The following is a 57,671-nucleotide window of genomic DNA, read 5'->3' on the forward strand; positions in this document are numbered from 1 at the left end:
TACGAAGACTCCTGCGGGAATAGCGCGAGGTGAAGACCCCGCAGTGGTGCCCTTTCCACGAGGAGGCTGAGGCCGTGCCCGCAAGAGGAATCTGAACTTAGAAAAAGCCGGGTTTTGGGATTTTTCGTGATTCCTCCTCGGAAAGCGAAGTATTCTGCCGGAACGGCGTTATAACACTTCAATGTTTCTATGATATGAAAGTTTTGCTGCGTAGTATATGCATACTGTGCAACAAAGATAATTCTTCAGAAGTTACATAACTTTAAAAGTTGGTTCCACCGGTATGAAATGCACAGGAGTACTTGGAAATGTAGTTGCTAGTTCCGTTGCAATTAATTGCATTCCAGCCGCTTCACTCTCCATATGTCCTAACACGATTAATGCTTTATGCTTCCCTTGTTGAATCGCATCGCGTACATACTCAGGAGTTTCCCACTCCGGACCTTCTCCATAGATAACCAAATCGAGATTTTGTTGTTCAAATAAAGGAATAGCAACGGATCCTCCTCCTCGAAACCCCGCTAATAAACCGATTTTCTCACAAGGCATAGATGGATCGCCAACTACACGTAAATATTCCATCCCTAATTTATTTTTCACGTAATCACACACATCTTTCACCGTCATACCTGGCACAGTTAAAATGGAAGCTGTCGGTTGATGCTCATCTACAAATTCTTCCCATTGTAACGATTGGATTAAACCTTGCATAATCCCATCTGGTGTATATTTGTGTATATAATCATGAAACCTAAAGATCGCCATACCAGACTCTTTGATTAAAGCTAATTTATCTTCACTAACTTTTGTAGGTCCGATATCACTGTCATCCCAATGACTATGAAAAATCCCTTCGTGGGTGATTAATAGGTTTGCTCCTAGCCTATTAGCTTGCTTAAGCACATCATAAGTAGGCATAAATGTTACTGCAATTCCTGAAACATCCATATTTGTTGTACCGAATTTTAATGTATCCACCGTCTTAGGAAGCTCTCCAACTGGTTTGATTAATTGTTTTAATACATCATTCACTAATATTCCCATTTACCTTATCGCCTCCCGAATAATCCAATTTATTCAGATAAACCTAACAACTTGCTAATTGTAACGAGCTCATATCCTTGTTCCTTTAATTCAGAAACTAAGATACGAACAGCTTCTACTGTTTGAGAACGTTCTTCAAATCCATCGTGAAAAATAAAGATGCTTCCAGGTTTTATATGTTTACGAGATTCAGACACAATCTGATTTACTCCAGGTTGCTCCCAATCTTGTGCACCCACGTTCATGGCAGCTATTGTTTTATAACCAAAAGTATCGATAATGGATGCAGTTTCCTCATTAAAATCAAAAAATGGCGGACGAAATGTTTTGGGTTTTTTTCCAGTCATTTCTTCAATTAGCTTATCTGTCATGTCCACCTCTTGAAATGCATCATCTTTATGTAACTTAGTTAAAAAAGGATGAGAGTACGTATGATTTCCAATTTCATGCCCTTTTTCTAATACGTCCTTAACTACTTCAGGGTGTTTCTTCATCTGCTCACCAATCATATAAAAAGTCGCTTGTCCTGAAACCGCTTCAAATATATCTAATATTTGTGGTGTGTACGTCGTATTTGGCCCATCATCAAATGTTATTGCAACTTCCTTTTTATCTGTCTCCACCTCATTAATGATTCCGAACTTTTCCATTTATCACACTACCTCTTCTTGAATATTTTTATTCTTAATTGTATCACGATGAAAGATTTTGGGTAATGAAAAATGCTTGGATTTTTAAATTCCAAGCATTTTTTATACACCCTATATACAAACCACCTTAACCGTTATCTTCCTCTGAAGCTAAAGTAATACCTAACATTCGTTGGATTTTTTCTGGATGATCAGTGATAATACCATCTATATCATACTTCAGTACTTCTCTTATATTCCTTTCGATATTTACCGTCCATACCCACACTTCTCTCCCCTGCTTTTGAGCATTACGAACAAGCCTTTCTGAAAGCATACTTTGGCGCACTGTATAGAAATCTACGTCTAAATGTGATAAATCACCTGCAAACAGGTACATAATCTGCCCTAGTTTTATCTCGCTGTTTAATTTTCTTATATCTTTTAGTTGATCGTAATCAAATGACTGAACATACGTCTCTTCTCCTATTTCATGCTCCTCGATCACGGTTACTAAATTTTCAGCGAGTGTATGTGTGGAGTCCACGGCTTTAATATCAATGATTAACTTCACATCCATTTCTACGATCTCTTCCACCACTTCTTCAAGCGTTGGGATTTTCTCGCCTATAAATGCCTCTCCATGAAGACGTCCTATATCTACTTGAGCTACTTCACTGTAAGTCATTTCGTTAATCTTTGAATCTATTCCAGCCATTCTTTGTAAATTCTTATCATGATTTAAGACAATGACTCCATCTTGGGTCATTTGTACATCTATTTCAATTGCGTCCACCCCTTGGTTTAGTGCAGACCTTATACTACTCAGTGAGTTTTCCGGTGCATTTTCTGCATCCCCTCTATGACTAGCAATATCAACATCCCATCGTAAGTACACCATATTATCATGAAACGCATAATTTACAAAAAACATTCCTAATAGATATACAATTACTCCAGTCACTAATATAGGTTTTCTTCTATTAAAAAATGTTGTGATGTTAGACTCCATCTTATGTAACCTTTTATGAGGTTTTATGGTTAGGGTATCCTCAATCACATCCTCTTGATCCCGCTTAAACTTATAAAAGAGTCTCGTAATAATAATGATATTAATCGGAATTAATAAAATCGAAAAAATCACGGCCATGTAACCAGAAAAAGTAATATAAAGATTTTCAATTAGGTGGCCTGGGATATAATTATCCACGTACTCTGCTAAAAAAGAACCCAGACGCATAAGAGAAAAACCTGCTAGAAAAACAAAAACATTTACGACACACAAATGATAAAGGATCCTCATGTGATTATGTTTCGTTAGCTTAAAACTATGTCTTGTCGCATGGCGGATTCGTTTATTCTCAATATAAAAATAATGCAGCGTAAAGATCAACCTTAAGAAAATATATGCTACGATTAATACGACAATAGCATATATAATTAAGGAATAATAAGATTCATACCATTCGTTTATGAGAATTATTGGAATATTAATATCCAATAGTGCTGGCACAAAAGATAAGTCAACAAAAGGTATAAGCAGTAAAAATATTGGCACTAACTGAAATATACCAAATCCGACTAACCTTGGAAGTCTCCTTAAAGTTGCAAGAAATGCATCTGTTATTAGGATGTCTTTTTGAAAATATCTCTTTTGCGTAATTATGATTAGTACGCCAAACTCTAAGAACAAAATAACAATGACTACAAGGGTGATGATAAGCATACCAAAAATACCAGAAACACTTGACCCAAGTTTATATACATCCGCATTTAGCAATGAATTAGATCCCAATACCCTTAAAATCCTATTAAACAAAAATGAAATAAGAGGAACAAATAAGAAACTTGAAAACAACATAAATAAAAGCTCAATTGTAAGGTATTTCTTATAGGAAGCTTTAAAGTCCTTATAACTATTCATAAACAATGTAAACATGTAATCACCTAATTATATAAAATAAGACTCGAACATTAATTCCCTCAATTTCTGAACGTTAAACCACAATTCAGACTTATTTTTTTACTATATCCAAAAAACAAACGATGCCCATCTGTGCATCGTTTGTTTGAACATAATTTATTTTTTAAGCTCTTGTTTAATAAATCGATTAATAATAATTACACAAAGCCCTGATATAGCTGTTGTTACATATGGCACATTAGCAATAGCATTCATCTCGAAATTTCGTAATAACCACATGGATATCAGTGAAGCTAGCATAAAATACCATGCAACCCGCTTAAATGTCTTTAATCTGTCTATTTTTTCTCTATTCACGGTATACAGTCCCCTTTATTAATTAACACGGTTTTTAGAGATTAGATAAAACGCTTACACATTTCTCTTTCATAAATTTTATACTAGTCTTATCTTCTTATCAAGTAAAGATTTATTCTAGTGCTAAATCAACCATTTCGAAATGCTCTACAATAGGGAATGGATCGTAGAAGTGATGTAGCCTTCTTTTCCATTCCTGATACGCTTCTGATTTTCTAAATCCGACTGTATGATCTTCTAACGTATCCCAATTAACTAGCAGCAAGTACTTTCCTTGAACTTCCAGACAACGCTGTAATTCATGCGATTTATACCCTTTCATGGATGAGATAATGTTTGACGCTTTTTTAAATTCTATTTCAAATTCCTCTTCGAAACCTGGTTTGACTTGTAGCATTACGGCCTCCAAAATCATGAGAATTCCCCCTTTATATTTTTCTAACTATATAACAAACTATAGTCAAAAAGAGAGAAAGGTACTTACCTCCTCTCTCTACTTCAACTGTCCTATTTCACAAATCCCTGCAGTTGTTCTGCAAAGAAAAATAGCTTCACTTCGTTCACTTTTTCACCAGTCATTTGTCCCCATGCATGCTTATAAAAAATAACCTGTCCTTTATAATAGTCTCGTAACTTGCTAAAATCTTCTTCCTTTTTCACTCGATCAGTCTTATAATCTACTATAGTCCATGCGCCGTCCTTTAAATAAACAAGATCAATCACACCTTTGACATAGATAGTAGAGCTTTCTATACCTTGTTGAACGACGGTGTACAATGGATCTTGCGGTTCCAATTTTAAGTTAAACGGCACTTCCGTTAATACCTGGTCCGCCTCATCTAATTCATTCCAAATATCAGAATGCTTCCACAAACGAATATAGTCATACACTTCTTGCTCTCGTTCTGTTGGAATACTATGTTTTACCATTGCATTTTGGATAAAGTGGTGAACGTCAACTCCTTGCACTACTTTTTCCAGAACGTTATGAATTAATGTTCCCCAAGCTCGTCCTCCAGCAGATTCACGTTCTAGTGAAGCAACTTCGGCAAAGTCTTTGTCATCTGTTGGACTCCACATTTTATATGTCGGTTGTTTTTTTAGCTCTAGCCAATCTAAACGTGCTTTTGTTTCGGATTCGTAATGATCTAAGCTAATGGTTAACTCTTTTTGATTCTTTTCTTTCAAGTCATGCTCAGGTAATACTACCTCTTCTATACTTTCCATTTGAAGTAAGTCTTTCCAAGGATTTTTATTATCACTTTTCGCACTCGAACTTATCACTAAGGCTTTTTCCGCACGAGTAGCAGCTACATATACAATCCGGATTTCTTCTTCAAGTAAGTATCGGAGTTCTTCCATTTTCAATCGTGACCAATTTACTGGTAACGCGATCATCTTAGACTGGAATCCCTTTTTAACAGAAAAAGAATAGTAGCCTTTGGAATGATCGTCCTCTCGTTTAATATACTTTGACAGAAAAGTTTCTGCATTTACCATCTTTATTGGATGAGATAGAAAAACAATTGGAGCTTCAAGCCCCTTTGCTTTATGAACATTCATGACTCGAACTGCGTCAGCATCTTCTTCAAGATTAGCCACAACGGTCTTTTCCATTACCAATTCCGCAAATACATCACAAACTGACTTATACGTAGTTATTCCATTCACTTCTGATGCCCTTAATGCCTCTAAGATTTGTAGTAGACTTTTGTGTGACCTCTTGCCATGTTTATTTTTTATTAATAAAGCATAAAACCCAACATCCTCCATTATTTGTTCCATCGCTGCAGTTGGTGGTAACGCTCGAATCCATTTTTGGTAGAGTGCTAATTTGGATAGTGCCAATTCAAATTTTGCTTTAATTGGTTCTATTAATCCTCTAGGCACTAAGCTATAGATCGAAAAACGACCACCAGCTTGTTTCCATTGATAGAGATCATTATCACTTACTCCAAAAAAAGCACCTCGTAACGCAGCCACTAACGCAACTTGGTCAGTAGGATCCACAAACGTTTGAAACAATGTTAGTAACTCCTGGAATTCTCTTGTTTCCCCAATAACAATCTCTCCACTAACACTTACTGGTATCCCACGATCCTCGATCGTTTGGGCATAGGTTGCAATCCCATCATTATAACGAGTCAGAACCAAAAAATCTTTTGCATGATAGCCTTCCTTTAATAATGATTGGATATAGGTAGCGATGTTTTCGGCATCTTGTTGCACTACGTCGTCTTTTCTAGAATAATCGTCCGGTATGGTTATTCTTTTAATACCAGAAAGACGGCTTTGATCATCTGTTTTGAAGGCGTGTAATGGACGGTAGGCTGCTTGATAAACAGTTTCAGTATTTGGTAGCATGTGTTGAAAAATTGTATTTAGCTTTTCTGTTATCGTATTTACTGTACGAAAATTCATGGTAAGCTGTAAAACTTCGCCACCATGAGCCTCGATTAACTGCTTCACACGATTATACGTGTCGATATCCGCACGTCGGAATCGATAAATCGCTTGCTTTGGACCTCCAACTACAAATAAAGAACCCGGTCTTGGCTTGCACTTTGTCCATACTTGCTCATCAAGATTTTCTCCAGTTAGAAAGAACATGATCTCCGCTTGAATTGGATCGGTATCCTGAAATTCGTCCACAAGAAGACATTTGTATTTTTGTTGAAAATAGTATCTAACCTCTTCGTTTCCCTTCAGTAACTGATTTGTTTTTATTAGTAAATCTTGGTAGTTTAGTAAGGATCGCTCCCTTTTTAACTGTTCATAATCGTCCATCGCATCAATCAAAAAGTTGATTACCTTAGGGTGACAATATTCCCACCATGTCTGAAGCAATCGTTTAATCGATTGGTCAACCACACTCGTTATTTTCTCATAATAGAATTTAGCGTCTTCCTTAGAGTCCCACCTGTTGTAGGTTGGTTTTAAATTCTTATTAAAAAGTTCAAAGATATCAATAATGTGTCTTGGATTAGAAGCATTACCATGTCGTTGCTTGATTAAGGAAGTATGCATTGCTTTTTGTAAAGCGTCATAGCCCTTATCCGGTTCCTTTTCTGGTAAAGACCGTTTTGCTTCTTTTATTAAAGTCATAAAATAATTATACGTTTCCTCTAATGCGGGTTTATTGACATGCGAGGTAACCCATTCTACGTCAGGATAATTTTTCATATCTTTTAAACAAGTAAACAAGTCATCTACTTCAAGTCCTAATTCGTCCATCTCTTTTAGTCGAGTTGGCGAGAATTCCTGTAAACGAAGTAAATACGTATGCCACGCTTCTTCTAATAATTCATAATCATCCTGTTCTTCTAATTCTTGAAAAGTTAAGTCTAACTTTGCTTCTATTGGACGTTCTCTTAGCAATCTAGAACAAAAGGCATGTACTGTCCCAATAAAACATCTCTCCATATTTTGTAATGCATCTGAAAGGCGAGTTGCTTGGAGTTCCTCTATTTCAATTTCCCATTTATTTTCTAATTCCGATTGAAATCGCAGTTTGAGTTCGTCCGCAGCTTTTCTAGTAAACGTAATCGCAACCATTTGCTCGATTTTACATGTATCTGTGTAAATTAAGTTAACCATACGTTCTACTAAGCTAGTTGTCTTACCTGATCCAGCTCCAGCTTCAATTAAATAATTTGTAGTTAATTCACTTTTAATTTTATTCCGTGCCGCTTGATCCACAATTACTTTACTCATAAGCACGCACTCCCTTAAATTTTCCTATTCCATCCCATTCTTGATCCATTTGTTTTGCTTCTAATGTTTCTTTATCATAGTACGCTCGTTTGCATACCGCTTTAAAATCACAAAACTTGCAGTCATTTTCATCATCTGTCATGGAGAAATGTCCATATTTTAGAACATCAATTAACTTTTCCAGAATATTTAACCCATTTGTACGTAATGTTTCATTTTGACTTCGTACATATCGCTCACCCAGACCTTTTGAACTTGGGAAATAATAGGAACTTTCCTTGACAGCTCCTGCCGCTAATTGAAGATGCTCTTCAATCGCTATCGAATAGATAAAGTGTTGTAACTGTCTACCGCCTTTGAAAGGCTTGGATTCATGGTAGCTATAAGTGCCACCTGTCTTATAGTCAATAATATGATAATCACCGGCATCAGCTTGATCAACACGGTCAATTTTCCCTGCTATATAAAGCGTCTTATTCGATGGCAATGTTACAACCGCAGGACGTACATCACCAATACCGAATTCGTATTCCAAGTGCTCTACTTTGTATTTTTCTCCATAGACTTCTTCTTCCTTTAAAAAGATACGACAACAATGGAGTAGGTCATCTACTTCTTTTTGATAAATCCTTTGACTAGGAGGTGGTTGGATTGTTTCTTGTTGATATATTTTTTCTTTTGCAATCCTTAAAAATTAATTCTTCATGCTCTGAAACCATAGGCTTTTGTTTTTGTTTCTTTAATTGTTTATAAAAGGTTTCAAAAATACTGTGTAACAGACTTCCTCTTGTTGCTGCATCTAACCAACTATAAGGATCATAAGTAACCTCTTCGATTGGTCTAAGTTGAAGAACCTCTCCAAGAAAATAGGCATATGGACAAGTTGCTAATTTTTCTAATTTTCCAGCAGTCATCGTTCTATCTTTATTCAAGCGGGGGTCAAGCTCATTTGCATCTACATCAACTAGGCCATCATAGGCCGTAAAACGATCTTGTTTTCTAGACATAGCTGCTTGAAAACCAAATACAAGATTTTCATAGGTTGTGAACATAGAATCATCTAATTGTTTGTCTACTTCTTCTCGAAGCAACCTGTTCCAATAATCTTTTCCCTCCAACACATCTACGTGCGGTAATGTTCTTGGTAGTTGTTTTATATGTTTAAAATCCGCTCTTTCGTTGTTGGTTGCAAGACGATACACTTGTAAAAATAAATGAGACGGACTTACGGGACGATTGTCATTGATACTAAAGTGACAATAACTTAGCGATATGGGACCTGATGTATGTGCAAGTACCTGGAGCATTTTGTACACATTTTGTTGTCCTTTTTCTTTCAAAATTGGTAAGAACCCGCTTAGACTCTGTCGCTCTTGATCTAGTAATAGTGGGTCTTCACTTGGCGTTCCAGGAAAAGCGCGGTTGTCTAAACCTACAACAAATACTGTAGATCTCGTGCTATACACCCCTCTCTTATAGGAGCAAATATGTAGATGTCCTGGCTTGGGATTTGATTGATTGATGTTTGAGGTTAAGAGTAAATCATGTAATTTCTCAAAAGCATCAAAGAACGGCAATTGTTCATCTGCATATGGTAATACTGTTTCAAGTGTTGTTAACATGTCAGACTTGGCTACTTCATCTAGTGCAGAAGTTATCCTACCATAATCGGTAAGCATATACTTGCATGCGTTTAATAAACCACGATAATCGACTTTACCCTCTATACTCGGAAGTTTTTGAAAAAGAATGGAAAACCATTCGCGCAACCACATTGCATCAAGGACTTGCTCCTGTAAGAAGTTAATTCTTTTTTCATCAACTGATTCCATTGCTTTTCTATTTTGTTCATCAATAAAGATATCTAGCTGGGATAGGTAACGAGTTTGATCCCACCCAATACTTGCATCCCGTAGCAGTTTGGTTATTTTTACTTTTGTCGGAGCACCATTCGAAAATTCTATTAGTCCTTCGTGTATGATCGAAATAAAATCTTTTACACTGTATTTATTTTTCATCCATTTTGAAATTGCTGCGATTAGTTTACCTGGGCGACTAAATGAAATGGGTATTCCTTCTCCATATGTTACAGGAATCTGATACTTTTCAGACAGATGATAGACCGTTGTTACATATGGTTCTGGTTTTGTGTAATACATCATACATTTGTCGAATGCTTGATCAGATTTTTTTATCTGAGAAAACATGTGCTTTATTTCCATTTCTTCTGTATTTGCAGTGAATAAAGATATTTCAGGCACTTCAGTAGCCTCTTTTGGTTGATATATGTAACTTAATGATGTTGGATCACTCCAATTAACAGAACGAAGATCATGGAATTGTGGTGTCTGTACACCATACACTTTTGATAAAGGGAGCTTTTCTATTTGATTTGGTAACAAAATTTCTAAAAATTGATGTTCTAATTGTGTGAGGGATAGGTTAGATTGCAAGATATAAATCGTGTTATTGTTATATGGAGGGATAAGATCCAGAGCTTTTTGTAGAATGGAAGCATAATCCCACATTTGATAGGCAACAAGAAGATGTTCATATTGATGCATGATATGTTTGATATCCAGAGCCTTGTTCGTTGAGACAAAAGCTGTTTCAACGAGGTTTTCACTCGTATATCCTGCCATTCGCAGTTGTGTAATTGTATCTAGCAGGCTTCTACTAAATGATGATGTAATCTCCAAACCTGTAAAGTAGCGCAGTTTACCAGAATCAATCAATTCATGAAGAATCCAATACATAAAGTGAATGGCGACGGGTTTTTCCATTTGTTGAAACCTTTCTTCTGCATATACTTCTACTATATCATTAGCTAAACTTCGAACAGTCTTTATTTTTACATTTATTGCTTCAAATTCCACATGTGTGTATGCTTGCAAGATTTCTTCTCCAATTGAATAAGAATCAACAATTAATATTTTTTCATTCCACCTGTGCTTTGTACAAATGTCGTTGACATGTCCTACTAATGCTTTCAATTTGTTCCCTCCTCTTATAAGTCTATTATCCTATTTATTTCCAACAATAGCAACTAGCATTATTGCTTTTGAAAAGGTACATGGTTCATACCCAAACTGAAAATGCTTTTTTTATGTTTAAAATAAATTGTAAAGGTAATTGAATTACAAGTAGTCACTTTATTAATTATCAATTCTTTAGAATAAAAAGGAGGCTAATTATTTTATATTTAGCATCAACAATTAAAGACTTGAACATTCAAGCATCTGACGGAGAATTAGGTGGCGTGAAAGATCTCTATTTCGACGATAAGTTTTGGACAATTCGTTATTTAGTTACAGATACTAGAAAGTGGCTACCAGGTAAAAAGGTACTGTTATCTCCACTATCTTTTGACGAAGTAGATATAAAAAATGGTAAAGTAAATGTTTTATCGACAAAAGATACCGTTAAAAACGCACCACACCAACACGAAGATAAACCTGTATCGAAACAAGTAGAATTGGATTTAGCCATTTATTATGGATGGCCAACTTACTGGTCTGGTGCAGGACCATGGTCAGGTTACAATGATCCCTATACATTGGCTGATTCTCACTCAAGAGGCTTAGTTAAAGATAGAATGGAAATGAGTGATAATGGTGATCAACATTTACGAAGTGTAAATGAAATCAAAGGTGACTTTTTCGGGTATAGGATCAGTGCAATTGACGGTGAGATTGGACATGTCTCCAATTTTATTATCGACGACAACAGTTGGGAAATAACCTATCTCGTAGTAGAAACCAAGAATATATTAACAGGTAAATTCAGATTGATTGCACCGAAGTGGATCAACCAAATCGATTGGGTCGAACACAGAGTATTTGTCGATCTAACGAAAGAACAAGTGAAGCAAGGGGCAGATTATGATCCCAGTCAATCTGTTCCACAAGATTTGGAGGATCGAATTTTACAAGGCTATAGGAAATAAAAGGTTAGGTGTTTCAGATTATTAACTGAAATATTTAAGATAAAACCACTAAAGAAGAACTTGGATTTTTCCAAGTTCTTTTTTATGATACTTTTAAATACGCTGATAGAATGGAGGAAATGAATTAATTTATCCGTTCATTTTCTTTTTAAGACCAGTAGAGGAATTACCCAGATCAACTGGCTAATTAACAAGAAAACTCCTCCAATTCTTTGTTCTCTTAAAGGCGGAAAAGGAAGTAAGGTTTCTACAAAATCATTTGGTAAAGTCTCAATTGTTTCACCTGCTGGAAGACATAGTAATATCGCGGCCATTAACAATTCGAAGTCCATGTAAATGGAATATAAACTGTTGTTTTGTAGAATAAAAAACAGAGACAAAGCTAGAAAAAGTGATAGATTACAAATGATATAAAGTAATTTTTTTGTGTTTGATAATCGATCTACTTCACTAGTAAATGGAAATAGCGGACTCCACCATAATAAAGCTACAATAAACATGACAAATAAGTAGACATAATTGAGTGTATAGTTCATTCGAATGAAATCAAACAGAACCGGGATATGGTAGAAAATAAACAACCCATAAAAAAATAAGATCACAAAAATTGGGCGTGTAATAGCAAGGTAACCTTTTTTTACATAAGAATAAGTTATTAACTTTGCGAATAGTTCACTTTTTGTGCTAATAACAAATAATGGCGCCACCACTAGGTATAAGATAATCATCTGAATGATATGCGCTCGAAACAAAATTCTCCCTAAAATATTTAATGGACTTCCGAGAGCAATGTAAAATAGAACTATTCCTACGACAAACATGATCGTTTTTTTCACTGTATGATTGGTTCCACTAGGTAATAGAAATAAATAGAAGACTGTTCCTAGTAGGACCATTAACAATATGCCTGCGTTCCATTGTGAAAGAAAACTAAAATTAGCTAAAATGTCAGTAATCACAACATCGCTCCCTTTTTAACAACTTTAAATTATGTATAGTTTGTTTAATTCATATCATTTATAACACTATTCCTTGCGAATTGGACTTCTCAAAAAGGACAAATTTAAGAACAATTTAATAAGTAAGCATCTCATTTGTTATCACTACTTGTATTAATAGAAAAATATAAAAATTTCTATTATTATGTTTAGAAAATACTATAGGAAGGAACGTGATTAATGTAAGACGATACTACTAAAGGAGGAGTTAGAAAATGAAGACAAAAATAATGAAAACTCTAGCACCAACAGCGGTAGTAGGTTTGGTTATTGGAACCGCGGGTTTTTCCGTTAGTGCTGAGACAGAAACAATGGAAGAAGGCGAGACATTCTGGGATGTGGCGCAAGAGCATAATGTTACCGTTGACGAGTTAATGGATATGAATAGTGACATTGAACCACGAGCGATCCCAGTAGGAACGGAGATCGAATTAGATGCTGAACAAAGTACTGGGTCAAATGATGCAGTTACCCACACTGTACAACCTGGTAATACGTTAATTGGAATTGCAAATGTTTATGATGGCGTTACTTTAGAAGATTTACATGACCTAAACCAAGGCATTGACCCTTATGAATTAATGATTGGTTCTGAAGTAACAGTTGTTCATGACAACAATGATTCAACTGACAACTCTAGTGAAAATGGGAATGAAAATTCAGATGTAGTCTATCACATGGTTCAACCGGGTAATACCATCAATGGAATAGCTAGTGTTTACGACTATGTTTCTGCAGAAGAAATTATGGAAGCAAACCCTGATGTAGACCCTAATGATCTAACTATTGGATCTGAAATTGCGATTCCACTAGATTAATAATCTAATAAACTTTAATGAGCATCCTTAAAAGGATGCTCATTTTTTGTGTGCTTTTAGGACAGATGGACAGTCCCTTGTCCACTTTTTTCAGTTGCATTATTGTTAACCACATATGTAATAATTTATAATAGCATCCTACCTTATCCTTCTCGCAATGACCGATAAATCAGTAGTTGACCTTCATACTCAACTACTAATGCAAATGGTGCATTACCCTTTTCATACCCTTCTTCACTTGGCATGTGTACTTTTGTTCCTTTTGGAAGCTTTGTCGCATAGAGATTTCGAAACCACCATGCATTGGTCGTCTGGTTATTAATTTCCCCAATTAATTCTCCTCGCGTGTACTCCTTTCCATTCCCCCATTCTTGATGATCTGAATGAGAAAAGATGAGTCCATCTAGCTTAAGAATATCCGCATCTGGATTACCATCTAAAATCTCTTTTGCTGTAGGATTTCCTATACTGCCTAAATTAGGTGGGAAGCTTTCCGATAAAGTCGTTATCGTTAAAATGATTAAAAATAATGAAGCAATTACAAATGTAGTGATTCTTGTCTTCGTCAAACATTCCCCCCCTTTTTAAGTACCTACTTAAGCATCGGTCATTATGATTTTTCATAGTAGTATAGGGTTAATACGTCCCTTCGCCCATTTTAGCATATTTTTCCTTATATTAAAGGGACACATGGATTTGATGCCATATGTCCCCTCCTATTCCCGCACAAGATTTATTTATGTTAATTCTTGTATTGCTTTGTTTAATTTTTCATAAATTTTATCAACTACTAAAAAGTCTGTTGCATCAATGTAGATTTTTTCTAACTGATCGTATAGCGATTTTGCTTCTTGAAGATAGGTTATACCTTGCTTCATCTTTTGTTTATACCCTCTGGTTGTATCCATAATGGCACTTTCATATTTCTCATCTGTACCAGGTGTAACTGCTTTTTCATACACATCAACAATTTCATCACCATGTCGACTTGGAAAATATTCATGTGGATCTGTACTATCAAATACACAAACACCTAATTCGCGAATGACCACCATATCTATACTTTCAGGATCAAACCCACAATGATACATTTCAACACCAAACCCACGATCACCCGCAGCTGCGGCAACCTTTTTCAATATCGTTGATTTACCTGTACCCGCGCGCCCTTTAATGAAATATCGCTTCGATAAATCTTCTGTGATATTCGGTATATAATCAATAACACCTTGTGGCGTAGAAGCACCAAAGAAACGATGAAGTGTTTCACGAGAAGCTCTTTCACTTTGTTTTCCAACAAAAATACGGCTAATCAACTCTTCGGTAACTTCATTCGCTTTAACAAAGTCCATTTCATTAATATAAACTTCTTCTAAGTCGTCATGAATACGAAGTCCTTCCTGGAAACAATCATATGCAGTTTCATATGCCCCTTCTATTTTATCTTGTAGCTCTACAATTTCTTCCCGCTTATCTTTTAACGGTAATGTATCCCATGCTTCCCCAACATTCACATACGCTTCAATCGCACCTGGAGCTTTTGGCTCAATTGCATGAGGAGAAGTGCTATCAAACACACCAAATTTAAGCGTTGGTATAATAAGTCCTGCTAATTTTTCATTATCTGAGTGGCTATGAATCCACTCAGTATCATACCCTTGTTGATTCCATTCAATAGCAAGCTTTTTAATTATGCTCGAGATTCCTGAACCTGGACCACCTTTTAATAAGTAAACATGTTCTAACCCTTGTATATTTGATTCAAATAAATCATAAAAACCCTTTGCTGTATTGCCTCCTGCAAAGTATCTTGTCATTCTACCTGTCATAAGGACACTCTCCTTTGCGAGATTATCTAACAATAGCCTATGCAAGCATTAAATAATAGGTGAATGTCTAATAATAAAAAGGGACAGGTCCTTTGACCCAATAGATTAATTGGTACAAAGGACCTGTAAACGATCAGGAAAAACAGCTTCAGTTTCAGAGAGCGATTCCCAAAAACCACTGAATCTTGCATAGGCTAACGGTTTTCCTAATCGGAGTAAATTATCCGCGAAATCAATAATTGTGCAGTACTCTGTTCCTCCAAACTTTGGTCCTCTTAGACCTCTACCGACAATTTGTTCATATAGTATCACACTCGTTGTCGGACGACATATTACGATGTAGGAAGTTTGAGGTGCATCAAAACCGGTTGTAAGAACACCATAGTTAAATAAGAACTCTATCTCTCCTCTTTGGAATGCATCAATATACATCCGCCTTGTTACCTTAGGTGTACTGGCGGATATTGTTGCAGCCTTCCTCCCCATTGCATTCATCGTAGTCGACAGAAACATAGCGTGTTCAACGGTACATGCATATACCAATGTAGGTGCACCAGATGGTATATCTAGTAATCGTTTTATGATTTGGTAGTTTCTAGCCTCGTCCGTAGCAAGTTCATTTAATAAGGCTGCGTTAATTCGGTCTTCATCTGCCTCCACCTGTTGTTCATCAACTTCGAACGATCGGCCAGAATCATATACAATATGCCTTGGTTTTGCCAAATAGCCTTCCTTTCGAAAATAAGCTAACGGATTGTCCGCATAACTAGATTCACCAGTGATATTTGGTTGAAGCAAATACGCTTGAAATTTATCCACTAACTTAATTGTTTCACCATCACTTCTTCCAGGCGTAGCGGTTAAACCACAAATAGGAAAAAGACTTGGTCCACAGATATCCTCCGCTTTCTCTAGTAATACGTTATACATTGGAGCAACTGCGTGATGTGCTTCATCAATAATCATTGCTCCACAATGCCTTAGAATTTCTTCTAATATTGGATCATCACTGTTTGCTCTTGCATAAAGCTGTTGAATACTCGCAATCACGGCTCCACCTATTAATTGTTGATCTGTAAGCTTGTTCCCTCCAAAGTAGCGGTATATTCGAAGTGACTCTGGGTATTCTTTTTCCTGCCACATATCAGAAATACACGAGATCGCTTGTTCACAAAGCTCTTCGTTCTGAGCAATCCAAATCAGATATTTCCCCTGCGAAAACCCAGCATGCATCCATTCAATATAACTTTCAACGGCAACCCTTGTTTTCCCACCACCAGTTGGTAAGGTAACTACACACCTAGTATGCTCACCTTCCAAGCTAAGAACACGTAACATCTCTTCTTTTAAATCCTTTTGGAAATCTGCAAGAGGTGGAACAGTTTTTCTAGCTTCAACGTCTATTACTGTCTCTGTTGTTGTCTCTTTTGGAACTGAGATTCCAGAAAAGATCATTGGAAACCCTAATGTTCGAACAAAATCACGTGGCCATACACCACCCATCATCCATTTTTTCGTACTAAGGGGAGTCAGCATATAAGTTGGTGACGTGATGGTCTTATTTGCAGTAGGATTTCGTTCATAGAGTGCCACTAGTTCATCTGTGTCTAACTGCCTTAATAAATACTTACGCAGCTCTCTTATTCCATCATCCGACCCTGAAAAAAAATAGACTCCTTTTTCGTGAAGGATCATTTTGGTTAGCTCTGTTAAATCAAGAGCATTCTTACCTAATGAAAGAAGGAATTTATTTAACCTATTATAATTTTTCTGTCCAATCACCTTTTTCATTATTTTATCAGGTACTTTATATTTATTGATCAACAAATCCAAACAGATTTGTACATCTATCTCTGACAGAAAAGCCTTCATTTTAATCTTCCTCCTGATGTCTACTGCCTCATAAATAAAACACCTAAACATTATAAAGGATTAACACGATAAAATGAACGAATTACTTTTGAAGGTACAAATATGAAAAAAGTTTATTTATACTTGATGATGTAAAGAAAGACTATATTAATTAACGATAAGACTTTGATATTTTTCTTTCATGATCGATTGTAACGATTCCATTGGTATTGAGAAAGTCGGTTGTCCCATATAGCCTGGTGCGATCTCATATTGTGCAAAAGCAACGACTAAATTACCGTTTTCTATATAAAAAGGTTGATCTTCTGAAATAGATTGAAAAGCATTATCCCCAACATAAGCTTCATTTGGATGGAAATAACTACCTTCACCTGCTGCTTCTTGTTTTTTGATTTGCTTCAGAATACTCGTATTAATCACTTCTTTATAATTGCTACCTTCTTTGAATAAGTCGGATAGCTTGATTGTTTTATTTTCGTCTATAAGAATGTTGTAATAATCCGTATTCGTCATGCCATGAGCACCACCAGTATATTCATAGGTGGATACTAGAAATGATAAAATCTCATGTGTGTTTTTCACTTGATAATCAACCTTTAGCTCATATGGTATGAACTCTCTGCCTTGTTCATCCGCTAATTTTTCCCCCTCATTTGCCATGTGCATTACCTTAACTTTTGTAAGTAAAGCTTGCTTTACTATTCCTTTGTTAATCTCATCTTGAAAGGCTTCATCAGACAAACCACTTATAGTTGGTAGACGCAGTTCTAATTTAAGTACATCCGTCTGTTCATTTATAGTGTTTGATTGAATGGTAACCTCACTTTTCTCTTCTGAATTATTTAGAAACTGATTTGACTTACTCATAACAGAGACCTGTGGATTATACAATTGTAGACTAATAATGCCAATTAGAAATAGAATACGCACATTCTTTCCTCCTTACATTGTTTGCGCAATAGTATGCCCATTTTTCACTAAACGACTCTTTACTTTATAAAGGAACAAAACGACATTATTAATAACGAAAAAAATCCATTTAACAGTTCACACCGTTAAATGGGATTTTTTATACTACTTCCGCTTCCATTCACTTTTTAAAATGCCCATTATAATGGTGTCATGGAACTCACCATTATAATAAAGGTTTTGCCTAATGGTACCTTCCTGTTTAAACCCTACCTTTTCATACGCGCGTTTTGCACGTTCATTATAGGAATAGACCTCTAATCCAATTCGATTCAAATTTAATACGTTAAAGCCATGGGCAATCAATAATGAAAGTGCTTCTGTTCCGAACCCACTTCCCAGATAATCATTTTCAAATATAGCGATTCTTACTACCGCATGTTGATTATGGTGATCAATATCAAGCATGGCAATATCACCAATCGGTTGATTATTCTCTTGCAAACAAATTAGCAGATCAATCCGACTACTATCAGTAGTAATTCGATCGAACCAATTCTGCACGCCTCGTCTCGTGAATACGACCTGTGATCCAGTCAATCTTCTTCCTTCCTGATCCCATAATGCTTTCGCATAAAATAAATCAAGATCTTCATTTTCGATGGGTCTTAAGTAGATACGTTCACTTTCTAAGAATTTTATATGATTTTGTCCTGTACTTTCCATCATATACCTCTTTTCAACTTTATTTTCTTTCATTTTAATACGTAATTCTTGGTAAGAGCTACTTTAAATGAATTTTCAAGTAACACACTTATAAATGAACAGATCGTGACAGACTTTTGACTATTATATGAACAAAATTATTCCGTGATTTGAATCACAGTAACTTTCCCAATAGATTTATATACTTAACATTATCAAAGAGGAAACTGGACCCCCTGATTTACTTGCATTTCTTAGCATTATTGAAACTTTCATTTAGAAATAAATCCCATGTTTTTGTCGATTCCGTGAAAACCATTCAGGTGTGATAAACATCACACATCCAACACACTTTCAAAACTTATAATTTACTTAAGTAAAGAAAGTGACTTAGTTGATTAAAACACTCAGTTAACCAATCCCTCGTATTCCAATAACCCAACCTATACAGGGATCTTTCAATCTCAAAGAAAAAAATGGAAAGCACAGGAGGTCAATATGATGGCTCGGATTAAAGAATGGAATCCAGAAAACGATCAATTCTGGAATGAAGAAGGAAAAAAACACGCAAAACGAAATCTCTGGATTTCAGTGTTCGCACTCATGCTTGCGTTTATTGTATGGCAAATTTGGTCAGTAACTGCTGTCCGCTTGAATGATGTGGGCTTTAATTTTACTAAAGATGAACTATTTACTTTAGCTGCCTTGCCAGGGTTAGTAGGTGCTACTGCTAGAATCTTTTTCACCTTCATGCCTGGCATAGTTGGTGGTCGGAATTGGACAGTATTTAGTACAGCATTTTTACTTGTACCCGCAATTGGGATTGGGGTTGCTGTACAAAACCCTGAAACATCCTTTACAACAATGGCAATCTTAGCAGCACTATGTGGATTTGGTGGAGGTAACTTCTCTTCATCAATGGCAAATATCAGTCCTTTCTTCCCTAAAAAGGAAAAAGGAACGGCAAATGGTATTAACGCTGGTTTAGGTAACTTAGGTGTTAGTGTCGTTCAATTCGTTACACCTCTAATTATCGGTGTATCATGGATCGGTGCAATGACTGGAGGAGCGCAAGTTTTACCAGACGGTTCTGAAGTGTTTATTCAAAACGCTGCTTTTGTATGGGTTGTACCTATTATTATCATGACAATCGTTGCTTTCTTTGGAATGGATAACCTACCAGGTGCAAAACAATCATTTAAAGAACAATCAGCTATTTTCAAAGAAAAACATATGTGGATTATGGCTTGGTTATATACGATGTGTTTCGGATCTTTCATCGGATTTGCAGCTGCATTTCCACTAGTAATTAATAACTCTTTCCCAGATTCAGGTGGTGCTGCATTAGCATTCCTTGGACCACTAATTGGTGCTGGTGTTCGTCCTCTAGGGGGATGGCTCTCGGATAAAGTTGGTAGCGGAGCAACAGTAACTTTTTGGGATACAATCTTAATGATTGTTGCTACATTAGGTGTTATTTATTTCTTGAATATTAATAGCTTCGTCGGATTTTTAATTATGTTTATTATCCTATTCTTTGCTACTGGGATTGCAAACGGGTCTACATTCAGAATGGTACCATTTATCTTTGTCGATAAAAAAGCTAAACTTGCAGCTCCAGTACTAGGATTTATTGCAGCAATCGCTGCCTACGGTGCTTTCTTAATTCCAAAGGTGTTTGGTTGGTCGATTAGCACAACAGGAACTGCACATACTGCACTTTATCTATTCTTAGCTTATTACATTATAAGTTTAGCAGTTTGCTGGTTCTATTACTCTAGAAAAAATGCAGAAATTAAATGTTAAGACCTCTTATAAACAAGGTGCCCTAATTCAGGGAACCTTGTTTTTTATATCGATTCACTTAGCGATCCTTAAGACCTGTTTAATCTTTCTAACATGTTCGCTAAATTGTTTCCTCATCATCAATAATGATGCAACAAGTAAAATTTCACTGAGAAGAAGTAAACATATACCAAAGAATAGACCATCGAAGAACAATCGTGTACTTATTCCATTTGAATAAAGGAACCATGCGAATATTGCTGAAACACCAAAAAATAATTGGATCATCATTGCAGCAAACACATTAGATTCAAATAAACCAGTTCGTTTAATCATATATCGAGCTGTAATAAAGCTAATAAAAAATGCTAAAATCATAAATAAGATGGACATAAAAATAAGCATATTTGTTCCCATATATATTTACCTCCTCCTTGTTATCCAATTTTAATTCTATTAAAAATATATGATTAAATAATGAGGCCTAGTACCCAAAAAGGATAAATTTTACATTTTTATTCTAAAATGGTGTTTTGAAGGAGACCATGAATGAGCACAGTTACTATGATAGACCCCAGGAAGATCACAACTGCAGTTCCCCATTTCTTCTTTTGATCGCTAGGAATGATTACTATATTTAAGATAAAAAACATTACGAGTGCAACACTAATCGACCCCATACCATACAAAAAGAAACTTCCCTGTTGTCCCCATGCTTGAAACATTCCCCATACATAGCCAAAGAAACCTCCAATACCTAGGAGAACATTCCCCAGAATCCAGAAAATTTTCTTTATACTAGTCATGATCAGTCACTCCTTTTGTACTAACTTGTACATAATTACGATTCCCTAAATCTACGTAAAGAAAACGAGATAACATACCTTACTTTATTACATGTTTTTTTGGTTATTTCCAGGGAATTAGTCATTATAATAGACGAGTTACATATCTAGAAAAGGTGCTTTCCTTTCTAAACATGTATCTTATTAAAAATCACTCATAGATTAGTTTATATTTTTCAAACAAACCGAAACTTATATACCATAATATACGTATATAGTTATACCAGAAGAATGAAAGGAGTTTTGAAGAATGATAGACAAATTCTTAAAAAAAGTAATGAATCACAGTGGAAGTAGTAGTAAGAAAAAATACCGCAGGCAGCATTTTAGTAGCTCAAGTGATCGTTATTATCGCCGTCATAAACACAGTAGTAGTGATCAGAAGCACCGATCACCATTTCATGGCAGTCATCGCTATAAACGAAAAGGATACCATAGCAGTAGCTAGCATTATTAATCCAATAGTTCTATTGCTTGTTCAATATCTACTGTAATATCTCTACAAAATGAATAAGGTTGTTCGATGCCGAGTAAACGTTTTAATAGGTGAATCGTTTTCGGATGAAGCGATAATTCTTCTGTCCAAGGACGTCTCTTTTTAATATCCTTTTTATAATTGGAGTACAGTAAAAATAGCAAAAAGTCACCTATGTCATAAAAATCCTCTCTAAACAGATCAACCTTATTTTCATTGCTTACTCGTATAGCTAGACCAAAGTCAATAAGATTTACTTTTCCCTCCGTCAAAATCACATTTGGGATTCGAATGTCTCCATGACATATTCCTTTCCTATGAATATAGTCTAAAATATTCACTAATTCTTTTACTAAAGTTAAGGAATATTTCTCGCTAAACTGCTCTCTCTCTTCAAATAGCTTATCTTCTAAGTTTTTTCCATTAATATATTCCATGCTAAAAAACAGGAAGTCTTGTTGCACAAAACATTCCATCAAAGTTGGGATATTTGGATGATTCAACTGTCCAAGAATCTCAGTTTCCTTTCGATACACCTCAGCAATCCTTTTTTTCCTTTTACTCCTCGTCATTTGTTTAACCACACATACTTTTCCTTCTTCAACTTGTTCACAAAGGTAGGAGATTCCATAGCTACCTACTCCAAGCAAATCGTTAACCTGATAGCGTTCATTAATAAATGTGCCTTTTTTAAAGAACCGGTCAATCATAAGTCGGTAACTTCTTTTTATTGCTCTACATAAGTTCATATATACAACTCCGTTAATATAATTATTGATAGGTTATTTGTTCATTGTTAAATTGGGGTGAATATACTTTTCTGTTCTTCTACTAATCATTTGCAAAATCCTGCATTCAATTAAAAAGGTACGAAAGAAGGCGTAAACCTTTAAGTAGATTTACGCCTCCATAAATAGAATATAGCATTACACTACGCCATTCTCTAGAATTGAGAAAATTTTGTTCTCACAATTTATTTGCGCTTTTGCGCCATAAGGTAAAATACTCTTAGGTTCCGTATGGCCAAAATTCATATTATACAATATCGGAAGTTCTTCTAAACTATACTCCTTCATAACCTTTAAGATTGCTTGCTTATATTCATCATAATACGTTTCATCTTGTGGTTTTCCAAAAACAATTCCCTTTGATTCTTGTAAAATACCTTGGGCCGCATAATTACGTAACCAATACGTAATCATACTCGGATCTGGCTTTTCCTCCGAAGTTTCAAAAAATAGAATAGCATTCTTCCAGTATTTTCGCTCTGGCCAAAGTACTGTTTGCTTTGCAAATTCAAGCACTTCTATGTTACCACCAATTAATCGCCCTTCGACAATCCCTGTCCCCTGTAACAATTCATATCCACGATTCGGTTGTAGTTTCCTTTTCTTGTATTTATTTGATTCGATCCATTCTAAACGCTCACTAGTCCATGCATTTGCTGGTTGTATTTCTCCAATTACATTATTGGAGAAGAGTGTTCTTTTCACCATTTCAATCGTGTAGTTGTCCATTTCGATATTTTCTGCAAAGTCTGTTAAGATCGCAGGACCATAAAAAGATGAAATACCGGCCTTTAAACAAAACAAATGACTCATGGTTACATCAGAGTAACCCATGAAAATTTTTGGGTTATCTTTGATTGTATTAAAATCAATGTATGGTAAAAGACGAATACTATCATCTCCACCGATATTAGCTATAATTGCCTTAATACTTGTGTCTTGGAAAGCTAACATTAAATCTTCAGCACGCGCCTTTGGGTTTTCATAAACATATGCTGAGCCTTTTAAACTGTTTGGCATAGTCACTACTTCGAGTCCAAACACTTCCTCTAGTCTTTTTACACCTTGCTCGTATCGCCACCTTATTTCCGGCTCACCTGCACCACCCCAGGAAGGGCTAACTGTAGCAATACGGTCTCCTTTTTTAAGCATATTTGGCTTTTTCAACATTCTGACAGGGACAAAATTTGTCCCGACACCTCCCCATATCTACTCTAAATGAAAGCATTTCTTTATTTGGGACGCTACTTCATAAGCACTTAGATTTGTATTATTTATACGTAAATATTGATCCTTAACGATCTCACCCTCAATGGAATTTAATCGGTGCTTCTTCATCGTGTCTACCAAATTTCGCTCTGATACCTCTACGTTTCTTTTGGTTGGTTTTTGGTCTAACCTGTTTGGCGTTTTGTTTCGCCATAACCTTTCGTCTATATCCGCCTCCAATTCAACCAATATAACTTCTGCACCGTTAGCTTCAAATATGTTGCAGACATTTTCAACAAAATCCCAATCTGCTTGTTGATCAAATGCCCAAACATAAGTAAAGATCAAGCCATACTGGTCACTCTTAGCAACCGTTTTAAATATCTCTTCCCTAAACATATCAGATAACCGCCAAAGATCTGGACCAAATCCGAAGATAGGTTCAAGCATCTCAATTGTCATATGATTATGAAAAAGCTTTAGGTCTGTTATTTTTTCTAATTCACGTCCTACAGTCATTTTCCCGACAGCTTGCGGACCAAATAATAAAATGAATTTCATAGCAATACCTCATCATTACATAATATTTCTATATTTTAACACAAAAGTTATTTGTATAATTCGTGAATAGATTTGTAACCTCCATGGCAAAAGGGAAATAATAATTTTTCCAGGAAAAAGCAAGTTCTTTTGATTACACCGACGAGCTTCTTGAACATGTACACACCAATTTATCAAGTGAAATCTATTTTTCCAAACTGGAAAAGTAGCTTTTTTACGACTACTTTATGAACATTATTTAACTATAGCAATGGATATTCTGCTCAACTCATACTAATTACATGAAAACCTCTCACACTGTATGGTATTTTATACAAGAACAAGAACAACTATATTATTGGAGTGAATTTAATGAGAAATACAGAAGAAATAAAAAAAGAAATAATTGAAGCGTTTTATTACAGACATTCTACCAAGGAATTCGATCCTGATAAAAAAATAGCAGATGACGATTTCCGTTTTATCTTGGAAACTGCGCGTTTATCACCTAGTTCGTTTGGGTTTGAACCGTGGCGTTTTGTTGTTGTTCAAAACAGTGACCTACGAAACAAGATAAAAAATTCATCTTGGGGTGCATATGGTAAATTACCGGATGCTAGTCATTTCGTTATCATCTTAGCACGAACAAAGATGGACACGAAATATGATTCAACGTACTTAGACGAACACATTACTAATGTATCTCAGATTCCAGAAGAGTTTAAATCAAAATTTTTACAAAGAGTCGAAGAATTCCAACGGACTGACTTTACTTTACTTGAAGGCGACCGTCCTCTATTCGATTGGGCATCTAAGCAAACGTATATCCCTTTAGCGAACATGATGACTGCAGCTGCACAAATCGGCATAGATTCATGTCCTATTGAAGGATTTAATTTGGAAGAAATGAACAAGCTTCTAGATGAAGAGGGATTATTAGAAGATGGACATTTTGGTATTTCTGTCATGTGTGCTTTTGGATATCGGATAAAAGAACCTTTTCCAAAAACGAGAAGAGCATTTGAAGATGTCGTGAAATGGGTAGAATAAAAAGACTTGAGAGGGCCATGTTCCCTCTCAAGTCTTTTTACAAAGCAAGTCGAAATGCTTTTACTACGATCCCATCATTTGCTGGTTCAAAATCATATTTGGGCAATCGTTCAAAGCCAAATCGTTCATATAATGCCATAGCGTTTTTCATGAATTCACCAGTATGTAAACCAATGAATAAGTAGCCTTGTTCTTTTGCACGACGTATGCATTCCTCAATCAAAGCAGATGCTACACCTTTCCCTCTAGCTTCTGGCGCAACAGCTAATACACGAATTTCAGGATAGTCTAGTTCTTCTACAAAGCCCTCGTAAGCGTCTGTTTTTGCAGGAAATAAGGCAACACTGCCAGCAATTTCTCCATTAATTTCCGCTACAATAAGCTCAACACCTGGAGTCTGATCTGCATCTGACGCTATTGCCTTCTTTAATTCTATCCAATGTTCATTCGGAATTGATGATGCATGTTCGGCATAAGCTTCTACGCGTTGTTCACGAACAAATGGTATTTCATCTAATGTTGCATTCCGTATAATCACTTTCCCACCCCTAAAAGCTTATTCTGCACGCAAAAGATATTTTTCATTTGTCTTACTCAAACGTTCTCTATCATGCGACGATTCCCAAACAGAGAGTTCCGGTCCTTTTGGCAAGATAGGCGTGTCACTTTTATCTGGATTAATCGTAATCGATAAGTGATAGTGCCGTTTAATTGCATCAAAATCAGTCGTCTCACCAAAACCAGGCGTTTGATACAGATCCCTTGCATAGCCCCAAAGATTTGGATACTCTCGAATTAACTTTTTATTTGTGTTAAATGCATTGTAGTAAGCAATATCAAAACGAACTAATGTGGTATAAAAACGAACATCCGTATCCGTAATGTAATCACCAAATAAAAATCGTTTCGTAGAAAGACGCTCTTCTAACTCATCTAATCTGGCAAATAACTGATCATACGCCTCTTCATATGCTTCTTGAGATGCCGCAAAACCACACTTATACACTCCGTTGTTTACATCATGAAATATTGTTTCACTTAATGCATCAATCTCTTTTCGTAAATGTTCTGGGTATAAATCTGGTGCATTTTTTTTATGAAACGGTGCCCAGACAGTTTCAAATGAGTTTGTTAATGTAAAGTAGTCATTATTCACTGCTTGTTGTTTTTCTACATCGACCATGACTGGTACTGTCGGCCGACCATCATAGTTCGGATCAGTCTTTTTGTATATGTCGCTTACGTATTGGATTCCTAATACGGGGTCTTTTTCTTCTGCATCTAACGAAAATGCCCAATCCACACGTCCAATTTGCGGGCGCATTGGGCTAACTGCACCTAAACTTATGACTTGATCTAACCCTAGCACTTTGCGCACAATCACAGAACGATGAGCCCAAGGGCAAGCTGCTGACCAGATTAGGCGATAACGATTCGCTTCCACCGGCCATTCATCGGCTTTTTCTCCAAAGGGAGTTGTAAATCGATTAACTTGACGTTTAAAGGAACCATCCTTCGATATTTCAGCTGGCTTCTTGGCACTTTCGTTCGGTTGGATATTTATTTGACAACTCACTTGTTGATCTTTGTCTGACATAACTATACCTCACTTCCCAACACATTTTTAAACGTATAAAACCAATTACACTTGTCGGTTTTAGTGCATTCTATTATTGCTTTGTTAGGAAGTCAAGGAAAATACACTTTCCTGTTTACTATATTAATCTACCACCTATTAAAAGAAGGATTTCACGCAAGTGTGTAGTAGTCTTATATAATAAGAAATGGAAACAAGAGAACCGTCCCCATGTTTCCATATAAAAGGAGTGTGTCTGCATGTATGAATTAAAGACGAAAGAAAATGATCGTAGTGTTATCGAGTTTATTGAAGCTGTTGATAGCCCTAGAAAAAGAGAAAGTGCATACCAATTACTCGATATTTTTACAGAGACTACGGCTTACCCGGCTAAAATGTGGGGATCTAGCATTATCGGATTTGGAAGATATCATTATAAGTATGATTCCGGGCACGAAGGTGATGCACCACTAGTTGGATTTTCTCCGAGGAAAGCAAAGATTAGCCTCTATTTTGCAACTGGAGATAAAAGACGTGATGAACTGTTGAAGGATTTTGGCAAGCATACCTCCGGCAAAGCTTGCGTGTATATAAACAAAGTAGAGGATATAAATATAAATATCTTAAAAAGGCTAATTCACCAATCTATTCAGTTTTTGAGAGAAACCTATCCTGAATGATAAATTGATATTTACAATTGGAGGACAACAATGATTACAAACCTATATCTAGTTCGTCATGCACATTCTACTTATACACCTGAAGAATTAACGAGACCTTTGTCTGATCAAGGTTTTCGTGATGTAGATAAAGTAACCGCTCTGTTGGAAGACAAGTCGATTGAACATGTGTTATCAAGCCCATATCTAAGAGCATTCCAGACTGTAGAGGGCATCGCTACACTTCTCGATACGGAAATTAAACTGGTGGAAGACTTAAAAGAAAGAACATTATCTAGAACAGCTGTTGATGATTTTCCATATGCCATTGAAAAAGTATGGACAAATCCCAACTTCTCATGGGAAGGCGGAGAGTCAAATCTATCCGCACAGCAAAGAGGCATAAAAGCAATTCAAAAGATTATAAAAGACTATCACGGTAAAAACGTAGCAATTGGAACGCATGGAAATATCATGGTACTAATCATGAATTACTTTGATAAACAGTATGGTTTTGCATTTTGGAAGCAGCTAGAAATGCCTGCCATCTATCAACTCTCATTCGATGGTGAACACTATATGCATACTACCCGGATACTCGATTAAACGATTAAACAGGAGGTGTGTTTGTGGACTGGAACTGGAAAATATCACAATCATATAAACCCATAGATCGAAGTACTTTTAGAATATACCTTGGCACTAAGTATTACCGGACAAAAAGAACCCTAGAATGGTACACGGATCACAAACGTTATGCGAAAGAGAAACGTGAAAAACCTCTACCCTACCCGATTAAGCAACACCAAACGATCTTACGTAGACAACTAAAAGATGTAGATATGTGGTATCAAGAAAATAAGATTAAAAATCTATCTATTGCAATTAAACAATTACATGGGATCGCAATAAAACCAGAAGAAACCTTCTCCTATTGGAAACTAATTGGGCACCCTACCAAACGTAAAGGGTACAGGGAAGGAATGGTCCTTCACTACGGAAGCTTTAAAGCAGGTGTAGGTGGCGGACTATGCCAGCTCTCAAATCTAATCTACTGGATCACATTACATACATCTTTAACGATCACGGAACGTCATCGGCACAGTTTTGATGTTTTTCCTGATTCCAAACGTACACAACCATTTGGTAGTGGCGCAACATGCAGTTATAATTACTTAGATTTACAAATACGAAATACTACATCTAATACTTATCAACTTTGCCTTCATTTGACGGAGGATTATCTAATCGGAGAGTGGCGTTCGAATACACCTGAAGTTATGACATACCAAATATATGAAAAGGAACACCGTATTACCTATGAAGATTGGGGGCGTTATGTTCGACATAATACGATCTATCGCAAAGTATTTAATGGTCAAAAGGAATGCATTGATGACCAGTATATTACGGAGAATCACGCACTAATGATGTATGACCCTTTATTAGAATACAAAGAGAAGTCATGAGCACTTAAACTTCCTCTACCCCCTTTATCCTTTTAAGCAAACCAATCGGTTTGCTTTTTTATTTATAACTCTTCCTTGACTTGTTACCGTTAACACTTGATCATCATTTCACAAAATATACACACTTTGTATCTTTATAAGTATAATTTTTATGTTAATATTTAATTGTGAAACAAATCACAAAAAGTAGTATAACATCACTTTAGGGGGAAACAAAATGAAATTCAAATTGTTTTTAATGTCAATTTTAGTAGTAGGGTTGTTGGCAGCATGTGGTTCCGATGATACAACATCAAGTGAAGAAAACAATGATGAGGCAAAAACAGAAGAAACAGATGCAGTAACAGCAGCATCACATGCACAAGATTCTGCAGGATTTGTTAGTGCTGTTGGTGAAAATGGTACTTGGATCATCTATACAACTGAAGATTTAACTGTCGATGAAGACGTGGTTGTTGCTGGTACATTCCATGATAAAGGTGATGAAGCAAACGATGTGTATCGTAAAATTGCTCCATACGCACAAGACGCAGATCACAACATCACAGATTCTTTCACAATCACAGTTCCTAAATTAACAGTGCAAAGTGAAAACCTTAAAATTCAAGGTGGTATTATCGCTGGGGACGTTATTGTAGAAGCAAACGGATTTAGCTTAGATGCGTCTGCAACAATCGAAGGTAACCTTTACTTCGCTAGTGAAGATGTTCAAGCAACTGCAGCTATAGACGGTAAAGTGACTGGCAACACGGAAGTTGCTAGTGCTGAAGGTGAAGCTGATGCAGTAACAGCAGCTTCACATGCACAAGATTCTGCAGGATTTGTTAACGCTGTTGGTGAAAATGGTACTTGGATCATCTATACAACTGAAGATTTAACTGTCGATGAAGACGTGGTTGTTGCTGGTACATTCCATGATAAAGGTGACGAAGCAAACGATGTATATCGTAAAATTGCTCCATACGCACAAGACGCAGATCACAACATCACAGATTCTTTCACAATCACAGTTCCTAAACTAACTGTTCAAAGTGACAACCTTAAAATTCAAGGCGGTATTATCGCTGGGGACGTTATTGTAGAAGCAAACGGATTTAGCTTAGATGCATCTGCAACAATCGAAGGTAACCTTTACTTCGCAAATGAAGATGTAAAAGCCGCTGCAACTATCGACGGTGAAGTTACTGGGGCTACTGAAGTACAATAATAATAAAATACCCTTACTTAAAGCAGTTAGTCGATTCATTCGATTAACTGTTTTTTTGTTAGAATTATAGACCTAATGACATATGAACAGCACAAACTAAAAAACACTGCTCTCCCCATTCTAAGGTAAAAAGCAGTGTTAGTTCCTTTGGTTTATATTGTACATGTAAGTTCGCCCCATCTCTAGAATAATGCTTAGATTCATATTATATCTTGTATTATTACCTGGGGCGACGTTCTTGAGCTAACTTAGTTTCTGTGTATTCATTAAACATATAATCACCTCCTTTTATTGTCATTATTTTTGACGAATAGTTTGTTGTACTTCATATTCATTAAACATTCAAATCAACTCCTCTTCCCTTATATTTAAAACCACATTATTTTCTAGGAATGGTTTGCACTTCATATTCATTAAACATAATATTTTTCACCTCAGTTCCTGTTTGATTTGTTAACCTTAGTATAGTAGGAAATACCATTTTCCATAACGGCAATGCGATTGAACTTTGATCAGACTTCAGACTGAATTAATCCTAAGACCTGAAGGTTTATGAACGTATAAAAAAAGGGTGTAACCAACTAAAATGGCTACAACCCTCTTTAACTTACTTGTCTTAATTCTGTTTCTGCTTTCCGTTTGTCTAAGTCTGGCGTAATCACAAAATAAATCCAAGTACCAATTAATCCAATGCTTGTTATTATTATCGTCATCAGCAATGTTGATAAGTATGAACTCAATGTTACAGTGATAGATGCAATTAGCATCCCAAGGTTAAACTTCAAACCGTTAAACGCCATATAGGCACTCCTCGCATCATCAGGAGGAATAGCTGCCATATAAGCTTGCTCCACTGGCACCCTAAATACTTCTCCAATGGTTAAAATAACCATCACTAATAACAATAGCCAAATATTGTTCGAGTAGGAAATAATGGCATAACCCATGGTGAACAAAAAACAACTTGTAACTAACATCGAACGATCTTTAAATCTTCCTGATACTTTCGTAACGAATAAAGCAATTAGTGCAACAAGAATGGTATTTTCACTTCGCAGTATTCCCATCATTTTTACACCATCGATTTCCCAAGCCAAAAAGGTTTGCATTGGCATTTCGTCACTTAGTCTTATTCCGATGTAATTCGTTAGTTGAAACTCCATCGACATGACAAATACTCCTGCAATCACAAATAGGACAAATAACCGGTCTTGTAATACCTTTTGATAGCTCGTAAAGATCCGGACCACATGCTGGGATGCTTTATATTTTTCGTTTTTCTCCAGCACATAGCTTTCCTGGATGAAAAATGCTACAAGAAATACAATAACTCCAGCTACCAAACTAAGTACAATGAACAACTCGAATAGATAGTCTTGATACAAAAATGCCCCAATAATCCCACCAATGGCGATAGACAAATTATTCGCCCAATACATGATCGAATACATTAACTTCCTTTGGTCTGGTGTACTCACATCGATTAACATTGCTTGGTTAGCAGGGCCAGCCAACGCCCAACAGATGCTATTAACTGTCATCATCAAAAAAGTAACGGTCGGTGATAGAAACCAAGGAGAATTACAAATCATCATCGTAACAAACGCTAACAACCGCAGGATTTCCGCAAAAAGCATTACTTTTCTTCGGCCAAATTGATCAGCAAAATATCCACCAATGAAATTAACACCGATGCCTACCAAAACGTTAAACATCAGTAATAGTCCTGCAACCTTTGCACCAAAGTGATAAGCTAAATAAATGGCCATAAACGGGAAAATCATACTGCCGACAAAACGACTAATAAACGACTCAATAATTCTTATTTTAATATTCTTATGAAAGTCTCGAAATCTCAAATGTCTTCCTTCTTTCTAATTAATCCACACTAAGAAAATATTATATATGGATATTTAGAAGAAGGAAAGAAAAATAGGTCACGTTTTTCATAGCTTCCATAAAAGTAATCATTCTCTTATTTTAATACGATAGCGTCGCATCGACTTCGGAATTCCTTTCATTGCTAGTACTCCTTGATAGATTAACTCTCTTATTCGATATTCCAAATAAAACCCATCAATAGAAAAATTCTCACTTTCTAGCAATTGCCCTAGGACAACACCCGCTCTTATATATTCATCTCTATTACTTTGTAGACTTTCTAAAGTATGTATGATTTTCTTATCATAAAAGTCTACTGGTAAATCAACTATCTTATGGTCTTTCCACGTTCGAAGCACACTTCTTGACTTGGACAAGGTTAGCCATTCATTTTGCAACTGGTGATTCTCTTTTGTTGTTAAGGGTTGAACTGTATGGCATTTGTCAAAAATAATTTGAATTTGTTCATGTCGTAAATCGCCTGTACCAGTAATAACCTCTGCCCTACTTTTTTCACATAACTGATCATATAACGTAGGAGCATGCAAAAGAGTCACAACGTTTGTCCTACTCCGCAACAAATAGATTAAATATCGAGTAGCAACTTGTTCCTCCACATTATTTCCGGTCCATATATAGATGGGCGCTTGGTCTGGTATGTCCTCGATATCACGAAGAAAATTTTTAAACTTAGTTAAAGGCGGATCATCATCAAACTCATAATTTATGTGGTCATATATCCATTCGTTACGGTACATTTGCCCCTCTTTCTCGTGCAACCTCCAAATGGGACCGATTGCAAAAAAGGCTGGGATTCCAATTACAACCTTAGGGGACCTAAGGCCAACTCTTACAGTTCCTGCGATAAATTCTTGAGATACAATATGTACTGGTGTAGTAGAGAACTTGTTAGCTAATGATCTTTGCTTTTGGATAGATTCATTGATTGCTTCTGTTATAAACTTTAAATCATTATGGATATACCCTCGACCAATCAGTTGTTGCTCGTCCTCATGATTAAACGTTTCAAATTCACTCTCATCATCTATCTCATACGTCTCTACATCGAATCTATCTATAACCTCAAATTCTGTAACATATTGAAAGCTATCTATTTTGTACACAAAAACAACATTCGGTTCCATTAGAAAATAGATATATGGAAACTTGTCTCTAAATTTGATACATACCACCTCCATAATCATTATTCTCTTGCCATCATCCTCGAAGCTTCCTCTTTGAGACCAATAGATTGTAGTACATCAACAAGTAAATCCAAAATTAATTCATCATAACCAGGTGCTACTACATAACGCATATTAGCATCCCGAATAAAGGCTAGTTTTTCTTCTTTGGTGGCCTGTTCAAGGAATTCGTGCATCTTTGGTAACTCTTCCTCAACCTTTGATGTACGATCAAAGTCAAACTTAAACCTCAGATAACTGTCTGATTTCGCACCGGTGACTCCTAACGTGTCAAAGGTAGGTATAGCAATTTCTGTTTCCCTTTCCCTTATTATTGCACTTAAATAAGCATGAACCTCTATTTGTTTTGTATTAAATGTCTCTTTGAAACGCTGAAGTACTTTTTCTCTTCCTTTTGCCCAGTGAAATGGTGAATCTTTCATAAATAAATCACACTCATGTTGAATTTGCTCTTCACTAGTACAGGCCCAACAAGGTTCTAGTAATTCAACATAAGGCACCGAGGAAGCAAGGTTGAAAAACTCCTTTATATTTCGCGCCATTAACCTAATGGGAGGATCATTTGTTGGGGTAACACATACGATAGGGGCATGTCTAAGATCCTTCACCTGTCCAAAATCTGTTAAGAAACTAAAGTGGATACCATCTCCACCAGTTTCAGCAAAAGGAATTAAATCTGGTGGGGATATGGAATAAGGTGCAAAAGTCGCGCTTGGTTTAAACCCTATATTTGCTAGAGATAAACCCTCTTTTTGCAAGTCCGCATCTAATTGATGCAATTGTAGAATTTCATCTGGAATTTCATATGAACCATATGCCCTTTTTAGTCTTTCCTCCACTTTACTCACTCCTTAAATTATGATTTTTTGGTAAATAAGTAAGGTTATTTATAATTAAAATTATATCATGTTGCAAACTATAATTTATTGAAAATTGTTACAATTCAACATTACTTTCACTAAAAAATCCTCACTCGTATATCAACCATATTTTTGAACATATTAATGTTTATATACGATCAAGAAGGGGATTAAAATGAACAATAAAAATCAACGATTAACGGCATCTGAAATCTCTGTGATTTGGAGTAGTTACATAAATAATACTTTTTCCACTTGCATCTTAAAATATTTCCTTAGAAATGTTGAAGATACTAAAATAAAACACGTTCTTCAGTTAGCATTTAAAATATCTGAAAACAATGTGAAGAAATGTAAAGAAATACTAGAATTAGATGATCAATCCATTCCAGTAGGTTTTACAGATCACGATGTAAGTCCATCTGCTCCACGATTATACTCAGATGCCTTTTATTTGTATTATCTTAAAAACATGTCTAAAGTAGGTTTATCTGTTTATGGTGTTGCGCTTTGTACATCTGCAAATAAGGATGTCAGGGACTTACTTAGCAAAGCGATCCAAGAATCAACAGATCTGTATAATAAAACTGCTGAAGTACTTTTATCAGAAGGAATATACATACGTCCACCTTATGTAACCACTTCTAATCAAAAAAGTTTCATTAATAGTAAAGGTTATTTAAGTGGGTTAATGCACACACATCATCGCCCTATTAATGTTTTAGAAATAACACACATAGAAGCTAATATCGAAGCGAATTCAGTTGGAAGAGCCTTATTAGCTGGATTTTCTCAAGTTGCAAAGTCTAAAAAAGTAAGGGATTACTGTACAAGAGGGAAAGAGATATCAAAAAAACATATCAAAGTTTTTGCAGGCATGCTAACCGAAGATGACCTTCCTGCACCTATGCCATGGGATGTGGAAGTAACTGATTCGACAATTGCTCCTTTTTCCGATAAATTAATTATGTTTCATATATCGCTACTCATTGCATCAAGTATATCTAATTATGCTACTGCCGCAGCAGCAAGTTTAAGAACGGACATTTCAGCAGACTACATTCGTTTGTCAGGAGAGAACGCTAAATACGCAAAAGACGGTTTAGATATTATGATTAAAAATAACTGGCTAGAAGAACCACCACAAATTCCTGATCATGAAGGGCTAGCAAAGGATTAATATTCTATTAATCCTTCTTTTGATTTAATTGTTCTAACAAGGCCTTTACAGCTTTCTGTTGTTCAAGTTGTTGAGCAAATTTATCGTCGAATTTTCTCACCTTAAAGAAAAGATAAAACAATATGCCAAATTGAATGACCGTTAACAAAATGGTTAAAAATGCCACTTTACACTCTCCTCTTTTTATAATCTTCCTCTCCCCTTTCTACACAAATCAAAAAATACCTGCTAAATATTGAAGGAACTAGATTAAAGTATTAGAAAAGCCATAGGCAGATTCCTACAGCTTCATGAGACTAATCAATTTTTATGGAGCTAAAGCGTTGGCAACATTATAATCATCTAAATTAAGTTCCGTCTCTTTCCCAAGTACTATTTTAGCTAATTCTCCCCCTAAGTAAGGACCACTTGTTAATCCCGATGCACCAAGACCATTTGCTACAAATAATCCATCAACCCCAGGCACTTTTCCTATAACTGGTAGATGATTGGGTGTAAATGGTCGAAAGCCTACTTTTGTTTCTATATAAACGGAAGATGCTAACCCCGGGGCCACACGAAGAGCCTTATCCATAATGCTATGTACCGCCCCTACCTTTACTTCATGATCTGAAAAATCATCTTCATGCGTGGTACCGATCACTACTTTACCATGATTAAATGCCAACATATATTGGTTATAAGGAGGTAAAAGAACTGGCCAATGGCTTGTATCTACATTTGGCATTTCCAAGTGAACAATTTGAGCTTTTTGTGCACGGACTAAAAAGGAAATTCCTAATGGCTCAAATAAATCCTTTGCCCATGCTCCACTGGTGACGATGACTTGATCCGCATGTATATCATTCCCTCCTATCGTAATACCGGTAACTTTTTCACCGGAATAAAGAAGGGAAGCATCACCACTTACGACCTTTGCTCCATTCTTCCATGCGGCCCTCATTAATGCGTCACGAAGCTCTGCCCCATTGACACGCGAAGCACCACTTATATGTATTGCACCGTATTCATCTGATAAAACGGGAAATAACTTTCTTGTTTCGGATGAAGATAATTTCGTCAATTGCCCCATCTCTGGACTTTCTTTTTTTCGTTCTTGTGCAAATGCCATTTTACGATCTAACTTTTCTTCTGTATCAAAAATATTAATCGCGCCAACATTTTGGTAGCCGGTTTGCGTTTCGCCATCGCGATTTAATGCTTTTATTAGAGTTGGATAGTATTTAGCACCAGCTTTCACCAAGCGATACCACGCCTTATTACGACGGTTGGTAAGCCATGGACAAATAATTCCTGCAGCTGCATTAGTCGCTTGTCCTGGGTCATTCCGATCTACTATTGTAACAGCTACGCCTTTTTTTGCTAGATGATATGCGGTAGAGGCACCTAATATTCCAGCTCCAACAATTATGTACTTTTGCATGCATTACTCCTTTTTATAGCTTAAGACTTGATGTCATTCTACTAGATGCTTGCTTATCACTCAATTTTAAAAGTACTAAAAAAGCTCAACCTTCGTTCGTTGAGCTTTGACACTTAGAAAAATGTTTTCACTACCTCTTCTTCTTGATTACATCTTGTACAGTGATACGTAATTTCCATTGCATCTTCACTAACAAACTGTGTTGTTTCCTGATCGCAATTCTCACAATATCGTGTTTCCTTTATTTCCATTCGATCACCACATTTTCATTTATATTTCTTCTTACGTTTGTTTTATCCATTTAAAGAAAAAATTAAACAATATGGTTGTAATTTAGAATAACAAAACCACGAGGACCGTAACAATACGTCCACGTGGTTACACCTGTACACCTCATCATGGTGTCATCTATATGCTTATTCTACCTTTTCCGGTTCCGGATAATCATAGCCTTTCGTATCTACAACCACGGTTTTCATTCTTTGATCTTCTATAGGCTTATCAAGAGGATTTCTCTCCACTGATACAATCTCATCAACGACTTCTATTCCCTCAATTACTTCTCCAAATGAAGCATATTGTCCATCAAGGCTTGGCACGTCTGCAGCCATTATAAAGAATTGTGACCCAGCAGAGTCTAAAGCTTGCGAGCGAGCCATGGAGATAACACCTCGTGTGTGCTTAAGGTTATTTTCGAAGCCGTTATTCGAAAATTCACCTGCAATAGCATAATCGGGGCCTCCCCTACCATCTCCTTGTGGATCGCCACCTTGAATCATAAAACCAGGTATAACTCTGTGGAAGATTAAGCCGTCATAAAAGCCATCTTCAGCTAAAGAGATAAAGTTTGCAACCGTATTTGGTGCAACATCTGGGTACAGTTCTAATTTGATTTCTTTTTCATTTTCCATCGTGATTGTTACGATAGGGTTTTCTTCAGGTCCTTCTTCTGTTTCCTCTGTACTGCAACCAACTAATACCAAAATTGCAAAAAATGATATAAATAGATATACAAGATACTTTTTCATATTTTCCTCCTGTTGTTGTGTCAATTTTATTTATTTTTTCTAACATGTTTAAATATAGAGACAAACATTATTTTATCATATTGTTGGCAAATCACACATATACTTTTTGTTTACGGTTGGAAAAGGAGAGTCAAGATGAAGATTGTTGTAATTGCAGATACGCATATTCCAAAACGAGCAAAAAAACTCCCCAAAAGACTGTTAGAGGAGTTAAAAGATGCTGATCTAATTTTTCATGTGGGCGATTGGCAGACAACAACTGTCCTAGAAGAACTTAGTCAATATGCACCCGTAGAAGGTGTCGCTGGTAATGTAGATCCCGTGGAAATACACGAATTATTTGGCGAAAAGAAAGTTTTTGATTTTGAACATATATCCATTGGCCTGACCCATGGTGATGGAAAATCCAAAACAACCGAGAAAAGAGCCTTGGATCATTTTGCATTCGATGATGTTGATATCATTATATTTGGCCATTCTCACATACCTGTTTTAAAAGTAGACGAGGGAATCCTACTATTTAATCCTGGATCCCCTACTGATAAAAGAAGGCAAGCTATGTATTCCTTTGGTGTTATTGAAATAAGAGAAGTAGTTACACTAAAACATATTTTTTTCGAGGATAAAACCTAGTTATTGATCTGTTCGCATACATTCACTAATTTTGAAGCCAAAATCCTCATAGAAACGATGCGCATCTTTCGTAGCAAGCCCTATCCTAGTTTGTTTTATATCTGGATGCTCTAAGATACAAGTTATAAGCCACTTCCCAAGCCCTTTTCCACGATAACTTGTGTCGATTACTACGTCTAAAAGCCATGAAAATACAGTCTTGTCCGTAATTACTCTGGCAAAACCTATTTGTTTGGAATCCTCATATAGCCCAAACACAATCGAATGCTTCATACTTTTAGCAACATCTTCTTTTGACCGCTTCGATGCCCAATAAGTATTCGACAACAGTTGATGAACTGCATCTACATCTATTTTCATACGCTCATCACTGATAACAAATTCACCTTTTCCCCATTCCACAAATCTCACTCCTACTTAGAAAAATTCCATATGGGATTTTTCAGTTTTGTAGTAATCCAATCGATCTTGCAATGTACCTGTATGGAACTCAAACTTATGTCCATCTGGGTCCGAGAAATAAATCGATTTCTTATCTTTAACATCCCGTTCACGTCCAGGTAATATGTTCACCTGTAATGTGTTTAACTTCTGATATAGTTGGTCAAAATCACCTTCACTAATGGAAAATGCAATATGCGTATAGGATTGATGAATAGTAGTACGATCTATATCTTTTTCTACATTTAATGCAAGCCATAATCCATCTAGATCAAAGTAGGCCGTACTCCTACCCTTCACCAAAAGTTTTGCATCAAAGACATCTTGATAGAATTTTATCGAATGATCCAAGTCAGATACCGAAAACAATAGATGGTTTATTCCTTTTATGTTCACGATCTCAACCCGCCCTTCTCTTATTTCAACAGGTACTTATACACAGCAAAAAACTCTCTAAAGATAGAATAAAAGTCTCTTAACTCAAAAAAGTCGGCATGTGCACCATTGACCTGTTCAATCCCTTGTTTATCAAATGCTAGTTTTGATCTAGTTATATGGAAATATTGTGTGATTACGGTAGCTGAAGTCCATTGATTATCGTCCATTATTTTTCGGGCATTTTCTGCCGTCATGAATGTGTTGTAGCCTTCGCTATCTGTGATAACGTGCTCCTCTTCAACACCATTTTCTACTAGGAAATCTTTCATTACCTTTGCTTCATCAAAACCTTCGTCTCCAATTCCACCACTAGTGATTACATGGGAGATTCTATCATCTTCATACAGCTCTAATGCTTTATCTAACCTTGCCTTTAGTCGATCCGACGGGGAACCATCAAGATTCACTTTGTTACCTAACACTACACCAACATCTGTTTTACTTGTTTCATCATGTAAACCATCCACAACAATCACAACTGATTGGATAATGAAAAGTAGAGCACCGGCAAGAATAAAGCCCAATAATAATCTTTTTAATCTTTGAAAAGTCTTCCTACTCTCCATTTATATCAATCCATTCTATTATTTCTTTCGTTTAAACTTACTTCCTGTTTTCTTTCTTTGTACCCTTTGCCTTGTATTTTTGATTTGTGCCTCTTTTTCACGTGTTGTCAATTGATCGAACTGGATATCAATAATCTTATCTCCTTCTACCTGCAGATCAAACCAATCGGACACCTGGCTTTCATTTGGCAAGCGGTCTTTCAATATAACAAACTGCTTATTTACTTCTTCTGCAATAATAACGGCATACTTACCATCCTCGATCCGATCTAATACACCTTTCATTTTTCACCCTCCTATACAGGCAATCCCTTCAGTTTTAATATCTGCAATACGTGCTGGGCCAATCCCATTTATTTTTGTTAAATTATCCACCGATTGATAAGGTCTTTGTTTTACTAAATCTTTTGCGCGTTCCGGACCTATATGAATAATGGATTCCAATTCATCGATAGGAGCTGTATTAATATTTACACACGCAGTTGATGACTGTTCGCTGTCTTTGTCATTAGTAGCCTCTTGTTTTTGTTCCTTTTTTTCATCAGATGGAGTTATCTTACCTTCTTGTTTTGTAACAATGCTATAGTCTTTCCCATCCGTTGTCACAACGATTGTTCCATGAACATCCGTGCCATAAAGCTTAGCACCGTAATTTTCCACCCTATTCACAACAGTATAATGTGGATGTCCATAAGCATTTCCATTACCTGCACTATAGATAACTACCTCTGGAGAAACTGCCTGTAGAAAAGCTTCACTCGTTGAAGTATCCGATCCATGATGTCCTAACTGCAAGATAGTAGCGTCAACATCTGAACCATTAATCATTTCCGTTTCTTGGTCTACTTCGGCATCACCGGTAAATACAAAAGTAACCTCTCCATAAGTTAGTTTCATAGAGATGGACTCCTGATTGGCATTTCCTGAAATTTTATAAGGATATAGGATTTCAATTTGCAAAGATCCAACATCATATATATCCCCGGCTCTTGGTTCATCATAATCGACACCTGAGACTTCAATTTCATCCATTAATCGCTGAAACGTTTCAGACGTACTTGTGTTGCCAGAAAGCCATACTTCACCTACCTCAAAGTTTTGGATCACTTTATCCAATTGTCCAATGTGATCGGCATCAGGGTGTGTCCCTATGGCAATATCTATTTCTGTAATATCCAGCCCTTGTAAGTATGTCACCACATCGGTACTATCCCAATCCCCTGCATCGATTAAGATAGTATAGGATTCAAATTGAAGCAATGTTGCATCTGCTTGTCCAACATCTATATAATGTACTTCTAATTGTGTCTGCGGTATAACGACCTCCGCTTCCTTACTGTCTTTCTCTATTACTTCCTCAACCTTTTCTACTTCTTCTGGTATGTCAGCGTTATTTTCATCTTCCTCATTTATTTCTACCTTTTCTTGGTCTTGAACTAAATTATCATCACCTGAGTCTGTTGATCCACAACCACTAACAACAAAAATTAGTAACGTAATTATGAATAAAATATTTCTCTTCAAATTACTCCCCCCTAATAATCGAATTTTAACACAAATAAATATGTCAAAAACCAAATTTTAGAGATATTAGCGATGAATTATTATTTAGAATGTTAATATTGACGACCTATCCATAGAGTGTGAATACATGCAAGCGGCTGTGAGGGACCTTATTTTTCTGTTTTAAGCTAATTTTGAATCTGAGCGGCTATACAGTACGCTATTCCAACAAAATGCCAGCGATATCATTGAAATCAGGACAAATAAGGGCTCTGGTAGCCGTTAAAATCATAAAATCTTTAATTTTAAGCTCATAGCCGCCAAAATCTCCTTCGATTTCTGAGCGGCTGTGGGGGACCTTATTTTCCTGTTTCAGGCCAAATTTGAATCTGAGCGGCTACACAGTACGCTATTCCAACAAATTGCTAACGAAATTATTAGAACCAAGGCAAATAAGGGCTCTGATAGCCGTCAAAATCATCCATTAAATTCTTAGCACAGGTGAAGTTCGACGCATTCTCCATCCACTGCGAAGCAACAAAGTTATAAAAGTGCTTTTATGAGAAACAACTTGCATAAACCAGGTATATTTTGACAAGCTAAGCAATAAATGAAAGGAGCTGAAATGCGTGAGAAAAACATCATTATTCATCGCACCTTTATTTATCGTAATTTTGTTCATGTTAGTAGGTTTTACACAGGTACAAGACCATCAAACAGCTTATGAGCAAGAAAACCAGGTGCAAATAAAAAATGAGATTGCAACCATACATACTACCTTAGTTATGTTGAAGGAAACCGTCAAAAACGATAAAAATGATTTCAAAAAAATAAATCTTTTAGGAAATACCCTGTCCATGCAATGGAACAAAATCGATTCAGCTTTATACCAAAACAATCCCACAGCGCATGTACAGATCTATCAGGCCTTGTATCCGATTATTACACTTGCCAAAGAGGATACACCTTATATACAAAAACTAAGAGAATTAATTGATCCGGCCCTTCATACCTTGAATCACTATAGATAACCGTAAGAAGGTTGGCAGAGCAGATTTCCAACCTAACATTTATATCCATTTCACGTTTGCCATTGTCACCTGCAGGTTATTCTATTAAAATGAAAGCTTACGAATAGAAACTGCAGGTGAATTTTATGATAAAGGTACAGAATTTCTCCAATACTCCAGAAGGTACTAAATTAAAAGACATTCCAAACGCTAGGCTTGCAGATCATAAAACAAGTGTAGAACTTGTTGCGGATGTGGAAGAAGATGCTTCCTACTTCCGTGCACTAGAAGCCGATAACATTAAATTAAACAAACCTCAGATTGAAGCAGTCAGACATGTAGACGGTCCTGCATTAGTGCTAGCAGGAGCTGGTAGTGGAAAAACAAGAGTTCTAACAACACGTACAGGATACTTAATAAGTAGGAAAAACATAAATCCCAAGTCAATCATGCTCGTTACTTTTACAAAAAAAGCAGCAGATGAAATGAAATCGCGAATGCATCAATTACCCGGCTTATCTATGCATATGATCAACCAGATCACGATTGGAACTTTTCATTCGATCTTTTTTAGGTTACTGAGAAGTAAAGGGTATGCGCAACAAGTATTAAGCAGTGAAAAACGCAAGCAACTTGCGATCAAACTAATATTAAAAGAGAAGAAGTTACAAGATACATACGAGCCCGAAACGTTACTGGCGCTTCTTTCCTCACATAAAACAAATATTCTTTCTGTGAACGACTTGCCCGCATCATCAACAGTAGAAAAAGAGATAAAAGAGATATTAATCCGTTATGAACAATGGAAAGAACAAAACCACTATATAGATTTTGATGATATGCTCATGGAGAGCTTACAATTACTAAGACAAGACAACAAGCTTTTAGTAGCAATGCAAAGAAGATTTAATTATATTTTGTGTGATGAATGGCAAGATACGAACCCAATTCAATTCGAACTAATCAAATTAATTGCAAAACCAAACAATAACCTATTTGTCGTTGGGGATGATGATCAAACCATTTATAGTTTTAATGGGGCAGACCGTTCCATTATCTTAAACTTTGAGAACCTATATCCAAATGCCAAAAAAATGACCTTAGATATAAATTATCGGTCCACTACTTCTATACTTGGTTTAGGAAATGAAGTAATTAAATATAATCAACACCGTCATCCCAAAACATTACAATCAACAAAATCAAGTGATCTAAATCCTTTATATTTGCGTCCGAATACCACTGATGAAGAAGCAGAAGCAATTATAATGAAAATAAAAGAAGATATACAATCCGGTAAAAGGGATTATCGTGATTTTGTCATTTTACACCGAACTAACAGTAGCTCTCGTGCGATCTTTGATCAATTAGTCCTTCAGGGTATTCCCTTTCTATCCTATTCCAAGGGGGAAACTTTTTACGAACAGCCAATTGTACAGCCTATTATCGATTATTTAAGACTGTCACTTGAGCCTAATAACCTAGACGCTATTTCAAGCATTCTACCGTCCTGTTTTCTGAATCGAGATAAGGCAATGTATCATCTTGAAGCAGAACAAGTCATAAATCCTGACTCGAATCCACTTAAGCATTTAAGATCTCTAAGAGGACTCAAACCTTTTCAAACAAAACAAATAGAAGAGCGAGTAGCATTAATTAAAACACTTAAAGATATAAAACCAATTCAGGCAATCAAGTTAATTAGAAAATTTTATGATAACTATTTGGAAACAAACGAACGGAAAAATGTAACGCTTCACAAAGAAATTTTATTAGAAACGTTGTCTGAAGTTGAAGCATCTGCACAAAAGTACGATAAAGTAGTTGATTTCATTACCTTTGTGGATGATGTTATTGGCAAGAATAAAGAGATGGAGACTATTAGAAGAACACCAAATGCAAACGCAGTTTCTCTAATGACCATTCATCGGTCAAAAGGCTTAGAATTTCCCGTAGTCTTTCTATCGGGAGCAACGGAAGGTATTCTCCCCCACAGTTCAGCTCTGGAGGCGAGTGATCGGAAAGACTTGATTTCCGAAAAAAAAGGAGCACAAAAGATACAGGCTGCATTGGAGGAAGAGCGTCGTTTAGCATATGTAGCAATTACCAGAGCAGAACAAGAATTATATATCAGCTCTCCTGCTTATTACAGAGGTGAAAAAGTAGCAATTTCCCGCTTTATAACAGACCCTTTCACACCTGAAGCGGAACAACAGAAAGATCAAACAAAAGCAAAAGGAACGGCTGAGGTACTTGTTTGGGATTGTACAAGCCCAACATGCAAATGCTGGATGAGAATCACAACAGCCCAAGAAGCCGATCAAGAACAACGCGAATGCCCAATGTGTAAAGAGGAAATGGTGCAAGCGACTAAAAATGTTTGAAAAGTGAGCTTAGGATTTCCTCTAAGCTCACTTTTCTTCTACCTTAAAATCAATCGTTGCAGTTATTTCATATTTACGTTTGCCATCACTAGTTTCTACATAAAAATCAGCAAATCCATCCATTACATAGTATCCTTTTGGAAAATGGTTGCTCATAATTTTTTTAACAAAAGCTTCATAGTTAGCATCCTCTTTAGAGCCATAGCCTCCGCTCCCCTTGTATTGCTCTCGTATAGGTTTGTTTTTGACTAATGTAGTATTTAAGAGTGGCTCTTCCATTCCATAACCAATTTGATAGCCTCTAGTTTTTTCTTCTAAAGGAAAATGAAATGGTGATGCAGCGTGATAAATGGTAATTTGATCGTTACTACCGATATATTCTAACTCAGCATAGATACTTACGGAACTACCTTCTTTATATTCTTCTTGGTCTGTTACAAGTCGGTAAACAAAATCCCCTTCCGAGACCTCCTCTAGAGGTGTTTGTACATCATGGCTACTGATTGAATCTGCAGAGTCCTTAACATTTTTCGAAGAGGGTCCACAGCCCACAACAAACAAAATCATAACAAAGTACAAGAATAAACAAATATATTTCATGTCTTAGACCTCCTCTTTATCGGACGTCTCAAATTAAAAAAAGTTACAAGTATAATTAGGTTATGTTAAATCAACAGATATCTTTCGGAAGCAGCACTGTATCTGTTGATTTTTTCTTTTAATCAACAGGTATTCCTCAAACGCTTATCTATATCTGTTGTTTTATCCTTTTTATCAACAGATATCTCTCATTAGCCTACCTTTATTTGTTGATTCCCCTACCTAAATCAACAAATTTCCTTCAAACACACCAATCTTCTTTTTGTTTCCTAATTCATTGCATAATAATAAAAACTTGGATGAAAATAGAGGTGAATAACATAAAAAGGAGCGTGGTATTGAATGAAAAAATGGATTGCAATAAGCCTACTTATTTTTACATTAGTTCTATCCGGGTTCAGTCCAGTAACTAATAGCGAGGCGCAGTCGGATGCAACTCCTTTACACAAGCAAATGGAGAAGAAAACAGATCTCTCCAAAGGGATCGCCATTGTCTTAGCAACCATCGATGAACTTAAAAGCCTCGTTGAACAAAATCCAGACAACGCAAGAAAAATAAATACTTTCGGTAAAGTTCTAGATGAGAACTGGGATCTTATTGAAAAGAAAGTAGAAAAAAAGTATCCTGAAGACTATAAAGATATTGAGGAAAGCTTGTATCCATTAATCGGAGAGGCTCAAAAGGATAAACCTAACATAGAAGAGCTAAACAAGCTTATAAAGGATACGTATAAAAAATTAGAAGCATTTAGAGCAAAAGTGGCTGGACAATAGTATTGTTAAGAGCTTGAGAATTACTCAGGCTTTTTATTTTTTTTTCAATCTATTGGCTTACCCTTTTGACTCATAGAAAAACGAATAGGTTACTAACCTATCCGTTCCTATAACAAATTATATTTTCTAAGGACAGAATTGCTTCATTTGTACATTATTTATTATACTAAACATAAGATGAACTATGACTGGTTTGTCATAACACCTGCACTCCACTTATATTACATTTACAAGGAAACATGTGCTTTTGACCGTTTGTATCTCCACATCATGAACCGATATCGTATCGTACAACCAATACAAAATCCTAACAAGGCAACTCCAGCAGCGACCATAACCATGACACTACTTACATACCCAATAATAATCCAACCGAGATAGAAAGAAACGATGGATACACCCAAACAAATTGTTGCAATCCATTGATTAAAAAGTTGTTGATTTTTATCTTCTTGTTTGTATAACGATAATGGTTTCTTTAATACTCTTTTCCCCAACATCATAAGTGGATTTTGCTTTGTAATTAACATGTACACTCCAATCATAAAGGGTATGAGAAGAATGACTTTATAAAAAAGTAGCCCTAATACTACTGTAATCACGATAAAAGCTTGATTAAACTGGACAAGCGGTTTTGGAATCGTCATCATTAATCCTCCTTAGATTAAATCTTATTATACGGAGTATTTTACTCGGAATAAAGTTTTTTGCAAGCAGTTTGCATGCAATTAATACAAGTGTCAAAACTAAATATTCTTCTATGATCAAGCTATCTAGATACTATATAGGAAGAAAGGATGTTCCATATGGCTCGTTCTAATATGCATATTATTTTGAGACTAGAAATTACGAAGAAACACGTTACTTTTGGTGAAATTGCTACAACAATAAGTAAGTCAGATGGAGATCTCGTAGCAATTGACGTGATTAAGGAAAGCCCAGATTTATCAGTCAGGGACGTTACAGTTCGTGTAAACAATGAAAACCATCAAAAACAAATTATCGATAAGGTAAATACCTTAACAGGCGTTAACATTAGGCACGTGTCAGATCGAACTTTCTTAGTCCACTTAGGTGGTAAAATCGAAGTTAAATCAAAATTATCTATTGATAATCGCGAACAATTATCCCAAGTATATACACCAGAAGTTGCTCGTGTATCAAAAGCAATTGATGAAGATCCTATGTTAGCCTATAATTTGACGATTAAGAAAAATACTGTAGCAGTTATCTCCGACGGAACAGCCGTACTAGGACTAGGTAAAATCAAACCCGAAGCAGCCATGCCAGTCATGGAAGGTAAAGCAATGTTATTTAAGCAATTTGCAAATGTCGATGCCTTCCCTTTGTGTTTGAACGCTAACAGTACAGAAGAAATAATCCAAACAATAAAATCCTTAAGTCCAACATTTGGAGGTATAAATTTAGAGGATATCGCATCTCCCCAATGCTTTGAAATAGAACAGAGATTAAAAGAGGAGTTAGATATCCCTGTATTCCACGACGATCAGCATGGCACAGCTATTGTTGTTCTTGCTGGTATCTTTAACGCCCTTAAACTTGTAGAGAAAGAACTAGAGGATTTGAAAATAGTGGTTTGCGGCATAGGTGCAGCTGGAATTGCGATTACCAAAATGCTTCTAAACGCTGGAGTTAAAAATGTAGTTGGGGTCGATAAAGAAGGTGCTATTTCTAAAAAGGATACGTATGAAAACAAGATGTGGACGTGGTATGCAGAAAACACCAATCCACACAATGAACAAGGTTCTTTATCACAGGTGATTGAGGATGCAGATATTTTTATCGGTGTATCCGCGGCTGGTGTGTTAAAAGTTGATGATGTAAAGAAAATGGCTAAGGATCCTATCGTATTCGCGCTCGCTAATCCTAATCCTGAAATATCACCGGAAGAAGCAAGCCCCTATGTAAAAGTAATGGCAACCGGTAGATCCGATTATCCAAATCAAGTGAACAATGTGCTATGCTTTCCTGGTATTTTTAGAGGCGTACTAGATTGTAGAGCCACATCCATCAATGAAGAAATGAAGTTAGCAGCCTCAAAGGCAATTGCTTCTACTATTAGCCAAGATGAGCTAAACGTTGACTATATTATTCCCGGTGTATTTAATCGTGAAGTTGTACCAAAAATAAGAGAAGCAGTTATACAGGCTGCTTACGATACAGGCGTTGCACAAAAAGTGTAAACGTTAAAAAATCTTACCAAATAAAAATAGATGCGATCACATAAATGTGACGCATCTATTTTTGTTTCACAAGATGACGTTATGATTTAGCTTTAATTTGTTTACTTCTCAACTGCCCACAAGCAGCATCGATGTCTGAACCTTGCTCTACACGAACACCGCACTGGATTCCGTTGTTTAACAACGTTTCATAGAATTTTACGATCGATTCTTTTGTACTTCTTTGATATTGGTTATGCTCGTCAACCGGATTATAAGGAATTAAATTAACATAAGACAAATGACGCTTATCTTTCAAAAGTTGAACCAACTGAAGCGCTTCTTCTTTATGATCATTTACATCCCTTAATAGAATATACTCAAAGGTAATACGTCTGTTCGTTTTTTCTAAATAGTAGTCAACTGCTGGCATTAGTTTTTCTAACGGGAATGCTTTGTTAATTTTCATGATTTTCGTTCTCAATTCATTATTTGGTGCATGTAAAGATACTGCTAGATTGATCTGAATATCTTCATCTGCAAAATCATAAATCTTATGCGCCAAACCACTTGTTGATACAGTGATGTGTCTTGCACCAATCGATAACCCGTTTTGATCATTTACTACACGTAAAAAGTCCATCATGTTACTATAATTATCAAACGGTTCGCCAATCCCCATCACCACGATATGACTAACACGTTCATTTTTCCCTACTCGGTCCAAATGCTGTTGTACTTTCATAATCTGCTCTACAATTTCACCACCAGAAAGGTCACGATTTTTCGTTAATAACCCACTGGCACAAAACGTACAACCGATATTACAACCAACCTGTGTAGTCACACAAACTGACAATCCATAAGAGAATCGCATTAATACCGTCTCTATTAAATTCCCATCCTGAAGTTCAAATAAAAATTTAATGGTTCCGTCCGATGATTCCTGCTTAATCGCTTGTTTTAATGACTGTATATAAAAATGATTGTCTAATAATGCCAAACACTCTTTATTTAAGTTAGTCATTTCCTCGAAATCTGTTATACGTTTTTTATACAACCAATCCCAAACCTGTTGTGCCCTAAACTTTTTTTGTCCATGCTCAACTAGCCAAGAAGTTAATTGTTCAAAAGTTAATCCGTAAATGGATGTTTTACTCATTTTTTAAAACCTCATTTCAACACTGGCTTTTTTAGAAAAACGAGGCCTAGATTATCTTTGTTAATCACGTTTTTCTAAACTACCTATCTATACTACCTACATTATGCCAATGTATCAACCTTTTTATAATGGAAATTGTCTTCAACCTTTCCCATTTGTTGAATTACACTCCCTTTTTACCTTTTATCATAAAGCCTCTTTAGAAAATGATAAAAAATTAAGGTGATAGGCTGAATAATTAAATAAAAGCTAAAAGAGTACCATAAATGCCACCCTTTATACTGAAAAACTTCCATGAACACATGAAAACCTTCAAATAATGTCGCTAGAACCGTACATACAATAATATAAAGAACCGTCCGCAATCCTTTTATATTAAACTTGTCATAGACATAGATAAAAAAATAGGCAAAGGGACCGTAATAAATATATGTAAGTAAATCAAAAATTTCATACTTACCTGAATCCATCACATCGTATAAATCAACAATGCTTCCCGATATTAAATGATCAGATAACCTTGCTATTGTAGTTGCAAACAAAAATACCAAAACCGAAAAACTTAATGAAAAACGTTTCGGTAACCAACAAACTATAATGAATGAAGCAATTAATCCGATTAATATCACAATCTCATTATGATCGAAGTTTACTGGCAAAGTCATTTTGTTACAACTCCCTCGTCTATAAGGATTGCTTTAAACATGTAATGGATGATAATTGTTACCACCAGCATGGTGACATATCCTAACATGGATTGCCACAAACCCCAGTTCACATGTACAATGACATCTTGTATTAAAAGCAACCACTCCATTCCTAAACAAACCAAAATGGATAGACCAAAGATTAATAACCTTTTGATAAGAGAAGTACTGTTAAATAAATCGATAAAAAATAAAAACAAAACAGGCAAAAGGATTAATTCAAAACAAAGAAACATAATAGTAGGAACCATTTGCTTTTCAATATAGATTTGTTCTAAATTCACCGATATAACTGCAAAATAACTAGTAATAAAAAACTCTAAAAAAAGGATTAAAAATAAACGCTCTACTATATAAAGGGGTTTATGGACGATAAAGTATGTTATCACGCACAGTATTGACATAGTTATCCAAAAAAGTAATTCCATTAACATCACTTACCTATTCCTTTTATTATATTTTTCCTCTAGATCCTTTTGTAACTATATGAATAATGGCATAGTTAATTTATTAGTATATGCAAATTAAAATCTTCTTATACCTTATCTCCTTAAATAAATATTTATTTCGAATATGTTTGACTTTCATCGTCTTTTACTGTTATACTCATCTTAACTGTTCGAGTTCGACCAAACACTTCAAGTAACAACACGTGAAAGTTTTCGTTTTGGATGCAAGAGCAAGAATGGTAATACATGTGTGTGGAATATCCACACTAGGAGGAAATAGTAATATGTTACAAGGTACAGTAAAATGGTTTAACGCAGACAAAGGTTTTGGATTTATCGAAGTTGAAGGACAAGACGATGTATTCGTACACTTCTCAGCAATCCAAGGCGAAGGCTTTAAAACACTTGAAGAAGGTCAAAGCGTTTCTTTTGAAATCGAAGAAGGTAACCGTGGACCACAAGCTGCTAACGTTACTAAAAACTAATTGCAGTTTTACAAAAGCGAGCTCTTTATGAGCTCGCTTTTTTTATATAAATCAACGAATTCAATTCAGATTATTGCTAACATATTATTCAATGATTGCCTTTACTCTCCCTACTTGGCCATCTTCCAATCGCACTTTAATCCCATGTGGGTGATTAGGTGAATTCGTTAATATATCTTTTACAATTCCTCGCGTCATTTTTCCGCTTCTTTGGTCTTTCTTTAATACAATATCCACTACCAACCCTACTTGAATATCCTTGCGTTCTTTTCCATTCATTTTCAACACCCCCTATCTATACCAAGTAACATTCGATTCCATATGTACGAAAGGAATATCTGTATCGACTTGACCAATAATCTTTTCAACATCTAGATCTTCACCTTCGAGCCATGAGTTAAATTGGATTTTTGTCGGTTCCTGATCTCCTCCTAAAGCCATCCATGCCTCCATTTGTTTAGGAAAATATGCAGATGTATGAATTGTGCCAGCCCAATTCTGATACTCATCAGAAAAGACTCCTTTATCCCGATCATTCATCAGCCGAAAAGCATCATATCCATTTGAGAAGCGTTCTTTTCGCAAGTCAATAATTTCTTGCCTACGTTTTGAATCAACTAAGTAGTTTCTATTTTCATGGGTCATAATTTCAAAATGATTCGTACAAACATTAGATTGCCGCACTTCAGTTCCTCTTGGAGTTGCCTCCACAATATAGGTTTGTCCACTTTTATCAAAGACAGTATAACTAAAGGAATGTCGATGAGGTATCTCCTGTAACATCGAAACCGCTTCTTCAACATTGGCACAGCTTTCCAGTATGATCCGACCAATCATCGCACAAATGAATCCGTCCCCAGGTTTTTTTCGATGCATAAAGTTGTAACCTAACACTAATCCCTTTTCATTCATTCCATCTGGCCTACCTGTAATACGTTGACTAGGTCCAATCATAGCATATCCTTGATCTGTTGGTTGAAATAATATATATCTTCCCTCGTACGTTTTCGGATGATAATCATAATTCCGAATAAAATAATCATCTCCTGTAACAATCGAACAACCAGAGCGAACATATTCCAATCGATATCCTCCGAACTCTTGTAATACCTTTTCCATAGGCCATTCTAAGGCATCTCTAAGCCCAAGAAGTTCATCCCAAACACCAGGCGCAAAGGCTGTAATTGCTTGTTTCACCTCTTGTTCTTCTATTTCAAATCGTGGTTTTCTTACTCTCCATTGCTTTTCACGGTTCTGTAAAATATGCGAATCCTTTATCTCTAGTCCTTGATTATATCCAAAATTGTAATGGGTTCCACGAAATTGGACAATGTTGCTATGTACGCTTTTCATCCTATTACCTCTTTCTTTTATAATATTTCTTAAGATTAACGGAAAAAGCTTATTATAATCAATTATTTGATTCCTATCTCTTCACTACTTGTGTTAATTTTTCTTTAGAATTTTATCACAATAAGCGAAAGATAATACGATTTGATCAAGGGAACTTTATGACATCTTTTTATTGTAACGATTCCCTAACTGAAATTGATTTTCATTTTATTTGCAGTTTTTCAAGTTACTATTACACTAAAATTTATTATTATATTTATCAAAGACTTTTTTCCATTGGAATAAGTAGTAAAAAAATGGAGTTAGGATTAAACCTACTCCATTTTTCAACACTTATAAGCGGGTGGATTAATAGATTACTAGAAATTAAGCAATAAGTAACCGAAGCGCACCTACGGCCGCAAAAGTTAGGATAAGTATTTGAAATACTCTCTGAGGAATTAGTGGTATGATCTTTATACCAATAAATGCACCGATAATAACTGTTGGAAGTAAACTAAGATTAAATAAAAAGGAATCAGTCGTAATTAACCCTAGGTAAATATAAAAAGGAACTTTAATTAGATTAACAAATAAGAAAAACCATGCACCTGTGCCAATGAATTCTCGTTTAGGCAATCCTTTAACTAATAGATATATAGCCATTACACCACCAGCTGCATTACCAATCATCGTCGTGAATCCAGCTAATACGCCCATTAATCCTATAAACCAAATTGATCCTGGTAACCATTTATTAAACCTCTCACCTAATCGTTCACGAATTACATGTAAAAGGATTAATAGTAGAACTAAAGCCCCAATTACAGGTTTCAATTGTTCACTATCGATTTCATTCAATACATAAAATCCGAACATAATTCCGATTAGTACCCAAGGTATTAAGGATACGAGATACTTCCAAACAACGTTTCTTCGATAATAGATGACTGCAAATATGTCACCAATAATTAATAAAGGCAATAAAATGCCAACAGATTCTTTAGCGGGAAAAATAAACATTAAGATCGTTACAACAAGTATTCCTAAACTAGATACTCCTGTTTTTGTAAAGCCAATAAATATTGCGCACAAAATAACAACTAACCATTGGAGAATCGATAATTCAAACAGTAAGATCACCTCAGTAGAACATAGTAGTAATTCATCACGCAGTCGACATGTGAATCATTCCTATTATAGCGAAAACCCATACAAAAAAAGAAATGAAAAGCTTTTACAAACAACAAGGGAATGAATAATCATTCCCCATCAAACTTCCGCAATACCTTCTTTACTAATAAACCAAGGATAATTCCAGGAATAACAGAAATCATTGGCAACCATACTGGGCCAAGAAATACACCTAGTACGAAAACCTTTGATGAATACATCACACCAACTGTAACAGTATATGCACAAAAAACAAATGGTAAAAAAGAATAACTATTTTTAGCTCCACCTGCATCTTTATATGCATCCCATATTGCGAAAAAGTATAAACAAGGATAAAACATAAGCCACCCTAAATCAGCTTGTTGAAAAGCTAAATGTGTTTCACCTATAAAACTTAATCGGATAATTTCATTAAAATTCCCCTGTACATTGATAAGAAATTCTAAGGCTACAAGGATAATTCCTTTTATGTATTTTTTGTTGAGCAGTTGACCAAAACCAGGAAGGGCTATACTCCAGAATAAGACTTCTTTTGGGTTCACGATATTACCTTCTATCGATTTAATTATGTATTACTTAAAATACAATGTTATATATACTACAAAAAACTCGTTATCATATAAGTGGTCAGAAGAACATGTAAAGATAGTATTGTCCATTCTTTCTTAACTTATTAAGTTAAGAAGTAATTATTTTTCCTAATTTTATTGCAAAATGAAATAGTTACGTTAAAGTGAGGTGGAACGGATTATTTCGAAAGAAGGAAATACATATGACAAAAAGCAAAAAACCAAAACAAACACGCAGACCACTTGTTCTTGCTATATTAGTCATCTCGATGTTTATGGCAGCTATTGAAGGAACGATTGTCGCAACTGCAATGCCAAGTATTGTAGGGGATCTTGGGGGATTCTCGTTTTATAGTTGGGTTTTCTCTTCCTTTTTACTAATGCAAGCAGTCACTACACTTATTTATGGGAAACTATCTGACCTTTTTGGAAGAAAACCAATTTTTATAATCGGAGTTATTATTTTCTTAATTGGTTCCATATTATGTGGATTAGCTACCACAATGAGCATGCTTATTATATTTCGATTAATTCAAGGAATAGGTGCAGGAGCAATTCATCCCATGGTGACAACGATGGTTGGTGACATGTACTCCATCAAAGAACGGGCAAAAGTTCAAGGCTATCTCGCAAGTGTATGGGGAATCTCTTCTGTATTAGGCCCTTTAGCTGGAGGGTTTATCGTCCAATATGTAGATTGGGCGTGGATATTTTGGATGAACGTACCATTAGGCATTATAGGAATCATTGGTGTTATTTTATTTTTTCATGAGGATGTTACAAAAGAAAAGAAATCGATCGATTACCTTGGCTCTAGCTTATCGTTTATTGCAATCTCAGCGATCATCGTTGTTTTAGTTCAGGGAGGATCGGGATGGCCATGGACATCCATAGAAGTCATTCTATTACTTCTTGTTTTTATAATTTCTTCTATTCTTTTTGTGTGGCAGGAAAAGCGCGCAGTTGCTCCGATGATGCCACTGTTCTTATGGAAAAACAAATTAATTACTGTTGCGAACTTAGCAACACTAACTTCCGGCATGATCATTATCGGTATTTCAACCTTCCTACCTACTTATGTTCAAGCTGTAATGGGGTATTCTGCTATTATTGCAGGCTTTACCTTATCCACCATGTCGATCGGTTGGCCTATTGCTGCGACTACCGCTGGGCATCTCGTACTAAAGATTGGTTTTCGTCCAACGGCCATACTTGGTGGCTTAGCACTTCTTGCTGGAGGTATCTTATTTATGTTTTTAGGTCCTGATAAAGGCCCCATTTACGCTGGATTTAGCTCATTTATTGTAGGCGTTGGAATGGGATTGTCAAGTACAACATTTATAGTGTCTATCCAAAATAGTGTTGGTTGGAAAGAAAGAGGTGTTGCCACTTCCCTCAACATGTTTATGCGAATTATCGGTAGTGCCTTAGGTGCTGCAGTGCTCGGTGGTGTGCTAAATGCGCAAATGAAGGATAAATTAGCAACAACAACCGTTGCTCTTAGTGAAGATATAGATATTAGTAACACGGATGCATTGTTAGATGAAACTACCCGTAATCAATTATCATCAGAAGCAATCGAAGCATTACAATTCGCTTTAACAGATTCCCTTCATAATGTGTACATTGGTCTATTTTTTATTGCATTGATTACGTTTGGATTAACACTTTTCTTTCCAAAAGAAACGAAATAACGAATTTACACATAGGACACCCTATATGGTGTTCTTTTTTCATATCTTCTAACAATTAATACTTCTTTACAGCTATGATTCCTGATTGGTTGGACAGGATAAATTTATGTACAGCAACATAAGCTAAGCTCATACATTGACACCACATATTGGTAATTGCTACCATTAAACATAGTTAATCTATTCGAATTATTTCAGGAAAAGAGGAGCATAATGAGTGAAACATGGTATTTTTTAGATTCTGGTCACTGTACACCGGCTTATAACATGGCTATGGATGAAGCATTGCTCCAATGGCATAGCGAAGGTAGAATTCCACCTGTTATTCGATTTTATGGTTGGGAGCCAGCAGGACTTTCGGTTGGCTATTTCCAAAAAGTGAATGGAAAAATTGATCTAGAAGGTCTTCGCAAATATGGTATTGACCTTGTCAGAAGACAAACAGGTGGGCGTGCCGTCTTGCACGACCAGGAACTTACATACAGTGTAATTGTGTCAGAGCAACATGAAAGAATGCCACAGTCCGTAAAAGACGCTTATCAAGTAATTTCAAGGGGACTCTTAGAAGGATTTAAAGAACTACGTGTTGATGCAGCATTTGCAATTCCTGAGGGGAAACTGCAAACCACTGACTCAGCAGTCTGTTTCGAGGAGCCGTCATGGTATGAGTTAGTAGTAGAAGGAAAAAAGGCAGCTGGTAGTGCACAAACGCGTCAAAAAGGGGTCATTTTACAACATGGTTCTATCCCAATAGATGTCGATACCGTGAAATTATTTGATCTATTTTTGTATCCAAATGATCGTGTGAAAGAACGTGCAAAGCGAGCTTTTGGTGACAAAGCAGTTGCAATTAATGAAGTTTTAAATCAATCAATCTCGTTTGAAGATGTAAAGCAGGCTTTTAAAACAGGGTTTGAACGAGGTCTAGACATTAAGCTAGAGCCATTTATCCTCTCAGATCAACAACTACGAGAAGTGGAAGACCTTGCTAAAAATAAGTACCAAGGAAAAAGTTGGAATTATTCACGATAAAGGAGTGTCAATTTTGGCAAAAGAACAAGAACACTTACGTAAACCTGAGTGGTTAAAAATTAAAATTAACACAAACAAATCGTACAATCGCCTTAAAAACTTAATGCGTGACAAACGTTTAAACACGGTTTGTGAAGAAGCACGTTGTCCTAACATTCACGAATGTTGGAGTGAAAGGAAAACAGCGACTTTCATGATCCTTGGAGACACCTGTACACGTGGATGCCGCTTTTGCGCAGTTAAAACTGGTTTACCAAATGAATTAGATTGGAACGAACCAGAACGTGTTGCTGAATCAGTAGAAATAATGGGTTTAAAACATGTGGTCGTTACCTCCGTTGCACGTGACGATTTAAAAGATGGCGGTGCAGCAGTTTTTGCAGAGACTGTACGTCAAATACGCAAACGTGTTCCTGGATGTACCGTTGAAATCCTCCCTTCCGATATGAAAGGTGACTATGAAAGCCTACATACGTTAATGGATAGTAAACCTGATATATTCAACCACAATATTGAAACCGTTCGACGATTAACAAAAAGAGTGCGCGCAATCGCCATGTATGATCGTTCTCTTGAATTGCTTCGAAGAGTAAAGGAAATCTCACCTA

General features: G+C 36.0%; 61 protein-coding genes (1 of these 61 running past the window's edge). 19 read left to right on the forward strand and 42 right to left on the reverse strand.

All coding sequences use genetic code 11. The features are described 5' to 3' along the window. Positions 1-252 precede the first annotated feature (252 nt). From NYQ66_RS18170 to NYQ66_RS18205, 8 genes are all read right to left on the reverse strand, one after another. Complete coding sequence (locus NYQ66_RS18170) at positions 253-1,044, reverse strand: Nif3-like dinuclear metal center hexameric protein (RefSeq protein ID WP_259871533.1); 792 nt, start codon at positions 1,042-1,044, stop codon at positions 253-255. A gap of 29 nt (positions 1,045-1,073) precedes the next feature. After that, positions 1,074-1,694 (reverse strand): polysaccharide deacetylase family protein, encoded by a 621-nt coding sequence (locus NYQ66_RS18175; RefSeq protein WP_259871534.1) that lies wholly within the window; start codon positions 1,692-1,694, stop codon positions 1,074-1,076. Positions 1,695-1,821: 127 nt separating this feature from the next. Then, a complete protein-coding gene (locus tag NYQ66_RS18180; protein WP_259871536.1) occupies positions 1,822-3,612 on the reverse strand; it encodes a glycerophosphoryl diester phosphodiesterase membrane domain-containing protein in 1,791 nt (596 codons plus the stop codon). A 141-nt stretch (positions 3,613-3,753) separates the two neighbouring features. Further along, the gene (locus NYQ66_RS18185) at positions 3,754-3,954 is read right to left on the reverse strand and encodes a hypothetical protein (RefSeq protein ID WP_259871537.1); all 201 of its coding nucleotides are present in this window, start codon (positions 3,952-3,954) and stop codon (positions 3,754-3,756) included. A gap of 112 nt (positions 3,955-4,066) precedes the next feature. Beyond that, positions 4,067-4,369, reverse strand: a complete 303-nt coding sequence (locus NYQ66_RS18190; RefSeq protein ID WP_259871538.1) for an antibiotic biosynthesis monooxygenase family protein — start codon at positions 4,367-4,369, stop codon at positions 4,067-4,069. Positions 4,370-4,461: 92 nt separating this feature from the next. Further along, a complete protein-coding gene (locus tag NYQ66_RS18195; RefSeq protein WP_259871541.1) occupies positions 4,462-7,668 on the reverse strand; it encodes a UvrD-helicase domain-containing protein in 3,207 nt (1,068 codons plus the stop codon). Continuing rightward, positions 7,661-8,353 carry a PD-(D/E)XK nuclease family protein gene (locus tag NYQ66_RS18200; RefSeq protein WP_311202034.1) on the reverse strand — a complete coding sequence of 231 codons (693 nt, stop codon included), beginning with the start codon at positions 8,351-8,353 and terminating at the stop codon, positions 7,661-7,663. Before NYQ66_RS18200 ends, NYQ66_RS18195 begins: the two co-directional genes overlap by 8 nt. Then, on the reverse strand, positions 8,304-10,661 hold the full coding sequence (locus NYQ66_RS18205) for a PD-(D/E)XK nuclease family protein (protein ID WP_259871543.1): 2,358 nt from the start codon (positions 10,659-10,661) through the stop codon (positions 8,304-8,306). Before NYQ66_RS18205 ends, NYQ66_RS18200 begins: the two co-directional genes overlap by 50 nt. Positions 10,662-10,861: 200 nt before the next feature. Here NYQ66_RS18205 and NYQ66_RS18210 point away from each other — a divergent pair, with 200 nt between their 5' ends. Continuing rightward, positions 10,862-11,614, forward strand: coding sequence for a PRC-barrel domain-containing protein (locus NYQ66_RS18210; protein ID WP_259871626.1), 753 nt, complete (start codon positions 10,862-10,864; stop codon positions 11,612-11,614). Positions 11,615-11,751: 137 nt separating this feature from the next. Here NYQ66_RS18210 and NYQ66_RS18215 read toward each other — a convergent pair whose 3' ends face one another. Beyond that, the gene (locus NYQ66_RS18215; protein ID WP_259871546.1) at positions 11,752-12,573 is read right to left on the reverse strand and encodes a cytochrome c oxidase assembly protein; all 822 of its coding nucleotides are present in this window, start codon (positions 12,571-12,573) and stop codon (positions 11,752-11,754) included. A 254-nt stretch (positions 12,574-12,827) separates the two neighbouring features. On the opposite strand from NYQ66_RS18215, the gene NYQ66_RS18220 reads away from it, so the two are divergent. After that, the gene (locus NYQ66_RS18220; protein WP_259871548.1) at positions 12,828-13,430 is read left to right on the forward strand and encodes a LysM peptidoglycan-binding domain-containing protein; all 603 of its coding nucleotides are present in this window, start codon (positions 12,828-12,830) and stop codon (positions 13,428-13,430) included. Positions 13,431-13,573: 143 nt separating this feature from the next. On the opposite strand, the gene NYQ66_RS18225 is transcribed toward NYQ66_RS18220, so the two are convergent. The 5 genes from NYQ66_RS18225 to NYQ66_RS18245 all read right to left on the reverse strand — a co-directional run bounded on the left by NYQ66_RS18225 (position 13,574) and on the right by NYQ66_RS18245 (position 18,766). Next, complete coding sequence (locus NYQ66_RS18225) at positions 13,574-13,999, reverse strand: hypothetical protein (protein ID WP_259871551.1); 426 nt, start codon at positions 13,997-13,999, stop codon at positions 13,574-13,576. A gap of 168 nt (positions 14,000-14,167) precedes the next feature. Further along, positions 14,168-15,259: a PRK06851 family protein gene (locus tag NYQ66_RS18230; RefSeq protein ID WP_259871554.1), complete on the reverse strand. Its 1,092-nt coding sequence runs from the start codon at positions 15,257-15,259 to the stop codon at positions 14,168-14,170. Between the two features lie 105 nt (positions 15,260-15,364). Further along, entirely contained in the window at positions 15,365-17,131 is a 1,767-nt protein-coding gene (locus NYQ66_RS18235; protein ID WP_259871555.1) for a DEAD/DEAH box helicase, read from the reverse strand. 147 nt (positions 17,132-17,278) lie between these two features. Beyond that, the gene (locus tag NYQ66_RS18240) at positions 17,279-18,061 is read right to left on the reverse strand and encodes a DUF3298 and DUF4163 domain-containing protein (RefSeq protein WP_259871557.1); all 783 of its coding nucleotides are present in this window, start codon (positions 18,059-18,061) and stop codon (positions 17,279-17,281) included. A gap of 144 nt (positions 18,062-18,205) precedes the next feature. Beyond that, on the reverse strand, positions 18,206-18,766 hold the full coding sequence (locus NYQ66_RS18245) for a GNAT family N-acetyltransferase (protein WP_259871559.1): 561 nt from the start codon (positions 18,764-18,766) through the stop codon (positions 18,206-18,208). Positions 18,767-19,246: 480 nt separating this feature from the next. On the opposite strand from NYQ66_RS18245, the gene NYQ66_RS18250 reads away from it, so the two are divergent. Continuing rightward, a complete protein-coding gene (locus NYQ66_RS18250) occupies positions 19,247-20,551 on the forward strand; it encodes an MFS transporter (protein ID WP_259871561.1) in 1,305 nt (434 codons plus the stop codon). 54 nt (positions 20,552-20,605) lie between these two features. Here NYQ66_RS18250 and NYQ66_RS18255 read toward each other — a convergent pair whose 3' ends face one another. Both NYQ66_RS18255 and NYQ66_RS18260 read right to left on the reverse strand, forming a co-directional pair. Beyond that, on the reverse strand, positions 20,606-20,947 hold the full coding sequence (locus NYQ66_RS18255) for a hypothetical protein (protein WP_259871563.1): 342 nt from the start codon (positions 20,945-20,947) through the stop codon (positions 20,606-20,608). A 98-nt stretch (positions 20,948-21,045) separates the two neighbouring features. After that, a complete protein-coding gene (locus NYQ66_RS18260; RefSeq protein ID WP_259871565.1) occupies positions 21,046-21,336 on the reverse strand; it encodes a hypothetical protein in 291 nt (96 codons plus the stop codon). Between the two features lie 289 nt (positions 21,337-21,625). Between NYQ66_RS18260 and NYQ66_RS18265 the strand changes: the two genes are divergently transcribed. Next, positions 21,626-21,823, forward strand: coding sequence for a hypothetical protein (locus NYQ66_RS18265; protein ID WP_259871567.1), 198 nt, complete (start codon positions 21,626-21,628; stop codon positions 21,821-21,823). A 5-nt stretch (positions 21,824-21,828) separates the two neighbouring features. Here NYQ66_RS18265 and NYQ66_RS18270 read toward each other — a convergent pair whose 3' ends face one another. From NYQ66_RS18270 to NYQ66_RS18280, 3 genes are all read right to left on the reverse strand, one after another. After that, entirely contained in the window at positions 21,829-22,599 is a 771-nt protein-coding gene (locus NYQ66_RS18270) for a serine/threonine protein kinase (RefSeq protein ID WP_259871569.1), read from the reverse strand. A 177-nt stretch (positions 22,600-22,776) separates the two neighbouring features. Further along, positions 22,777-23,808, reverse strand: coding sequence for a S66 family peptidase (locus NYQ66_RS18275; RefSeq protein WP_259871571.1), 1,032 nt, complete (start codon positions 23,806-23,808; stop codon positions 22,777-22,779). A 39-nt stretch (positions 23,809-23,847) separates the two neighbouring features. Continuing rightward, positions 23,848-24,408 carry an AAA family ATPase gene (locus NYQ66_RS18280; RefSeq protein WP_259871572.1) on the reverse strand — a complete coding sequence of 187 codons (561 nt, stop codon included), beginning with the start codon at positions 24,406-24,408 and terminating at the stop codon, positions 23,848-23,850. A gap of 351 nt (positions 24,409-24,759) precedes the next feature. Between NYQ66_RS18280 and NYQ66_RS18285 the strand changes: the two genes are divergently transcribed. After that, on the forward strand, positions 24,760-25,437 hold the full coding sequence (locus tag NYQ66_RS18285) for an NAD(P)H-dependent oxidoreductase (RefSeq protein ID WP_259871573.1): 678 nt from the start codon (positions 24,760-24,762) through the stop codon (positions 25,435-25,437). A 37-nt stretch (positions 25,438-25,474) separates the two neighbouring features. Here NYQ66_RS18285 and NYQ66_RS18290 read toward each other — a convergent pair whose 3' ends face one another. Both NYQ66_RS18290 and NYQ66_RS18295 read right to left on the reverse strand, forming a co-directional pair. Continuing rightward, a complete protein-coding gene (locus NYQ66_RS18290; RefSeq protein ID WP_259871574.1) occupies positions 25,475-25,975 on the reverse strand; it encodes a GNAT family N-acetyltransferase in 501 nt (166 codons plus the stop codon). Between the two features lie 18 nt (positions 25,976-25,993). Then, positions 25,994-27,034, reverse strand: coding sequence for a glutathione S-transferase family protein (locus tag NYQ66_RS18295; protein WP_259871575.1), 1,041 nt, complete (start codon positions 27,032-27,034; stop codon positions 25,994-25,996). 239 nt (positions 27,035-27,273) lie between these two features. Here NYQ66_RS18295 and NYQ66_RS18300 point away from each other — a divergent pair, with 239 nt between their 5' ends. From NYQ66_RS18300 to NYQ66_RS18315, 4 genes are all read left to right on the forward strand, one after another. Further along, positions 27,274-27,693 carry a DUF1801 domain-containing protein gene (locus NYQ66_RS18300; RefSeq protein ID WP_259871577.1) on the forward strand — a complete coding sequence of 140 codons (420 nt, stop codon included), beginning with the start codon at positions 27,274-27,276 and terminating at the stop codon, positions 27,691-27,693. Between the two features lie 30 nt (positions 27,694-27,723). Further along, positions 27,724-28,278 (forward strand): histidine phosphatase family protein, encoded by a 555-nt coding sequence (locus tag NYQ66_RS18305; RefSeq protein ID WP_259871578.1) that lies wholly within the window; start codon positions 27,724-27,726, stop codon positions 28,276-28,278. Positions 28,279-28,301: 23 nt separating this feature from the next. Continuing rightward, positions 28,302-29,141 (forward strand): VanW family protein, encoded by an 840-nt coding sequence (locus NYQ66_RS18310; RefSeq protein WP_259871579.1) that lies wholly within the window; start codon positions 28,302-28,304, stop codon positions 29,139-29,141. Between the two features lie 217 nt (positions 29,142-29,358). Further along, positions 29,359-30,348 (forward strand): hypothetical protein, encoded by a 990-nt coding sequence (locus NYQ66_RS18315; RefSeq protein ID WP_259871582.1) that lies wholly within the window; start codon positions 29,359-29,361, stop codon positions 30,346-30,348. A gap of 602 nt (positions 30,349-30,950) precedes the next feature. On the opposite strand, the gene NYQ66_RS18320 is transcribed toward NYQ66_RS18315, so the two are convergent. The 3 genes from NYQ66_RS18320 to NYQ66_RS18330 all read right to left on the reverse strand — a co-directional run bounded on the left by NYQ66_RS18320 (position 30,951) and on the right by NYQ66_RS18330 (position 34,273). Further along, positions 30,951-32,207: an MDR family MFS transporter gene (locus tag NYQ66_RS18320; RefSeq protein ID WP_259871584.1), complete on the reverse strand. Its 1,257-nt coding sequence runs from the start codon at positions 32,205-32,207 to the stop codon at positions 30,951-30,953. Between the two features lie 108 nt (positions 32,208-32,315). Then, positions 32,316-33,428, reverse strand: a complete 1,113-nt coding sequence (locus NYQ66_RS18325) for a DUF1835 domain-containing protein (RefSeq protein WP_259871585.1) — start codon at positions 33,426-33,428, stop codon at positions 32,316-32,318. Between the two features lie 5 nt (positions 33,429-33,433). Beyond that, on the reverse strand, positions 33,434-34,273 hold the full coding sequence (locus NYQ66_RS18330) for a hypothetical protein (RefSeq protein WP_259871586.1): 840 nt from the start codon (positions 34,271-34,273) through the stop codon (positions 33,434-33,436). 196 nt (positions 34,274-34,469) lie between these two features. Between NYQ66_RS18330 and NYQ66_RS18335 the strand changes: the two genes are divergently transcribed. Next, complete coding sequence (locus NYQ66_RS18335) at positions 34,470-35,474, forward strand: DUF3231 family protein (protein ID WP_259871589.1); 1,005 nt, start codon at positions 34,470-34,472, stop codon at positions 35,472-35,474. 7 nt (positions 35,475-35,481) lie between these two features. Here NYQ66_RS18335 and NYQ66_RS18340 read toward each other — a convergent pair whose 3' ends face one another. The 4 genes from NYQ66_RS18340 to NYQ66_RS18355 all read right to left on the reverse strand — a co-directional run bounded on the left by NYQ66_RS18340 (position 35,482) and on the right by NYQ66_RS18355 (position 37,925). Then, the gene (locus NYQ66_RS18340) at positions 35,482-35,640 is read right to left on the reverse strand and encodes a hypothetical protein (protein WP_259871591.1); all 159 of its coding nucleotides are present in this window, start codon (positions 35,638-35,640) and stop codon (positions 35,482-35,484) included. Positions 35,641-35,781: 141 nt separating this feature from the next. Continuing rightward, positions 35,782-36,897, reverse strand: coding sequence for an NAD(P)/FAD-dependent oxidoreductase (locus tag NYQ66_RS18345; protein WP_259871592.1), 1,116 nt, complete (start codon positions 36,895-36,897; stop codon positions 35,782-35,784). Between the two features lie 113 nt (positions 36,898-37,010). Then, positions 37,011-37,148 carry a hypothetical protein gene (locus NYQ66_RS18350; RefSeq protein ID WP_259871594.1) on the reverse strand — a complete coding sequence of 46 codons (138 nt, stop codon included), beginning with the start codon at positions 37,146-37,148 and terminating at the stop codon, positions 37,011-37,013. Between the two features lie 165 nt (positions 37,149-37,313). Further along, complete coding sequence (locus NYQ66_RS18355) at positions 37,314-37,925, reverse strand: peptidylprolyl isomerase (protein WP_259871595.1); 612 nt, start codon at positions 37,923-37,925, stop codon at positions 37,314-37,316. Between the two features lie 135 nt (positions 37,926-38,060). Between NYQ66_RS18355 and NYQ66_RS18360 the strand changes: the two genes are divergently transcribed. After that, positions 38,061-38,558, forward strand: coding sequence for a metallophosphoesterase family protein (locus tag NYQ66_RS18360; RefSeq protein ID WP_259871596.1), 498 nt, complete (start codon positions 38,061-38,063; stop codon positions 38,556-38,558). Here the strand turns inward: NYQ66_RS18360 and NYQ66_RS18365 are convergent, their stop codons facing one another. The 5 genes from NYQ66_RS18365 to NYQ66_RS18385 are packed head-to-tail and all read right to left on the reverse strand — an operon-like array spanning position 38,559 to position 41,527. Beyond that, positions 38,559-38,960, reverse strand: coding sequence for a GNAT family N-acetyltransferase (locus tag NYQ66_RS18365; protein WP_259871598.1), 402 nt, complete (start codon positions 38,958-38,960; stop codon positions 38,559-38,561). It lies immediately after the preceding gene. Between the two features lie 15 nt (positions 38,961-38,975). Continuing rightward, positions 38,976-39,395, reverse strand: a complete 420-nt coding sequence (fosM, locus tag NYQ66_RS18370; RefSeq protein WP_259871600.1) for a FosM family fosfomycin resistance protein — start codon at positions 39,393-39,395, stop codon at positions 38,976-38,978. A gap of 20 nt (positions 39,396-39,415) precedes the next feature. Continuing rightward, positions 39,416-40,003 (reverse strand): YdcF family protein, encoded by a 588-nt coding sequence (locus NYQ66_RS18375; RefSeq protein WP_259871602.1) that lies wholly within the window; start codon positions 40,001-40,003, stop codon positions 39,416-39,418. Positions 40,004-40,021: 18 nt separating this feature from the next. After that, entirely contained in the window at positions 40,022-40,288 is a 267-nt protein-coding gene (locus NYQ66_RS18380; RefSeq protein ID WP_259871603.1) for a DUF3006 domain-containing protein, read from the reverse strand. A gap of 3 nt (positions 40,289-40,291) precedes the next feature. Beyond that, complete coding sequence (locus NYQ66_RS18385) at positions 40,292-41,527, reverse strand: MBL fold metallo-hydrolase (RefSeq protein WP_259871604.1); 1,236 nt, start codon at positions 41,525-41,527, stop codon at positions 40,292-40,294. Between the two features lie 608 nt (positions 41,528-42,135). Between NYQ66_RS18385 and NYQ66_RS18390 the strand changes: the two genes are divergently transcribed. Together NYQ66_RS18390 and NYQ66_RS18395 are read left to right on the forward strand one after the other, a co-directional pair. Next, entirely contained in the window at positions 42,136-42,537 is a 402-nt protein-coding gene (locus tag NYQ66_RS18390; protein ID WP_259871606.1) for a hypothetical protein, read from the forward strand. Between the two features lie 125 nt (positions 42,538-42,662). Then, on the forward strand, positions 42,663-44,900 hold the full coding sequence (locus NYQ66_RS18395; RefSeq protein WP_259871608.1) for a UvrD-helicase domain-containing protein: 2,238 nt from the start codon (positions 42,663-42,665) through the stop codon (positions 44,898-44,900). A gap of 27 nt (positions 44,901-44,927) precedes the next feature. On the opposite strand, the gene NYQ66_RS18400 is transcribed toward NYQ66_RS18395, so the two are convergent. Then, positions 44,928-45,500: a hypothetical protein gene (locus NYQ66_RS18400; protein ID WP_259871609.1), complete on the reverse strand. Its 573-nt coding sequence runs from the start codon at positions 45,498-45,500 to the stop codon at positions 44,928-44,930. Between the two features lie 342 nt (positions 45,501-45,842). Between NYQ66_RS18400 and NYQ66_RS18405 the strand changes: the two genes are divergently transcribed. Next, positions 45,843-46,274, forward strand: coding sequence for a hypothetical protein (locus NYQ66_RS18405; RefSeq protein WP_259871610.1), 432 nt, complete (start codon positions 45,843-45,845; stop codon positions 46,272-46,274). A 227-nt stretch (positions 46,275-46,501) separates the two neighbouring features. Here NYQ66_RS18405 and NYQ66_RS18410 read toward each other — a convergent pair whose 3' ends face one another. Further along, complete coding sequence (locus tag NYQ66_RS18410; RefSeq protein WP_259871611.1) at positions 46,502-46,921, reverse strand: DUF4395 domain-containing protein; 420 nt, start codon at positions 46,919-46,921, stop codon at positions 46,502-46,504. A 159-nt stretch (positions 46,922-47,080) separates the two neighbouring features. Here NYQ66_RS18410 and NYQ66_RS18415 point away from each other — a divergent pair, with 159 nt between their 5' ends. Then, positions 47,081-48,478, forward strand: coding sequence for an NAD-dependent malic enzyme (locus tag NYQ66_RS18415; RefSeq protein ID WP_407652115.1), 1,398 nt, complete (start codon positions 47,081-47,083; stop codon positions 48,476-48,478). A gap of 79 nt (positions 48,479-48,557) precedes the next feature. On the opposite strand, the gene rlmN is transcribed toward NYQ66_RS18415, so the two are convergent. From rlmN to NYQ66_RS18430, 3 genes are all read right to left on the reverse strand, one after another. After that, positions 48,558-49,619, reverse strand: coding sequence for a 23S rRNA (adenine(2503)-C(2))-methyltransferase RlmN (gene rlmN, locus NYQ66_RS18420; RefSeq protein WP_259871613.1), 1,062 nt, complete (start codon positions 49,617-49,619; stop codon positions 48,558-48,560). 176 nt (positions 49,620-49,795) lie between these two features. After that, positions 49,796-50,284, reverse strand: coding sequence for a hypothetical protein (locus NYQ66_RS18425; RefSeq protein WP_259871614.1), 489 nt, complete (start codon positions 50,282-50,284; stop codon positions 49,796-49,798). Beyond that, positions 50,281-50,610 carry a hypothetical protein gene (locus NYQ66_RS18430; RefSeq protein ID WP_259871615.1) on the reverse strand — a complete coding sequence of 110 codons (330 nt, stop codon included), beginning with the start codon at positions 50,608-50,610 and terminating at the stop codon, positions 50,281-50,283. Before NYQ66_RS18430 ends, NYQ66_RS18425 begins: the two co-directional genes overlap by 4 nt. A gap of 449 nt (positions 50,611-51,059) precedes the next feature. Here NYQ66_RS18430 and NYQ66_RS18435 point away from each other — a divergent pair, with 449 nt between their 5' ends. Continuing rightward, positions 51,060-51,260 (forward strand): cold-shock protein, encoded by a 201-nt coding sequence (locus NYQ66_RS18435; RefSeq protein ID WP_259871617.1) that lies wholly within the window; start codon positions 51,060-51,062, stop codon positions 51,258-51,260. Between the two features lie 84 nt (positions 51,261-51,344). On the opposite strand, the gene NYQ66_RS18440 is transcribed toward NYQ66_RS18435, so the two are convergent. The 4 genes from NYQ66_RS18440 to NYQ66_RS18455 all read right to left on the reverse strand — a co-directional run bounded on the left by NYQ66_RS18440 (position 51,345) and on the right by NYQ66_RS18455 (position 54,310). Continuing rightward, positions 51,345-51,539: a YwbE family protein gene (locus NYQ66_RS18440; protein ID WP_259871618.1), complete on the reverse strand. Its 195-nt coding sequence runs from the start codon at positions 51,537-51,539 to the stop codon at positions 51,345-51,347. A gap of 12 nt (positions 51,540-51,551) precedes the next feature. Next, a complete protein-coding gene (locus tag NYQ66_RS18445; RefSeq protein ID WP_259871619.1) occupies positions 51,552-52,613 on the reverse strand; it encodes a C45 family autoproteolytic acyltransferase/hydolase in 1,062 nt (353 codons plus the stop codon). Between the two features lie 366 nt (positions 52,614-52,979). After that, complete coding sequence (locus NYQ66_RS18450) at positions 52,980-53,735, reverse strand: sulfite exporter TauE/SafE family protein (RefSeq protein ID WP_311202033.1); 756 nt, start codon at positions 53,733-53,735, stop codon at positions 52,980-52,982. A 119-nt stretch (positions 53,736-53,854) separates the two neighbouring features. Beyond that, entirely contained in the window at positions 53,855-54,310 is a 456-nt protein-coding gene (locus NYQ66_RS18455; RefSeq protein ID WP_259871621.1) for a DUF5683 domain-containing protein, read from the reverse strand. Positions 54,311-54,540: 230 nt separating this feature from the next. Between NYQ66_RS18455 and NYQ66_RS18460 the strand changes: the two genes are divergently transcribed. From NYQ66_RS18460 to lipA, 3 genes are all read left to right on the forward strand, one after another. Next, complete coding sequence (locus NYQ66_RS18460) at positions 54,541-56,031, forward strand: MDR family MFS transporter (protein WP_259871622.1); 1,491 nt, start codon at positions 54,541-54,543, stop codon at positions 56,029-56,031. 213 nt (positions 56,032-56,244) lie between these two features. Continuing rightward, positions 56,245-57,063, forward strand: a complete 819-nt coding sequence (locus tag NYQ66_RS18465) for a lipoate--protein ligase family protein (protein ID WP_272479982.1) — start codon at positions 56,245-56,247, stop codon at positions 57,061-57,063. A 13-nt stretch (positions 57,064-57,076) separates the two neighbouring features. Further along, positions 57,077-57,671: the 5' portion of a lipoyl synthase gene (lipA, locus tag NYQ66_RS18470; protein WP_259871624.1), read on the forward strand. The gene runs 353 nt beyond the window's last position; 595 of the gene's 948 nt are visible here — the first part of the coding sequence; its start codon is at positions 57,077-57,079; the stop codon falls past the right edge of the window.

The organism is Aquibacillus koreensis (assembly GCF_025154055.1).
Lineage (GTDB): Bacteria > Bacillota > Bacilli > Bacillales > Amphibacillaceae > Aquibacillus_C > Aquibacillus_C koreensis.

What these genes read in the sequence shown, in the direction of transcription:
- NYQ66_RS18170 (WP_259871533.1), bottom strand. Translation starts at nt 1,044, where the DNA reads ATGGGAATATTAGTGAATGATGTATTAAAACAATTAATCAAACCAGTT.
- NYQ66_RS18175 (WP_259871534.1), bottom strand. Translation starts at nt 1,694, where the DNA reads ATGGAAAAGTTCGGAATCATTAATGAGGTGGAGACAGATAAAAAGGAA.
- NYQ66_RS18180 (WP_259871536.1), bottom strand. Translation starts at nt 3,612, where the DNA reads ATGTTTACATTGTTTATGAATAGTTATAAGGACTTTAAAGCTTCCTAT.
- NYQ66_RS18190 (WP_259871538.1), bottom strand. Translation starts at nt 4,369, where the DNA reads ATGATTTTGGAGGCCGTAATGCTACAAGTCAAACCAGGTTTCGAAGAG.
- NYQ66_RS18195 (WP_259871541.1), bottom strand. Translation starts at nt 7,668, where the DNA reads ATGAGTAAAGTAATTGTGGATCAAGCGGCACGGAATAAAATTAAAAGT.
- NYQ66_RS18220 (WP_259871548.1), top strand. Translation starts at nt 12,828, where the DNA reads ATGAAGACAAAAATAATGAAAACTCTAGCACCAACAGCGGTAGTAGGT.
- NYQ66_RS18230 (WP_259871554.1), bottom strand. Translation starts at nt 15,259, where the DNA reads ATGACAGGTAGAATGACAAGATACTTTGCAGGAGGCAATACAGCAAAG.
- NYQ66_RS18235 (WP_259871555.1), bottom strand. Translation starts at nt 17,131, where the DNA reads ATGAAGGCTTTTCTGTCAGAGATAGATGTACAAATCTGTTTGGATTTG.
- NYQ66_RS18245 (WP_259871559.1), bottom strand. Translation starts at nt 18,766, where the DNA reads ATGGAAAGTACAGGACAAAATCATATAAAATTCTTAGAAAGTGAACGT.
- NYQ66_RS18250 (WP_259871561.1), top strand. Translation starts at nt 19,247, where the DNA reads ATGGCTCGGATTAAAGAATGGAATCCAGAAAACGATCAATTCTGGAAT.
- NYQ66_RS18255 (WP_259871563.1), bottom strand. Translation starts at nt 20,947, where the DNA reads ATGGGAACAAATATGCTTATTTTTATGTCCATCTTATTTATGATTTTA.
- NYQ66_RS18260 (WP_259871565.1), bottom strand. Translation starts at nt 21,336, where the DNA reads ATGACTAGTATAAAGAAAATTTTCTGGATTCTGGGGAATGTTCTCCTA.
- NYQ66_RS18265 (WP_259871567.1), top strand. Translation starts at nt 21,626, where the DNA reads ATGATAGACAAATTCTTAAAAAAAGTAATGAATCACAGTGGAAGTAGT.
- NYQ66_RS18270 (WP_259871569.1), bottom strand. Translation starts at nt 22,599, where the DNA reads ATGAACTTATGTAGAGCAATAAAAAGAAGTTACCGACTTATGATTGAC.
- NYQ66_RS18275 (WP_259871571.1), bottom strand. Translation starts at nt 23,808, where the DNA reads ATGTTGAAAAAGCCAAATATGCTTAAAAAAGGAGACCGTATTGCTACA.
- NYQ66_RS18280 (WP_259871572.1), bottom strand. Translation starts at nt 24,408, where the DNA reads ATGAAATTCATTTTATTATTTGGTCCGCAAGCTGTCGGGAAAATGACT.
- NYQ66_RS18285 (WP_259871573.1), top strand. Translation starts at nt 24,760, where the DNA reads ATGAGAAATACAGAAGAAATAAAAAAAGAAATAATTGAAGCGTTTTAT.
- NYQ66_RS18295 (WP_259871575.1), bottom strand. Translation starts at nt 27,034, where the DNA reads ATGTCAGACAAAGATCAACAAGTGAGTTGTCAAATAAATATCCAACCG.
- NYQ66_RS18300 (WP_259871577.1), top strand. Translation starts at nt 27,274, where the DNA reads ATGTATGAATTAAAGACGAAAGAAAATGATCGTAGTGTTATCGAGTTT.
- NYQ66_RS18305 (WP_259871578.1), top strand. Translation starts at nt 27,724, where the DNA reads ATGATTACAAACCTATATCTAGTTCGTCATGCACATTCTACTTATACA.
- NYQ66_RS18315 (WP_259871582.1), top strand. Translation starts at nt 29,359, where the DNA reads ATGAAATTCAAATTGTTTTTAATGTCAATTTTAGTAGTAGGGTTGTTG.
- NYQ66_RS18325 (WP_259871585.1), bottom strand. Translation starts at nt 33,428, where the DNA reads ATGGAGGTGGTATGTATCAAATTTAGAGACAAGTTTCCATATATCTAT.
- NYQ66_RS18335 (WP_259871589.1), top strand. Translation starts at nt 34,470, where the DNA reads ATGAACAATAAAAATCAACGATTAACGGCATCTGAAATCTCTGTGATT.
- NYQ66_RS18345 (WP_259871592.1), bottom strand. Translation starts at nt 36,897, where the DNA reads ATGCAAAAGTACATAATTGTTGGAGCTGGAATATTAGGTGCCTCTACC.
- NYQ66_RS18350 (WP_259871594.1), bottom strand. Translation starts at nt 37,148, where the DNA reads ATGGAAATAAAGGAAACACGATATTGTGAGAATTGCGATCAGGAAACA.
- NYQ66_RS18355 (WP_259871595.1), bottom strand. Translation starts at nt 37,925, where the DNA reads ATGAAAAAGTATCTTGTATATCTATTTATATCATTTTTTGCAATTTTG.
- NYQ66_RS18360 (WP_259871596.1), top strand. Translation starts at nt 38,061, where the DNA reads ATGAAGATTGTTGTAATTGCAGATACGCATATTCCAAAACGAGCAAAA.
- NYQ66_RS18375 (WP_259871602.1), bottom strand. Translation starts at nt 40,003, where the DNA reads ATGGAGAGTAGGAAGACTTTTCAAAGATTAAAAAGATTATTATTGGGC.
- NYQ66_RS18380 (WP_259871603.1), bottom strand. Translation starts at nt 40,288, where the DNA reads ATGAAAGGTGTATTAGATCGGATCGAGGATGGTAAGTATGCCGTTATT.
- NYQ66_RS18395 (WP_259871608.1), top strand. Translation starts at nt 42,663, where the DNA reads ATGATAAAGGTACAGAATTTCTCCAATACTCCAGAAGGTACTAAATTA.
- NYQ66_RS18400 (WP_259871609.1), bottom strand. Translation starts at nt 45,500, where the DNA reads ATGAAATATATTTGTTTATTCTTGTACTTTGTTATGATTTTGTTTGTT.
- NYQ66_RS18405 (WP_259871610.1), top strand. Translation starts at nt 45,843, where the DNA reads ATGAAAAAATGGATTGCAATAAGCCTACTTATTTTTACATTAGTTCTA.
- NYQ66_RS18410 (WP_259871611.1), bottom strand. Translation starts at nt 46,921, where the DNA reads ATGACGATTCCAAAACCGCTTGTCCAGTTTAATCAAGCTTTTATCGTG.
- NYQ66_RS18415 (WP_407652115.1), top strand. Translation starts at nt 47,081, where the DNA reads ATGGCTCGTTCTAATATGCATATTATTTTGAGACTAGAAATTACGAAG.
- rlmN (WP_259871613.1), bottom strand. Translation starts at nt 49,619, where the DNA reads ATGAGTAAAACATCCATTTACGGATTAACTTTTGAACAATTAACTTCT.
- NYQ66_RS18425 (WP_259871614.1), bottom strand. Translation starts at nt 50,284, where the DNA reads ATGACTTTGCCAGTAAACTTCGATCATAATGAGATTGTGATATTAATC.
- NYQ66_RS18435 (WP_259871617.1), top strand. Translation starts at nt 51,060, where the DNA reads ATGTTACAAGGTACAGTAAAATGGTTTAACGCAGACAAAGGTTTTGGA.
- NYQ66_RS18440 (WP_259871618.1), bottom strand. Translation starts at nt 51,539, where the DNA reads ATGAATGGAAAAGAACGCAAGGATATTCAAGTAGGGTTGGTAGTGGAT.
- NYQ66_RS18445 (WP_259871619.1), bottom strand. Translation starts at nt 52,613, where the DNA reads ATGAAAAGCGTACATAGCAACATTGTCCAATTTCGTGGAACCCATTAC.
- NYQ66_RS18460 (WP_259871622.1), top strand. Translation starts at nt 54,541, where the DNA reads ATGACAAAAAGCAAAAAACCAAAACAAACACGCAGACCACTTGTTCTT.
- NYQ66_RS18465 (WP_272479982.1), top strand. Translation starts at nt 56,245, where the DNA reads ATGAGTGAAACATGGTATTTTTTAGATTCTGGTCACTGTACACCGGCT.